Below are 57,671 nucleotides of genomic sequence, written 5' to 3'. Positions count from 1 at the left end.
CGCAGGATTATAGCATAGGTCGAGGAAACTTCCCGCCACCTTCCGCGTTTCTCGATACTCCGGGAGATACCGACCCGCCTGCCTCATGAGCCAGATCGGAGGAGGGGTGAGTGTCTCCCCGCTCAATACCTTCAAAACGTTCCGTTCAGCCATCAGCCCATCTTTTCTAAAATATAATAAAAGAGATTCTTAGAGATTTTCTATTTCTTAGAGTCTGTGAGTAGCAAGGATTAAATCCTGTCCGGCGGATATGCCGCATCCAGACAAAACCGGTCACGGCGGTGGAATGATCAAACATAAGCTTGTCAACGATCGGGGGTAAAGACAAATTCACCAAATTTTTCAGTTTGTTAGATATTGATGGTGTCATCAACTTCCTGTGGATAAACGGTGCATGATTTTTAAGAGCTTTCCGTTCTCCTCACAATTCACAAGTCGCCTTCCGCTTGCTACACAAAAACCCGATTGTGGATAAACCGGCAGTTTTACACCGGCCGGTCCGCGGGCAAGGCTAACGCCACAGCTTGTCCAGTGTTATCAACAGGGAGCGGAAAACAGCGTGGAGAACACAAAAAGCTTCTTCCATCTTCATCTGATTTCTGACTCCACGGGCGAGACTCTCATGTCGGCGGGCAGGGCGGTGTCGGCCCAGTTTCACGCTGCCATGCCGCTGGAACACGTTTATCCGATGATCAGAAACCAGAAACAGCTTCAGCAGGTGATAGACAGCATCGATAAAGAACCGGGTATCGTGCTCTACACAATCGTCGATGAGCATTTGGCGCAGTTCCTGGATCTCCAATGCCACGCGATCGGCGTTCCCTGCGTCAACGTGCTAGAACCGGTCATAGGCATTTTTCAGACCTATCTCGGCACCACATCCAGGCGAAGGGTCGGAGCACAACATGCCCTGAATGCAGATTATTTTGCCCGTATAGAGGCCCTGAACTTCGCGATGGATCACGATGACGGGCAGATGCCGGAAAGTTATGAGGAGGCGGATGTCGTCCTTATCGGTATCAGCCGCACGTCGAAAACGCCCACCAGTATCTATCTCGCCAATCGTGGCGTCAAAACCGCCAATATTCCCGTCGTGCCTGGCGTGCCTTTGCCGGAAAGTCTTTACAAGGCCACAAGGCCGCTGATCGTCGGACTGGTCGCGACGTCCGATCGAATATCTCAGGTTCGCGAAAACCGCGAATTGGGGACAACAGGTGGTTTTGACCGCAGACAATATACAGACCGGGCGACCATCATGGAGGAGCTGAAATATGCCCGTGCGCTTTGCGCTCGCAATGATTGGCCACTGATTGACGTCACGCGCCGGTCTATCGAAGAGACAGCTGCCGCCATTCTTGCCCTTCGGCAAAGGACACGTTAATCCCTTCGCTTCCTTCTTCGGAGACTGGGTTGATGAAACCGGACCTTATCCTTGCATCCACGAGTGCGTCCCGGCAGATGCTGATGCGCAATGCCGGTCTGACCTTCACGGCCCAGCCGGCCGATATCGACGAACGCGCCATAGACACGCGGTTGGTCAAAGACGGCGCTACGCCTGACCGTATCGCGGTGGAGCTGGCCAGGGCCAAGGCCCTTGCGGTCAGCGCAGCGCGACCGGACGCTTTCGTGCTTGGCTGTGACCAGACCATGTCGCTTGGATCACGCATTTATCACAAGCCGAAGGATATGACCGAGGCTCATGCCAATCTCATGTCCTTGTCTGGAAAAACGCATCGCCTGAACTGCGGTGCAGCGTTAGCGCATAAGGGAGCAGTCATCTGGGAAACCGTGACCTTTGCAGACTTGACCGTTCGCGCTTTGAGCAACGATTTCGTTGCGCGTCATCTCGAGCGCGTCGGATCGAACGTGCTATCGAGCGTTGGCGCCTATCAGCTGGAAGGGGAAGGCGTTCAGTTGTTCAGTGCGATAGAGGGCGACTATTTCACCATTCTCGGACTACCGCTTTTGCCTCTCTTAACAAAACTCCGCGACTTGGGCCTGATCGATGGTTGATTCACGTGAAACATTAACCATCAAGGCCTTCGTTACAGGCTACCCGATTAAACATTCCCGATCTCCGCTCATTCATCGCTATTGGCTCGAAGCTTTCGGTATCGGCGGTTCCTATGATGCGATAGCCGTTGCGCCTGAGATGTTTGAACATTTCATGACCGATTTGAAGTCTGGCAAGAGCACATTTGTCGGTGGCAATGTCACAATACCCCACAAGGAATCCGCCTACCGATTGGCCGATAAGCCTGATGACGTCGCGCAAGAGCTGGGTGCCGCAAACACCCTGTGGTTGGAAGACGGTCAGCTTCACGCGACCAATACCGATGGCTATGGCTTCCTGTCCAATTTAGACGCCCGCTGCCCAGGCTGGGATAAGACGGACAGGGCAGTGGTTCTGGGCGCAGGCGGTGCCAGTCGTTCGGTTATTCAGGCGCTCTGCAATCGCGATATCGGTGAAATCAATGTCGTCAACCGCACGATTGGTCGCGCAAAAGAATTGCGTAGCCGGTTTGGCGTGCGTGTCTTTGCCCATCCACTGGAAGCACTGCCGGAGGTTCTGGCCGGCGCAGGCCTGTTCGTCAACACGACCTCATTGGGAATGGATGGCGCAGAAGCACCGCAGATCGATTTTTCTGCCCTCCTGTCAAGTGCGATCGTGACGGATGTGGTCTACGTTCCCTTGAACACACCGATCCTCAAAGCGGCGCAGAGCCACGGTTTCACAACCGTCGACGGCCTCGGTATGCTGCTCTATCAGGCAAAACCTGGCTTTGAAAAATGGTTCGGCGAAGCACCTGACGTGAACGAAGAATTGCGAGCGATCATCATCGCCGACATGGACAAACACGCATGATCACCATTGGCCTGACGGGCTCCATCGGAATGGGGAAATCGACAACGGCAGCACTGTTCGCCAAAGAGGGCGTAGCTGTTTGCGATTCCGATGCGCTGGTGCATGATCTCTACGGCAATGAGGCGGTTCCGTTGATCGAAAATGCGTTCCCTGGCACCACGCAGAACGGGCGCGTGGATCGCGAAAGGCTGGCTGGGAAATTGCGTGACAATCCGGCTCACTTTAAGGTGCTGGAACAGTTGGTTCACCCGCTTGTCCAAAAAAAGCAAAAGCAGTTTTTGGATGCGCAGCGCTTGAGAGGTGTCGAATTCGGCCTTCTGGATATTCCTTTGCTGTACGAAACCGGCGCGCAGGCGCGCGTTGACACCGTGGTGGTGGTGTCTTGTCCGCCCGATATCCAACGGCAGCGTGTTCTTTCACGACCGGGGATGAGCGAGGAAAAATTTCAGATGATCCTTGCGCGGCAGATGCCGGATGAGGAAAAGAGAAAGCGTGCCGATTTCGTGATCGATACGGGCAAAAGCCTGGATGATGCGAGGGAGCAGGTGCTGGCAGTGTTGGCCGCCTTGCGGTCAGATCAACACGGGAACATGTGATCATGCGCGAAATCATCTTCGATACGGAAACGACGGGTCTGGAATCCAAGGCCGACCGCATCATCGAAATCGGCGGCATCGAGCTGTTCAACCATTTTCCAACCGGTCGTACGCTTCATCTCTACATCAATCCGGGGGATCGCAAGGTCCATCCCGACGCTTTAGCCGTGCACGGTATTACCGACGAGTTCTTGAAGGACAAACCGAAATTCGAGGATGTCGTTCAGGAGATCAGGGATTTTTTTGAGGGCGCGCGCTGGGTCGCCCATAATGCGACATTCGATATGGGTTTCATCAACGCCGAGTTTGCCCGCATTGGTATCGAGCCAGTCCCACCTGAAGTCGTCACCGACACCTTGTCGATGGCGCGGCGCAAACACCCGATGGGCCCGAACTCGCTGGATGCGCTTTGCCGTCGATATGGCATCGACAATTCACACCGCACCAAGCATGGCGCCTTGCTCGACTCCGAACTTCTGGCGGAAGTCTATATCGAGATGATCGGCGGACGGCAGACCGCGCTCGGTTTTGGAAGTGCTGTGAAGACGCAGTCGACCGGGATCGTGGAGGACGTACCGGTTGATGTGATCGTGCGGGAGAAAACATTGCCACAAAGATTGGATGCAGAAGCAGCGGCGGCGCATGGCAAGCTCGTTCTGTCGATGGGCACCAAGGCGATCTGGAACAAATATCAGCAGAACTGAGCGTGGCGAAATGCCGTCAGGAATTTGCGCATTAAAAAACCCGGGCTTTTGACCCGGGTTGTTTTTTTGATCGATGGTTGGACGATCAGTTCGGAACGGCCTGAACCTTGGCGCGGGCCTGTTCTTCTGCAACGCGCTGCGCAAACATCTGGGAAAAATCGATTGGATCGATCATCAATGGTGGGAAGCCACCATTGCGCGTGACGTCTGCGATGATTTGGCGCGCGAATGGGAAGAGAAGACGCGGGCACTCGATAAAGAGAACCGGCAGCATATGTTCCTGCGGAAAACCGGTGATGCGGAAGACGCCGCCATAGACCAGCTCGGCCACGAACAGAACCTTGTCACCATCCTTGGCTTCGGCGTTCAGCGTCAGCACCACGTCGAAGTCAGAACCGGAAATAGGGTTCGCATTGACGTTGACATTGATGTTGATTGCAGGGGCCCCCTCGCGGGCCTGAAGCGAACGAGGAGCGCCCGGATTTTCGAAAGACAGGTCTTTCGTGTACTGGGTCAGAATGTTGAGGGAGGGGTTTGCACCGTCCTGCGCACCGTTTTCAGTGGTCATATTATGTCCTCGCGGATTGAATTCTTGGAAGCCCGTCTATCATCTCGACTATGGCCTTACAACCCTTTGATATGAGGGTTGGTCTCAGGGTTTGGGCAAGTCTCGGTCATCCCGCTTCTGTGACCAAGGAGATTGCCCGGGACCGTCGCGGTGGAAGTCGTCTTCATCCAGGTCGACCACCTTCGCCGATGGTTCGCCCTTCGCACCGGGACGAAATCCCCTGCCTTTGAACGAACTTGCCACGACAATGCGCGGACCGAACGATGTCCAGATCAGCGACCGGAAGCCGGGGATGAGAAGAAGAAGGCCGATCGTATCGGTGATGAAACCGGGCAGGAAAAGCAGAATACCCGCGATCACACGCATGCCGCCATTGACGATGGCTTGCGCTGGCTCACCGCCGGTGCGGCTAGCATTTTGAAGATTGCGAATCATCCCAAGGCCGCCCGACCTCAAGATAACGAGACCGAGGAACGAGGTGAACAGAATGAGCGCCAGGGTGAGCCAGACACCGAGCGCCTTGCCCACGACAATGAAGCCGGCAATTTCCAGGATCGGCATCAACAGGACGACGATGGGTACCAAAGAGAAACGCATAATCCGAGCCTTGCGTGTTGTTGGAACCCGTGCGCCTCATCCGAACGCAGACGAACATGTCCCAACGAAATGAACCTACGCACCGGACGTAACTGAGAAGCGTTTCACGTTCCTCCGATGCCTGAACCTCACCCTATCGACAAATTGCCCGCCTTGGGAGACCAACGCTTGAATCTGTATATTTGAATGATGAACAGATGCAGACTATATGATGTGTAGAAATTTGAATTTAAATGGTGGTGTCGGTAAAAGATGAACGCAAGCGACCTTATAACATTGTTTTTTCTTGTGGTTGCGGTGCTGGTTTTCTTCCAGCTTCGCAGTGTCCTTGGTCGTCGTACCGGCAATGAAAAGCCGCCTGTTGATCCCTATTCTCCACGCGATGCAGTCAAATCGTCCTCTGCCGACGATAACAAGGTCGTGACCTTGCCGAAACGAGGCGACGAGGAAGAGGAAAACCGCTTCGCCGAGATCGACGCCGTCGCACCTGTCGGGTCTGCGCTGAATGACGCTCTGCGGGATCTCAACAAGACCGATCCGACCTTCCGCCCGAAGGAATTCCTGAACGGCGCGCGCATGGCCTACGAGATGATCGTCATGGCATTTGCCGAAGGCGACAGAAAAATCCTCAAGGATCTCTTGTCGAAAGAGGTCTATGAGGGTTTCAACGCAGCGATTTCCGAGCGGGAAAGCAGTGGTGAGGTGGTGAAATCCACATTCGTCGGCATCCAACGGATCGAGATCACCCAAGCCAGCATCCGCGATTCCGAAGAGCAGATCACCCTGCGCATCGTCAGTCAGCTGATTTCCGCCACGTATGACAAGGATGGCAAGCTGATCGATGGCGATCCCGAAAGTGTATCGGATGTCGACGACATCTGGACCTTCTCGCGCGATATCCGCTCACGCGATCCGAACTGGAAGCTGATTGCGACCGAATCCGAACAATGAGCAGCACTGGCCGGGCTTTCCGTTTAGAAGAGGTATCGTTCGAACAACTGCCCGGTTGGCAGACGGACGATCCTTCTTCGCTGCTTCCGGCCATGCAATCCGTCCTCTCGCACCTGCGTCGTGCCAAACCCTACCGGACAGGCGCGCTGGGACTGAGCGCGCAGGAGCTTTCTGCGCTGCTGGAAAAAGCTGACGAAACCAGCTTCAAGGGCGCAGGCTCGGCTCGGCTGTTTTTCGAAAACCATTGCGTAGCCTTCAAGATAGCGCCGTCCCACGGCAAAAGCGGCTTCGTAACCGCGTTTTACGAGCCGGAACTCGCCGTAGCGGCAAAGCCCGATGCGACCTTCAGATATCCGATTTATCGCCGCCCCTCTGATCTTGTCGATCTGGATGATGCCAACAGGCCGTCCGATATGGATTCTTCCTACGTCTTCGGGTTGCAGCACAACGCAAAAATTTCCCCCTACCCCGACAGGGGCGAGATCGACAGGGGTTATCTGGATGGACGCGGTCTGGAAATCGCCTGGGCGAAATCGAAGGTCGATCTGTTCTTCGTGCATGTTCAAGGCGCAGCCCGTCTTGTCTACGGGGACGGCACGATCCGGCGTATCACCTATGCGGCAAAGGCGGGACATCCGTTTTCCGCCGTTGGTCGTCTTTTGCTGGATAGGGGTGAACTCGACCCCGCCACCATCTCCATGCAGACCATCCGTCAATGGCTGAATGATCATCCCGACAAGGTGGATGAGGTACTTTGGCACAATCGCTCTTACATATTCTTCCGTGACGCGGATGTGGAGGGCTTGGAGCTTGGTCCGATTGCGGCAGCCAAGGTTCCGTTGATTGCGGGCAGGGCTCTTGCGGTGGACCGCCTGATCCACACCTTCGGCTTTCCGTTTTACATCCATTCGCAAAGCCTGACACACCTGGATGATGGGCGCCCTTTTGCGCGGCTGATGCTGGCTCTCGATACGGGCTCTGCCATTGTCGGTCCTGCGCGTGGCGATATTTTCACCGGCTCCGGCGATGAGGCGGGCGAACGTGCCGGGACGGTGCGCAACAACGCGGATTTCTATATCCTTATTCCGCGTGAGGCGGCGGAAAGGTATCGCTGAATGAAGGGCGGGCGCAAACTCGGGCGGGACGAACGGATTTTATGGGGCAAGGTCGCCAAGACGACGCGGCTGATTTCCGGCCGCGTTGAGGATCTGATCGCCTTCGAGGCACTCGAAGCCGAGGTCGAACCCGCTCCCCCGACAACACCCGCAAAGACGTCCAGTCCTCCGTTTCCAAAGATGATCATCGAGCCGGTGCCGCAACCGGCCGCGATGGCCTCGGACAAAAAACGCATCCACAGCCCGCTGGAAAAACCTGTAAAGCGTAAACTCACCCGTGGGCGATTGCCGCTCGAAGCGCGGATCGATCTTCACGGCATGTTCCAGAGCGAAGCCCATGCGGTTCTTCTCGATTTTCTCGTTCGTGCCCATGAGCGCGGCCTGCGCCACGTTCTCGTCATCACTGGCAAGGGCCGCTCGATGGGCAGCGATGGGGCTCTTAAACGGGCAGTGCCGATGTGGTTTTCCAAACCGGAGTACCGGCATCTCATCTCGTCCTATCAAGACGCCTCGATGAACCATGGCGGCGATGGCGCGCTCTATGTTCGTCTTGCCCGCCGACGCGGAGACACGTCATGACGCCCTTTGCGCAAGCGGTCCGCGGTCTTCGCGAAAAGAAGGGTGTGACGCAAAGGCAGATGGCATTGTCGATCGGCGTATCGCCTGCCTATCTCTCGGCGCTGGAACACGGCAGGCGCGGCAAGCCGAGCTTCGATCTGCTGCAACGCATTGCCGGATATTTCAACATCATCTGGGATGAGGCAGACGAGCTCTTCTCGCTGGCTGGTACGTCCGACCCGCGTGTCGTCATCGACACCGCCGGTTTGCCGCAGGAATATACCGCTTTTGCCAACGGATTGGCGCGGAATATTCGCAAGCTGCCGCCAACTGTGATAGAGGAATTGACAGAGGTGCTGCAAAAAAGCCGTTCTTGCGATTGAAACCCACGCTATCCCCTGCTTTCTAGCGGGTTTGATGCTTGTGGACTTTGGATATCGGGGCGGAATTTCTATAGTCACACGTCAGATTTAAAGTGATTCGCTGCCGCGCTATTTCTGTTTGAGGCAGCGCTGCGACAGATACATTTGGAAAGAGTGCTTATGACTGAAACCATGTCGAGCGAAAACGCCGCCAGTGCAGCCTATGGAGCCGACTCGATCAAGGTCCTGAAAGGACTTGATGCGGTGCGCAAACGTCCCGGCATGTATATCGGCGATACCGACGACGGTTCCGGTCTACACCATATGGTCTATGAAGTCGTTGATAACGCCATTGATGAGGCTTTGGCCGGGCATGCCGATCTCGTGACGGTCACGCTGAACGCCGATGGTTCGGTTTCCGTGACAGATAACGGCCGTGGCATTCCAACCGATATCCATACAGGCGAGGGCGTCTCGGCGGCTGAAGTCATCATGACGCAGCTGCACGCGGGCGGAAAGTTCGACCAGAACTCGTACAAGGTGTCAGGTGGTCTGCACGGCGTCGGCGTTTCCGTGGTGAACGCGCTCTCGGTCTGGCTGAAGCTGCGCATTCGCCGCAACGGAAAAATCCATGAGATTTCCTTCACGCACGGCGTAGCCGATGGCCCTCTGAAGATCGTCGGCGAATATGAGGGGCGCTCCGGTACGGAAGTCACCTTCCTCGCCAGCACCGAAACCTTTACGATGACCGAATACACCTACGCGACGCTGGAACACCGGCTGCGCGAATTGGCCTTCCTGAATTCGGGTGTGCGCATTCTTTTGACTGACAAGCGCCATTCCGACATCAAGCAGGAAGAGATGCTCTATGATGGCGGTCTTGCAGCCTTCGTGCGGTATCTGGACAGAGCCAAGAAGCCGCTGGTCGACAAGCCGGTCTATATCATCGGCGAAAAAGACGGCATCACCGTTGAAGTTGCAATGTGGTGGAACGACACCTACCACGAAAACATGCTGTGCTTTACAAACAACATTCCCCAGCGCGATGGCGGCACGCATATGGCCGGTTTCCGTGGCGCTTTGACGCGCCAGGTCACGTCCTATGCCGATAGCTCCGGCATCACGAAGCGTGAAAAAGTTTCCCTTCAGGGTGAAGATTGCCGCGAAGGTCTGACGGCCGTTCTCTCGGTGAAGGTTCCCGATCCGAAGTTCTCGTCACAGACAAAGGACAAGCTGGTGTCCTCGGAAGTGCGTCCCGTTGTCGAAAACCTCGTCAACGAAGCCTTGAGCACCTGGTTCGAAGAACACCCAACCGAAGCCAAAATCCTCGTCGGCAAAGTCGTGGAAGCCGCGATTGCGCGCGAAGCCGCCCGCAAGGCCCGTGAACTGACCCGCCGCAAGGGCGCGCTCGATATCGCATCCTTACCCGGCAAGCTGGCCGACTGCTCTGAGCGTGACCCGGCCAAGTCCGAAGTCTTCCTCGTGGAGGGCGATTCCGCCGGTGGTTCCGCAAAGCAGGGCCGGTCGCGCGAAACGCAGGCTATCTTGCCTCTACGCGGCAAAATTCTGAACGTGGAGCGCGCCCGTTTCGACAAGATGCTGTCGAGCCAGGAAATCGGCACGTTGATTACCGCGCTCGGCACATCCATCGGCAAGGACGAGTTCAACGCCGACAAGCTGCGCTATCACAAGATCATCATCATGACCGACGCCGACGTGGATGGTGCCCATATTCGGACCCTGTTGCTGACGTTCTTCTTCCGCCAGATGCCGGAGCTGATCGAGCGTGGCCATCTCTACATCGCCCAGCCACCACTCTATAAGGTCACGCGCGGCAAGTCCGTTCAGTATCTGAAGGACGAGAAGGCGCTGGAAGAATATCTGATTACGATGGGCATCGAGGAAGCGTCTCTGACAGTCGGCTCGGGTGAAGTCCGCGTCGGTCAGGATTTGCGCGAGGTCATTCTGGACGCGGTGCGCATGCGCTCGCTGATCGACAATCTCCATTCACGCTATAGCCGCTCAATTGTCGAGCAGGCTGCCATCGCCGGCGCGCTGAACCCCGAATTGTCGGCAGATGCCAGCAAGGCGGAGGCAACGGTTGCCGAGGTGGCGCGTCGTCTCGACATGATTGCCGAAGAGACGGAGCGCGGCTGGACCGGTGAAGTGCTTGATGATGGTGGCCTGCGCTTCTGGCGCATGGTACGCGGTGTCAAGGAAGTCTCGACGCTGGATATCGGCCTGATGGGTTCCGCCGATGCGCGACACATCGATCAATTGGCCACCCGCATGGGTGACATCTACAAGACGCCGCCCGTTCTGCAACGCAAGGACGGCACAATGACGATCTCCGGCCCGCGTGCGCTTCTCGATGCGATCTTTGCAGCAGGCCGAAAGGGTCTGTCGATGCAGCGTTACAAGGGCCTTGGCGAAATGAATGCCGAGCAGCTTTGGGAAACGACGTTGGATGCGAACGTCCGTTCGCTCCTTCAGGTGAAAATCCCCGACGCGACAGATGCTGACAGCCTGTTTGCCCGCCTGATGGGAGACGAGGTCGAGCCCCGCCGCGATTTCATTCAGGAAAATGCGCTGAACGTCGCCAACCTCGATATCTAATTCATGGTGGATCGTCGTTTCGGACGATTCACGTGAAACCCAATCTTAACAAAAGGCCCGATGGAAATTCTCCGTCGGGCCTTTTTGCTGGAGATCTTAAGAATAAGGCGCAAGGCCTATTCGGCGCTGCCGGTAAACCTGCCCTCGAAGGCTACTTCGGAAAGCGGCATTCTGGCGCTGGGGATTTCCCGTTCAGCAAGCTCCGGCGGAAGCGTCTCCTTATCGGCCATCGTGCCGATGGCGACTGCGGCCTCCACGACGAAGCCTTCAGGAATGCTAAGAGTCTCGACAATCTTGTCTTTGAAGATCCCGGCCATGGCGTGGGCGTGGTAGCCGAGCATGTGCGACTGCATGGCAAGCGACAGCCAGGCCGCGCCGGCATCGAAGGAATGGGTCGTTGCGGGCTTCTTTTCTCCATCGCGAGAAATTGTATGGTCGCGGGATAGAACGAACAGCAGAACCGCTGCATTTTTCGCCCAGCGCTGATTGCCTTCCATTAGCAGGCTGACGAAGGTCTCGAAGTTTTCCGTGCCGTTATGAGCAAAGACGAAACGCCAGGGCTGCTGGTTGGACGAGGATGGCGCCCAATGCGCGGCATCGAGGATCGTCAGCAGATGTTCTCTCGGCATTCCCTTTCCGTCGAACGCGCGTGGCGACCAGCGATCTAGAAATATGGGATCGACCGGATACTCGGACTGGCGTGAATTGCTGTAAGTCATATCATCTCCTCGACAATGTTTGACGTTATGGTGGACGAGCGCTGACGTCAGGCGCTTGAGAACCGTCATACACCCCTGACGCGGAAAATGCGTCCCACAATCCGAAAAGCGATGCTTTTAGACGCGGACGAAGGGGGGTGACACGAATAAATACTTCGTTCATATATGCAAGAACTTGTCAGACAACAGGAGAGATACCATGAAATTGTTGCGCGTCGGCCAACCCGGTCAGGAAAAGCCAGCCATCCTCGATGCTGACGGAAAGGTGCGGGATCTATCTGCGCATGTGACGGACATTGCCGGTGACGCTATCTCTCCTGAGGGGCTCAAACAGATCGCAGCCATCGATCTGTCTACGCTTCCGCTCCTCGGCGATGAGCGGATCGGCGCCTGCGTTTCCGGCACCGGCAAATTCATCTGCATCGGTCTCAACTTCTCAGACCACGCCGCCGAAACAGGCGCGAAAGTGCCATCAGAGCCGGTGATCTTCATGAAGGCCACATCTGCCATCGTCGGTCCAAACGATAATGTCGTTATCCCGCGCGGCTCGGAAAAAACCGACTGGGAAGTGGAACTCGGAGTCGTCATTGGCAAGACCGCTAAATATGTCTCCGAGGCAGACGCGCTGGACTACGTTGCCGGCTATTGCGTCTCGCATGATGTGTCGGAACGCGCCTTCCAGTCGGAGCGCCAGGGGCAGTGGACCAAGGGCAAGTCCTGCGACACCTTCGGTCCGGTGGGGCCCTGGCTCGTAACCAAGGATGAAGTGGCTGACCCGCAAAACCTCGGAATGTGGCTGAAGGTCAATGGCGAGACGATGCAGAACGGCTCTAGTAAAACCATGGTCTATGGCGTGGCTCATGTCGTCTCCTATCTCAGCCAGTTCATGTCGCTGCATCCGGGCGACATCATCTCCACCGGCACACCGCCCGGCGTAGGCCTAGGCATGAAGCCGCAGCGTTTTCTCAAAGCAGGCGATGTCGTCGAGCTCGGCATCGAAGGTCTCGGTACGCAGAAGCAGATATTCGTGGCCGATATCTGAGCGGTCTTTATCCTAGAATACGACCTCTGTAAGCGCTGGTGGGAAACTGCTGGCGCTTTAGGCGTTTTGTGCATGTGCGAAAAGATGCTATGATGACAGAAAGACGACGGTAAACGACGGGAGGCGTTCATCCATGTTCTACCAGTTTTATGAAATGAACCACGCGGCCATGATGCCGCTGCGGGCCAGCGCCGATATGATGCGACAGGCCTGCAACAATCCCATGAACCCTTTTTCCAATACAGCTTTTGGACGAAGCCTTGACGCAGGCTTTGAAGTGTTCGAGCGGTTGACGCGTCGTTATGGCAAGCCGCAGTTCGAGCTGCAGAACACTGTGATAGGGGGGCAGTCCATCGGCGTCAGCGAAGAGATCGTCTGGGCGCAGCCATTCTGCAATTTGCTGCATTTCAAACGCGAGCTGCCTGTTGGTCACGCTCCAGATCCCAAAGTGCTGCTGGTCGCACCCATGTCCGGTCACTATGCAACGCTGCTGCGCGGAACGGTCGAGGCACTGCTGCCATCTGCAGATCTCTATATTACAGACTGGATCGACGCGCGCACCGTAGCCCCTGATGATGGCCACTTCGATCTTGATGATTACATAGACTATCTGATCGACATGCTTCACCATCTTGGGCCGGGCGTGCATATTGTTGCTGTCTGTCAGCCCTCCGTCCCGGTGCTGGCCGCGGTATCGCTAATGGAAGCAAACGACGATAACCACTCCCCAGCTTCCATGACGCTGATGGGGGGGCCGATTGACACGCGGATCAACCCGACGGCGGTCAACGAGATGGCCAAGGGCAAGCCGATCGAGTGGTTCAGGAATAATGTCGTGATGCAGGTGCCCTGGCCACAACCCGGTTTTGGCCGCGCGGTCTATCCGGGCTTCCTGCAACTGACCGGTTTCATGTCGATGAACCTCGACAAACACATGACGGCACACAGGGATTTCTACATGAACCTTGTGAAGAACGACGGCGATTCCACGGAAAAGCATCGTGAGTTTTACGATGAATATCTGGCGGTGATGGATCTGACCGCCGAATTTTATCTTCAGACGGTCGAAACCGTGTTCATCGAACACGCTTTGCCCAAGGGCACCATGTTGCATCGGGGCAGGCGGGTCGAGCCATCCTCTGTCCGACGCACGGCACTGTTCACCGTTGAGGGCGAAAACGACGATATTTCCGGTGTCGGCCAGACAAAGGCAGCCCATGATCTCTGCGTCAACATTCCCGATGACAGGCGGGCGCATTACATGCAGCCGGATGTGGGTCATTACGGCGTCTTCAACGGTTCACGCTTCCGTCGCGATATCGCGCCGCGCATGCTCGATTTCATCCGTAGACACGACCCGGCGGCTTAACGCGGAGCGGATGGCTTTTTCATGCGCGAATCGCTATGAAAGGCGATGTTTTCGCTTCTCCGTAAGTCTCCGAAATCCACCGTGTCAGCCAAGGCTGCGCCATCTCCACGCATGGTGGAGGTTGGTGGTCGCAGCGTGCCCATCACGATCAAGGAAAATCAGCGCGCCACCCGCATCACCCTTCGTATAGAGCCGGGCGGCAAGGCGCTAAAGATGACGATCCCTTACGGCCTTCACCACCGCGACGTGGATGACTTTCTGAACCGTCACAATGGCTGGCTGAAAACCCGGCTTTCGAAGTTCTCCGACGATGGACGCGTACAGAACGGTGGTATTATTTCCATTCGCGGTGTGCCACATCGCATCGAACATACCGGCACATTGCGTGGCGTCACGCATATCGTCAAACCTGCCGAGGGCGAGCCGGTGCTGAAGGTCAGCGGCCTGCCGGAACATCTCGGCCGTCGCGTCGCAACATTTTTGAAGAAAGAGGCTCGGGCAGATCTGGAGAGGCTGGTCGCGCTCCACGCCAGAGCCGTCGGCAGACCGGCTCGCTCGATTTCCATGAAGGACACTCGCAGCCGCTGGGGCTCGTGCTCGCATGAAGGCAATCTGAGCTTCTCCTGGCGGATCGTCATGGCGCCGGACAGCGTCATCGACTATCTCGCTGCTCACGAGGTTGCCCATTTGCGGGAAATGAACCACGGCCCGAAATTCTGGGCTTTGTGCGAAAAACTCTGCCCCACAACCGAAGTCTCGAAAGCTTGGCTGAAGCGCAACGGTTCGCAGCTGCACGCCATCGATTTCGAGTAGCGCGTTTCGAAATCGGTTTGGATTCACGTGAAACATTTACCTCTATCAGACTTCTCTTCGATTTGCCTCGACTCCACCGTTATTTCATGGCACCTCCCAAGCCATGAAACCGGATATCAAGATTTGCGGATTGAAGTCGGCCGATGCTATCGAGCGCGCCGTGCGATGCGGTGCGAGCCATATCGGCTTCATCTTCTTTGAAAAAAGCCCGCGCAATATCGAGCCCGATATTGCCGGTCAGCTGGCGGACGCTGTTCGCGGTAGCGTCAAGATTGTCGCTGTCACGGTGGACGCCGACAATGACGAGCTGGACGAGATCATCGATCTCTTGAAGCCAGATATGCTGCAGCTGCATGGCCATGAAAGCCCGGAGCGGGTGCTGAACGTCAAGGCTGTCTACGGCTTGCCCATCATCAAGGCTTTTTCCATCCGCGATGCCGATGATCTTGCCCGGATTGATCCCTATATAGGCATAGCCGACAAGTTTCTGTTCGATGCCAAACCGCCTGCGGGTTCCGATCTTCCTGGCGGCAACGGCGTGTCCTTTGACTGGACCTTGCTGCGCACTCTTGACGCGGGCGTGGATTACATGCTTTCCGGGGGATTGAACAAAGACAATGTTGCCGAGGCCTTGGATCAAACCGGGGCTTCGGGAATAGATACATCGTCCGGTGTGGAGAGCGCACCGGGTGTCAAGGATTTGGCCATGATCGACGCGTTTTTCGATGCGGTACGATCGGCAAGGTCGCAGGGAGTTTGAGAGTGAACGAAACGGTGAAACCCAACTCTTTCCGCGCTGGTCCCGATGAGGACGGTCGCTTCGGTATTTACGGAGGCCGCTTCGTTGCCGAAACGCTGATGCCGCTGATCCTCGATCTTCAGGCAGAGTGGAACAAGGCGAAGACAGACCCGGAGTTCCAGGCGGAGCTTTCCCATCTCAACACCCATTACACCGGCCGTCCAAGCCCGCTCTATTTCGCGGAGCGTTTGACGCAGGATTTGGGTGGCGCAAAAATCTATTTCAAGCGTGATGAGCTGAACCACACCGGCTCGCACAAGATCAACAATTGCCTCGGACAGATCCTGCTTGCCAAGCGCATGGGCAAGACCCGTATCATCGCCGAAACCGGCGCAGGCCAGCATGGCGTTGCGTCGGCAACCGTTGCCGCCCGTTTCGGGATTCCCTGCGTCGTGTACATGGGCGCGACCGATGTGGAGCGTCAGGCGCCGAACGTTTTTCGCATGAAGCTGCTGGGCGCGGAGATCATTCCGGTGACCGCTGGTCATGGAACGTTGAAAGATGCCATGAACGAAGCGTTGCGCGATTGGGTCACCAATGTCGACGACACCTATTACATGATCGGCACCGCAGCCGGCCCGCATCCATACCCGGAAATGGTTCGTGACTTCCAGTCGGTCATCGGCCATGAGGTGCGTGAACAGATGATGGCAGCGGAAGGCCGCCTTCCGGACATGCTGATCGCGGCTGTGGGCGGCGGCTCGAATGCCATCGGCCTGTTCCATCCGTTCCTGGATGATGCCAGCGTCAAGATCGTCGGCGTCGAAGCGGGCGGCAAAGGTCTCGAAGGGGAAGAGCATTGCGCATCTCTGACGGCAGGTTCGCCGGGCGTGCTGCATGGCAATCGTACCTATCTCTTGCAGGACGGCGACGGTCAGATCAAGGAAGGTCATTCGATCTCCGCTGGTCTCGATTATCCCGGCATCGGCCCAGAGCATTCCTGGCTGAGAGATACAGGCCGCGTCGAATATGTTCCGATCAAGGACACGGAGGCGCTGGATGCATTCCAGCTGCTGACACGCACCGAAGGCATCATTCCAGCGCTTGAGCCTGCACATGCGCTGGCTGAAGTCGTCAAGCGCGCACCCAAGATGGACAAGGATCAGATCATCGTCATGAACCTGTGTGGTCGTGGCGACAAGGACATCTTTACCGTAGCGAAACTTCTGGAAATGGGTGCGTAATCATGACTGCACGTATGGACAAACGCTTTGCTGATCTGCGCGCTGAAAACCGCCCGGCCTTGATCACCTATTTCATGGGTGGCGACCCGGATTTCGACACCTCGCTCGGCATCATGAAATCGCTGCCGGAAGCCGGCGCCGACGTGATCGAGCTCGGCATGCCGTTTTCCGATCCCATGGCTGATGGGCCGGCGATCCAGATGGCCGCCCAGCGTGCCTTAAAGGGCGGACAGACGTTGAAGACGACGCTGTCTCTTTCCCGCGAATTCCGCAGGGGCGACGACGACACCCCGATCGTCCTGATGGGCTACTACAACCCTATTTATATCTATGGGGTCGAAAAGTTTCTCGACGATGCGATCGAAGCCGGGATCGACGGTTTGATCGTTGTCGATCTACCGCCGGAGATGGATGACGAACTCTGCGTTCCCGCGCTTGCCCGGGGCATCAATTTCATTCGTCTCGCGACGCCCACGACCGACGATAAACGTCTGCCTGCGGTTCTCAAAAACACCTCCGGCTTCGTCTATTACGTCTCGATGAATGGTATTACCGGTTCGGCCCTGCCAGATCCCTCGACGATTTCGGGTGCGGTCGGTCGCATCAAGTCGCACACCGGTCTCCCGGTCTGCGTCGGTTTCGGCGTGAAGACGGCTGACCACGCCCGCGCAATCGGTGCCGTGGCCGATGGCGTCGTGGTGGGTTCCGCCATCGTCAATCAGATTGCCGGAAGCCTGACCAAGGACGGCCGGGCGACAAATGATACTGTTCCTTCTGTCACAACGCTGGTAAAGGGACTTTCAACGGGCGTGCGTGCATCGCGCCTTGCCGCTGCCGAATAACCCTACGGTCCAGCGCAGATAGTCAGGAGTATTAGACGTGAATTGGATCACCAACTACGTACGGCCTCGGATCAACTCCATGCTTGGCCGCCGCGAGACGCCGGAAAACCTTTGGATCAAATGCCCCGAAACGGGCGAGATGGTCTTTCACAAGGATCTGGAAGAAAACAAATGGGTTATTCCCGCTTCCGGTTTTCACATGAAGATGCCGGCCAAAGCCCGGCTTGAAGACCTGTTCGACGGCGGTGTTTTCGAAGCGTTGCCGCAGCCCAAGGTCGCGCAGGATCCGTTGAAGTTTCGCGATTCCAAGAAATATGCAGACCGCCTGCGCGACAGCCGTGTGAAGACCGAACAGGAAGACACGATTCTGGCTGGCGTCGGCAAGCTCAAGGGCCTGAAGATCGTTGCCATCGTGCACGAGTTCCAGTTCATGGGTGGTTCGCTTGGCATTGCTGCCGGTGAAGCCATCGTCAAGGCGTTTGAGCGGGCGATTTCCGAGCGGTGCCCTGTGGTCATGTTCCCGGCCTCTGGTGGCGCGCGCATGCAGGAAGGCATTCTGTCGTTGATGCAGCTGCCGCGCACCACGGTCGTGGTCAACATGCTCAAGGAAGCGGGCATGCCTTACATCGTCGTGCTCACCAACCCGACAACGGGTGGCGTGACTGCATCTTACGCAATGCTGGGCGACGTCCACATTGCCGAGCCCGGCGCTGAAATCTGCTTTGCCGGCAAGCGCGTGATCGAACAGACTATCCGTGAAAAACTGCCTGAAGGCTTCCAGACGTCGGAATATCTGCTGGATCACGGCATGGTCGATATGGTCGTGGATCGGCGCGAAATTGTCGATACGCTCGCCAGCCTGTTGAAGATCATGACGAAGGCGCCAGCCGATACGTCGAGCGAAGTCCTGCCTCTGGCAGCTTCGGCCTGACGCCAGTCGCTGGGCTCCGGAGGAGCCGATGACGGATATGACGACGCCCGCCCGGAGCGAGGCAGAGCGCATCATCGAGAGGCTTTTGGGGTTACATCCAAAGGGCTTCGATCTGTCGCTCGACAGGATCACCATTCTCCTGGAAAAGCTCGGCAATCCTCACAAGAGATTGCCGCCGGTGATCCATGTTGCCGGCACCAATGGCAAGGGCTCCGTGACTGCCTTCAGCCGCTCGCTTCTCGAAGCTGCAGGCCTTGCGGTTCACGTCCACACCTCTCCGCATCTGGTCAATTGGTACGAGCGTTATCGTCTCGGTCGTCGTGGTGAGAAAGGGCGTTACGTTGAGGACGCGGTTCTAGCAGACGCGCTGGAGCGTGTTGCCAGGGCCAATGACGGCCAGATGATCACCGTCTTTGAAATCCTGACGGCTGTGACTTTTGTCCTTTTTGCCGAACATCCTGCCGATGCCGCCATCATCGAAGTCGGACTGGGCGGCCGTTTCGATGCGACCAATGTGATCGCCAGCCCTGCCGTTACGGTGGTCATGCCGATCTCGCTGGATCATCAGGCCTATCTCGGTGACAGCGTCGAACTGATCGCAGCTGAAAAAGCCGGGATCATGAAAACGGGATCTCCCGTCGTCATCGGCCATCAGGAATATGATGCAGCGCTCGATGTGCTCGTCCAGACGGCGGAACGGCTGAAATGTCCAACCGCGGTCTATGGGCAGGATTATTCCGCCCATGAGGAGTTTGGGCGCATGGTCTATCAGGATGAATTCAGCCTGGTGGATGCGTCACTGCCGCGTCTTCCCGGCCGTCACCAGCTTTCAAATGCCGCAGCCGCCATCCGCGCCGTCAAGGCGGCGGGTTTCGAGGTATCGGACAAGATGATCGAAACGGCGATGGCTTCGGTTGAGTGGCCGGGGCGCCTGCAACGCATCAAGGCCGGGCACATCGTCGATCTTGCCCCTGCTGGCTCTGAAATATGGATCGACGGTGGTCATAACCCAGGTGCCGGTGAAGTCATTGCCGAGGCCATGGCCGGTTTTGAGGAGAAGCAGGCCCGCCCGCTGTTTCTCATCGCTGGCATGATCAACACCAAGGATCAGGTCGGCTATTTCAAGGCCTTCGCCGATATCGCCCAATACGTGTTTACGGTGCCGATCCATGGCACGGATGCCGCGATTGACCCGGTGGTGCTGGCCCATGCTGTCTTCGACGCCGGGCTGGTGGCAGCACCAACGTCATCGATCGAAGAAGCGTTGGAAGAATTGTCGAAGCGGCTTTTGCCCGGAAAACCTGCGCCACGCATATTGATCGGGGGTTCGCTGTATCTGGCGGGCAATGCACTGGCTTTGAACGGCACGGTGCCAAAGTAAATAGACGTAACGTATCAAAAGAGAAAGCCCCGGATCGCTCCGGGGCTTTTTGATATCCGTATCAGATCAGGCGGCGCTGGAAATCCAGGCGGACAGCGCGGTCTTCGGTGCTGCACCAACCTTGATGTCGGCGACTTCGCCACCCTTGAACATGGCCAGTGTCGGGATCGAGCGGACGCCGAACTGTGCTGCCAGTTCCGGGTTCTCATCGATGTTGAGCTTGACGACCTTGACCTTGCCTGCAAGCTCGGTGGCGATTTCCTCGAGGCTCGGCGCAATCATCTTGCACGGACCGCACCATTCAGCCCAGAAATCAACGACAACGGGTTCGGCAGAATCAAGAACTTCAGCCTGGAAATTGGACGTATCGACTTTCACGGTAGCCATGGAAGGCTCTCCTTTCGGTGTCTCTTGGTGATTAGAATGTGATGCTGATGGCAGGCATTTTCAATGTCCGGTATCTCACTTTGTCTCGATTGCAGCAAGGGCAGCTGATAGCGCATTGTCGCTCAGGGTCATAAACGAGGCGTTTTCGGTGTAGACCAGCGCGCAGGTGAAGGTCTTATCTGGGTAAAGCGGCTCTAGAATGCTTTTGTAGATCGCAAGCTGCGCCCTATGCGCGAGAGGTATGTCGACGTCCTTGACGGGCGGCACCCGGTTGGTCTTGTAATCAACCAGAATAACCCTGTCGTCTTCTACGGCCAGCCTGTCGATACGGCCAGACACGGCAAAGTCCTTATCCCTAAGGCGTAGGGTTCCCATGATCGAGATCTCCGCACGACTATTGGCAGAGAAGGCGGACTGGAGTGCGGGTTCCGACAGGACCGCCAGAGTCGAGCGAATGAGCTTCTCACGCTCGTTGTCGGGCCAGAAGCGAGCGGCGCGTTCCGCATAACGGCGTGCTGCTTCTTCGCGCTGGTCGCTCGGATATTCCGGCAAGGTTTGAAGCATGCGGTGCACGAGGCGTCCCCGTTGCAGGGCGAGACCGGATGACACGTCCTGTTTGGCAAACAGGGGAGATGTGACGAGCAAATCTTCCGAACCGTCATCGATGATGGTTCCGGCACCCGACGGGCTCAGCGGGCGCGGCAGGACGGGTGGCGGCGGCAGGGGTTGCATCAGCGATGGTGGTAGCACCTCCCGCACTGGAGCGGGCGGAGGCTCGGTCTTGGTAACGGCTTTGGCATCTCGCGGGGTCGAGTGCCACAAAAGGCCGTCCCATTCTTCGCCGCTTGCGGAAAATGCCTGCCGTTTGCAGCGGTTTTCGTCTGCTGCCAGCGAGCGCGCAATCATCGCATGCCAGCAGTCGGGGTTTTCGCGAGGGCCACGATAACCGCAGACGATCAGATGATCGGCGGCGCGTGTCATCGCCACATAAAGAAGGCGACGATATTCCTGCTCGGCTGAAAGCTTGAGGCGGTCCTCGTCTTTGGACACCAGCGCATTGTCGAAGCCCTTGCCGGGCAGCCAGATGGGTAACGGTTCCTTGTCGGTCTCGATAAAGCGCAATTTTGGCAGGTGGCTGTGAATGAACGCCTTTGAACCGCCATCCACCAGAAAGACGACGGGTGCTTCCAGACCCTTGGACGCGTGCACGGTCATGATGCGGACTTCGCCGCGCTCCTTGTCCTGCTCACGCTTGATTTCAGGCGCGTCGGTTTCCATCACGGAAATAAAGGATTGCAGGCCGGGAAGGCCGGTCTTTTCATGGTCGAGTGCAAACGACAGAAATTCGTCGAGGACGTCGCTGGCTTCGTTGCCGAGACGCCCGAGAAACTTGGCGCGGCCTTCATGCAAGGTCAGAACGGCGGCGAAGAAGTCATGGATCGTCTGCGTTTTCGACAGGATGAGAAAACGCGACAGCAGCGCCACGGAGGCTGCGAAATGACGGCCCTCTTCCAGAACCGAGATCGCCTTCAGATTTTGCCAGACACTTGTATCCGGCGGGCGCCTGGCGGCGACCTCAAAGATGTCGTCTTCGGAATGGTTGAAGAGCGGGCTCTTCAGCAGTGCCGACAGGGAAAGGTCGTCTTCCGGCAACAGCACGAAACGGCCCAGTGCCAAAAGATCCTGAATGGCAATATGGTCGGTCAGGCGCAGACGGTCAGCTCCTGCGACGGGAATATTCTTTCGCTGCTTCAACTCGCGTGTCAGTGCATTGACGAAGGCATGGCGTTTTCTGACGAGAACGAGGATATCACCGGCCTCGATAGTGCGCTCCACGCCTTTTTCGACCACGGTCTCCTTGCCGATCATCTCGGCAATGCGGGCAGCGATGCGGCGCGCAACGATGGCAGGCGGCGCACTTTCGCGCAGCGCATCGAAGGGGGCGGTCCAGTCTTCCTCGTTTTCCACCGGCTCGGCTGCAATCATGTCCCAGAGCTCGACCGTGCCGGCCTGTCCCTGCCGGTTGGAACGGTGCTCGACGGGTTCTTTCTCGGCGCTCAGACCTTCGGCATGTTCAGGCAGGGAAAAGACCTGATCGACGGCGGCGAGAACATCGTCCGTAGAACGAAATGAAAGGGGCAGGCGCACGGAATGGAATATTTGTTCTACCGCCGTGACGCGCCGCTGCGTTTCGCGGCTTTCCTGTGAAAAGCGCTCGGGCCGCGCGCCCTGAAACGAATAGATAGACTGTTTCTCGTCACCAACAGCAAACACCGTACGCTGGCCCATGCGCGCCGTCTCACCATGGAAGAAATCGGCAGCCAGCGACTGGATGATCGACCATTGCACCGGGCTGGTATCCTGCGCCTCATCGACCAGAATGTGATCGATACCCTGATCCAGCTTGTAATGAACCCAGGCACCCGCCGTGTCGCGGTTGAGCAGGGTGGCGGCACGTTCGATGAGATCCTCGAAATCCAGCTGGCTGCGCTGCTTCTTCAAATCCTCGAAATCACCGATCAGCCGTTCCGCCAGCGTCAGCGCATGTCTCGTCGCCTCCAGCATGCGGATGGTGCGGTAGCGATCCCGGCAGGCCACCACATGGGCACGCGCCGCTATCAGATCGTCCAGCAGATCAGGCGCTGATTTCTGCATAGCCTTGTTGATGACGTAAGCGTCGGATTTCGGTGCGCCTTGCGAGGTCAGAAGCGCTGCCTCGACGAACTCTACGCGTTTGAACACATCGGTTGCGCGGGCAGCTTCACGCAGCGCGTAGGCCACGTCGATCACCCGCGACCCGCCTATTTCGTCCGCCAAAGTAAGATAGGTGTCCATCGACAGGCCGGAAAGAGCTGGAAGAGGCCAGTAGGCGGCGGCTGCCGTTTCTTCCGTTTCCTCAGCGCCGATGCCTGCGAGTCCCCGAAGTGTGGCATCGATACCGCCGTTTTTGCGTGCCTGCTCGAGAAAACCGCTGATCGCATTGCGGTTGGAAACGATGGCGCCGAGCAGCGCTTCCAGCCCGGTTTCGTCGGCGATATCGAGCACATAGGCCAGCGCCTGCGCGAGCGGCTGATCCTCTTCCATGGACACGGCGGTCAGAAGGGTGCGCCGTGCTTCTGCCAGAAGCGTGCTGGCTGCACGGTCATCCAGCACTGAGAAATGCCCGGCGACATTGGCTTCCAGTGGAAACTGGTGCAGCAGCGCTTCGCAGAAGGCATGAATGGTCTGGATTTTCAGGCCACCCGGTGTTTCCAGCGCCTTTGCAAACAACCGCCGCGCCTCTTTCAGCTTGATGAGATCAGGCACGCGACCTTCGATGGCGGTGATGCGGTTGCTCAACTCCGCATTGGACAGCGTGGCCCAATCGGCGAGACGGTCGAAGACGCGGCTGGACATTTCCGATGCCGCTGCCTTGGTATAGGTCAAACACAAAATGGCGGACGGGCGGCAACCGGCCAGAAGTAGGCGAATGACCCGCTGCGTCAGAACATGGGTCTTACCGGAACCGGCATTGGCCGACACCCATGCGGAGCTGGTCGGGTCAGAGGCGCGCGTCTGTTGCACGCTGGTCCAGTCGATCCAGCTTTTCGGATCGTCCTTGCCGGGACCATGATCGATTGTTTCATTCAGCATCGCCATCTCCCGGTTCCGCCGTCGACCATTCTGAGACGCGGGCAAGGTGATCATACTCGCCGCCATAGGCCTGCTGTTCTTCAGGGATCAGCCGCGAAACGAAGCCGTTCTTGCCTTCGCGTAGCGAGATCACGAATTTCGCCAGCTGGTCAATCGAATCGCTTGCCAGTTCCACGGCTGACTTCGGAGTGATTTTGGCCGTTGCCTTGGCGTGTTCGTTGTTGATCGTATCGGTACCAAAGCGCTCGCTTGGCCGAAGGCGCACATAGATCAGATCCTCCGGAGTCGGCGAACCGACATCCCGGAAGGCACCGCGCATCAGGGCAGCGGCCTCCAGCGCCAATTGAGGGTCGAGCAGGGAACGTGCCTGTTTGACGGATGGCGACAGGCCGGTCTTGTAATCGATAATATCTGCCTTGCCGGAGGTCTTGATATCAATGCGGTCGGCAACGCCGGTCAGGCGGATGCCTGCTTCTGCGATTTCCTGCCCGGCGCGTGCCTCGATGTAGCTGCGTTTGATGAGCCCGCGACGGTCCTTTTCCCAAGCCAGAAACGCGCGCGCCACAGCCTCGAAGCGCGGACGCCAGACCACATCGATATGCGGCGGCAGGTTTTCGGCATCGAAACAGGCATGCAGCACACGAAACATTGCCTCTTCGGCAGCAGGCGTGCCGGCGACATGTTCCTCGCGGGAGTAGATTTCCATGATGCGGTGATAGAGGGTTCCACGGTCGGCGGCACCTGGGTCACGGTTGAACTCATCCAGCGGATCCAGTTTAAGAATGCGCCGCGCATAGATCGCATAGGGATCGCGCCGAAGCCTGCCGACTTCGCTGAAGGAATAGGATGTCGGCTGCAGGTCCGCCGGCGGTGTCGGGGAGGGGCGCTTGGCGGATGGCTGGCTCTCGCCCTCATCCAGCATGGTCGCCCAATGGCGGTAGACGGTGCCGCGGGCCTTCAACGTCTCGGCAAACTCTTCGCCGCCCAGCGCCAGAAGCCGTTGCAGCCAGCGGGAAGCCACGGCAGGCGTGGAGCCTTGCCGCAAAGCACGGCTGTAGAAAATCTGCCGTGTGCCATTCGCCATCTCGAAATCATGTGCCAGCTGACCGATGCGGCGCTCCGGCGGCTCTAGACCGATAGCGGTTTTCATGTTGCGCGAGAGGAAGGGATTGTTGGCCGTCTGGCCCGGCCATATGCCTTCGTTCAGGCCGCCAATGATGACGGTATCAACGCTTTGAAGACGGGCTTCCAGTGCACCGAAGATAAAGACGCGTGGATGGCGCATGGCGCGTGGCTTGATCGATTCACCGGCAATCAACGCCGTCATGATGTCGATCCATTGCGGCCCGTCGGCTTCCAGCACGCTGCCGCAGTCCATCAGCTCGGCCAGAAGACCGGACAGTTTCTCCCCCGCCTCATGGGACCAGAGAGTTGCCAGATCGCCCTTCTCATCGATGCAGATCGCTTCGATCACCCGGCCCGTTCGCTCGGCCCAGTCGGCCAGCGTCAGACGGGCCGTTAGCCGGCCACTGACAGGGTCTTTGCGCACGAAAGCAGCATCCAGCGGATCAATGGCTGTCCTGATGCGGCCTGCGAGATCGGCGGCGGCAAGGTCGGCACCCTCGGCCAGCGACTTGCGCCATTGCGGCGGGTGCCGGTCATCGATGTGGAGGGAGAGTTGCTGTTGCAGCAGGGTTTCGAGCGTGTCGAGCGTGGTTTCCATTCGCCCGCCGCGAAGCGCCAGAAGCTCGAGACCGACGACGGCCTCACCCACCGCCACCTCGCCAAGACCGAAGCGGGTCAAAGGATGTTTCAGCAGGGACATGACCGCAACCGGATCACCAGGACGTAAAATGGTCTCGAGTGCCAGCATCGCAAGGCCCGCCTGCGGCGTGGCAGAGAGCGGCGTACCGGCGGAATCGTCGGCCTCGATACCGAAGCGGGCAAGCTCGGTCGCGACGCGGCGCGCGAGACCACGGTCCGGCGTAATCAGTGCCGCTTGCGATTGACCACCGCCTATGCCGGGTTTTTCCAGCGCCAGGCGAAGGGCAATGGCGATCGAGGTTGCCTCCTCGCGCTCATTGGCTGCCTCGATGATGGAAGCCGATGCGAAGGCATCATCGAAAAAGGCATCGTTTTTTTCCGAGCGCCACTCGTTCCATTCGCTGGTGGCCTTGGCGGGTGCAAGGGCTGTGGAAAAGATCGCGGCGCGATTTTGCAGGTCGGTATCCAGCGCTCCGATCTCCACGACATCATTGCGCAACACGCCAAGCTTTTTGAGAAGAACGAACAGGCCATATTGCGAATGCGTGCGGCTGGACGGATCGTCGGGGCTTTCGTTGATGGTCTGCCACTGGTCCTCCGGCATCTCGACATCCAGACCGGGCAGAACGACAGTACCCTGCGGCAGGGATGCGACCGCTGCAATCAGGTCTGCGGCGGCCGGAATAGAGCCGGTGGAGCCGGCAACGATGATAGGGTCGTCCGAACCGATCTTTGTGAGTCGCTCCGCTTCTGCCCGTAAAATCGCATTCCGGTGCCGACCGGCCGAAGACTTGTTGAGTTCCTCCAGCCGTGCGGGCCAGAAGACGCTGGCAATCTTCAGGAAATCGGCGGTCAGCTGCCACCATTGGGCATGATCGGTGGTGTCGAGGTTGGAGAGCGCATCCCAGTCCCGATCTTCCGTGTCCATGGCGTCGATGACGTCGCTGAGCGAGCGCGCAAGCCAGATGGCATCCGCCGGGCTTGCAGGCGCAACCAGCGGCGAATCCGAATGGACAGCGCGGATGGCGTCCGGGAGGCTGTTGCGCCAGGCAAGGATGAGGCGGGCCAGCTCGACCAGCCGTGCGGTGCTGGAAATTGGCGGTGCGAGATCGATGGTGGCAGGCGTTTCGACGTCGAAGAAGCCGCTGTCGTCATCGGTTTCGCCAAGCGGTCGGATAATCGGCAGAATGGCGGATTTCCCACCCAGCAGATCCACGAATTCAGAGCGCAGCACGCGCGCGGAACGGCGGGTAGGGACGTAGATGGTGACCTTGGCCAGCGACAGCGGATCGGCGGGATCATAACGAAAGCTTGATGTCAGACTGCCATCGCACAGGCCCGCCGCCAGCGTTTTGAGAAACGGCGTTCCGGGAGCGATGGTTAGAATACGCTTGGCATGCGCCAATGGGTCATCTCACTTGTCGGTTGCTAAGGCTGCGATGGTTCGTTCCGCATCCTCTATAGCATCCGGCGTGCCGACGGTAATCCATTGTCCGGTCAGTGACAGACCAAAAAGCCGTTTCCGGGCGATGGCGTGGTCGAAATAGATGTTGAGATTGAAAGCATCGGCAGGTGCGTCGTTCAGCAGCCGCGAATCCATCGCGATGGCACCGGCATACACCACCGGGTAAGGCTCGCCGTCGTTGTATCGCGTCAGATGGCCATCATCGGCAAGGTTGAAGTCCTTCTTGCCGTTGTGACCGGTGGTCCGGTCCATATCGACGCAAAGCAGCGCCATGTCCATGATCTCTGGGTCGAAGGCATTCGCCAGCTTTTGCAGGTTGGTGGGTTCCCCGGGTGGCTCGCCGATCCAGAACAGGTCGGCATTCATGACGATGACGGGGCCGGGTTCCAGCAATTTCAAACCCTTGGCCAGTCCACCACCCGAATTCATCAGCTCGGCGCGCTCGTCCGAAATCAGAATATTGACGTCATCCCGCGATTGAAGATGGGCGACCATCTGATCCGGATGATGGTGGACATTGATGGCAATGGTTTCCACGCCTGCCGCAACAAGAAGATCAATGACGTAATCGATCATCGGGCGTCCGGCGATACCGACGAGAGGCTTGGGGATCGTATCGGTAATCGGGCGCATTCTCGTGCCGAGACCTGCCGCCAGCACCATGGCTTGTTTGATCGTCATGAAAAATTTCGCTGTTCGTGAATGTCGATTCGCGCATTCCTGAACCAGTCATTCAAGGGTGCGAGATCAGGATGTTCGAGTGCTGAGCGCAGGTAGGAAAAGGTGCGCGGCATGTGTTTCATGTAATGCGGCTTGCCATCGCGTTTCATCAACCGGACCCAGATGCCCACGAGCTTGCAATTGCGTTGTGCGGCCATGATGGCGAATGCCTTCAGGAAGGCTGCCTCATCGAAATCAGGGTTTTTACGCCTGATGTCGAGATAGTGTCCCATCAGCCGCGCTTGCAGGTCTGATGGTATCGTCACCCGCGCATCCTGAACGATGGAAGCCAGGTCATAGGCTGTCGGGCCGATCATCGCGTCCTGAAAATCGATGATCCCGACCTGGTTGATGCCGGCTTTTTGCGATTGCCAGATGATGTTGGGCGAGTGGAAATCCCGCAGGAGAAGACCGGTTTCCGCATCGCCAAGCTTCTCGATCAGCTGGTCCCAAACCGCAAAGAAACTTTGTTTTTCACAGCCACTGATGTCCTCGCCACGGATATGCGGAACATACCAGTCCAGCAGCAGCGAGGTTTCGATCTTCATCGCATCAGCGTCGAAAGACGGCACTTGATAGATCGTGCCATCGGGAAGAGCAATATCGGCGGGCAGAGCGGCCTCGTGCAGGGCCGCCAGACAGGCAACGCTTTCCAGATAACGCTCGGCAATCGGGTTGCCGTCGGCGTACAGAACGCCATCACGTCCAATATCTTCCAGAAGCAGAATGCCTTCGTCCAAATTCTGGGCGAGAATGGCGGGGACGGAAAACCCGTTCTGCGACAGGAAACTGTCAATGGCGACGAAGGGGCTCACGTCGCGCGCGAGGTGGACGATCTCGGCATAGGTCTTGCCGTCCTGGATCACCGGACCTCTGGGTGGTGGTTGCCAGTCCATCAGCAGGTATTGGCTATCATCGTCACTGATCAGCTCGTAGGTGCGATAGGCGGCGTCACCGCTGAAATAGTGCCTGACGGCGTTCTCTCTCCCGTTGCGCTTCAGAAAATTGCCAATGGCAAGCACGCGATCCAGCCTGGTTCTCAGCCGTTGAGGGGCGTCGATGGTTGCCATGCGTCCGTCACCGTGATGGGTCAGGCGCAGGGTGATGGTGCTGTCATCAGGCAGTTCGCTTGCGGCCAGTTCCGGCCATTCGATCAGGCACACACCATCGGACAGCATCTCATCGATGCCGAGTTCATCCATCTCAGACACATCGGAAAGGCGGTAGAGATCCAGATGGTGGACGGGAAAGCGCAAGCCATAGGTTTGCACGATGGTGAAGGTGGGGCTGGGAACCTCGTGATAAGGGTCGCCCGCAACCGCGCGGATCAAGGCGCGCGCCAGTGTGGATTTACCGGCACCGAGATCACCAATCAGGGCAATGCAATCGCCGGGTTTGACGGTGAGTGCCAGGGCTTGACCAAGCCGGATCATCTCGGCTTCATCGGCAAGGCCTATGGAAAGAGGCAAAACCGTCTCGTTCATTCGGCGGCGATGGAATGCGGATGCGAGCCGGATGGAATGCGGCAGCTAACGACCGTGCCTTCACCGGGGCGGCTGTCGATGGTGACATTGCCGTTGTGCAGGCTCACGAAGCTTTCGACGATCGACAGGCCAAGACCGGCACCGGTGCGGCGACCGCCATTGCCACGCGTCGAGAAGCGATCGAACACGGTTTTTAGCATGTCCTTGGGGATGCCCGGTCCACGGTCGGCAACGGAAAAGACGAAATCGCCTTCGCTGCGCTGGCAGGTCAGCGTGATGGCCGACCCCTCCGGCGCGAAATTGGCGGCATTGGTCAAAAGCTTGATGAGGATCTGCTTGAGACGCTGGTGGTCGGCAACGATGGCGCCGAGATGGGCGGGAGCCACGATTTCGAGCGAGACGCTGCTTTCCTGCAAACGGTCGGCAATCTTGGTGGAGACGTCGTCCAGCAGGTCGGTGAGATCGTTTTCGGTGTAGTTCAAATGCATGATGCCAGCATCGACCGTTGCCAGATCCAGGATGTCGTTGACAATCGTCAACAGAAGCGATGAGGACGTCGAGATATGGTCGAGATATTCGGCCTGTCGCGCGCTGAGCTCACCGATCCCCGGTGTTTTCAAGAGATCGGTAAAGCCGATGATGTTTGTCAGGGGCGAGCGCAGTTCATAGGACACGTGCTGAACGAAGTCGTTCTTCAACTCGTCGGCCTTGCGCAGGGCTTCGTTCTTTTCCTTGAGGGCACGTTCGGCACGCACGCTGTCGGTCATGTTGACAAAGGTCAGCATGGTCTGCGAATCCGGCAAAGGAATAATCGCATAGTCCAGCACGAGACCCGATAGCAGCTCCAGCGTGCCCTGCTTCGACAGGCGTTCGTCATCGAAGCTGGTGATGAACTGGCTAAACGCGCGCCAGCCATCCGGCTTGTCGTAGGATTGCGCGCAGACCTCTTCGATCGAGCGAATGTGTTTGCCCGCTTCCGCTTCGTCGGCCGTGATGCCCCACAATGCGCGGAAGGCAGGGTTCGACAGGCGCATGCGTCCATCGGCACCGAAAACGGCGACGCCTTCTGCCAGATGATCGATGGTTTCGCCCTGAACCTTGACCAGAGTGTTGTAGCGCATCTGCAGATCGACCTGTTCGGTCAGGTTTTCGAAGACCCATGTCGCGCCGCCCTGCGGATGCGCGGTCGCGATCACGCGCAGTGTCTGTCCGTTCGGCAGGTGCCACAGGTCTGTCTTGGTATCGAGCGAGCGGTAGACGGAAAGTGCCGTTTCCTTCCAGCTTTTCCAGCTCAGCTGTTCGGGTAGCTTGCCAGCGGAGCGCAGACGATCGAACAGTTCGGAATTGTCGGGCTTGGATTCCAGAAGAACCAGATCGAGGCCCCAAAGGGTGACGAAGGCCTGATTGTAAAATTGCAGGCGCTGCTGACCGTCAAAGATCGCCACCGGCGTTGCCAGATGATCCAGCGTCTCGGCGTGGCTCTTCAACGTGCGCTTCAGCTCTTCACGCACCGTCTCGGCTTCGGTGGCATCGATGGCCATGCCAGCGGAACCGCCCGGCGTCTTGAGATCGACCACATCGAAAAAGGTTCTGTTGCCGGAAACCACGGTGGAAATCCGGTCGTGGTAGGGCGATTCTGGGGTCGCGCTGGCACGGATTTTCTGGCGCGTGACCGTGTTCAGCAATTCGCATTGCTCGGTGACTGCCTGTTCAGGCGTGCGAGCATCCACACTCTGCGCATAGGCGTGGTTGACCCACGTCAGGGCACCATCGGAGTTGCGACGCCAGACCGGTTGCTCGATGCTGTCGAGCAGCTCCTGGAATGTCGAAATGGACGATACCAGGCCTTCGCGCTCGATCTTCAATTCGGCAAGCTCGGCACGCAGATTGTTGAGAGCCACGAAACGCGCAAACGCCTTGCCACCGGAGACCCGTCCCTGAACTTCGATGACTTCGCCGCGCTGCGTCTCGATGGTGAGATCGAAACTCTGCGCGTGGCTGCGCAGTTTCTCGATGGCCTTTTCGAGCGGGCCGGCAGAGGTCGGGCGAAGCCAGCGACCGAAGGCAAGAAAATCCTGATCGGCAAAGGGAACGCCGGTTTCAGGCGGCAGTTGCCCGATGAATTCAGGGCGTTCGCCAGCGCTTTCCCAGATGACGATACGACGGGATTTGTCAGCGATCAAAGCTTCATATTTGGAAATCTTGGAATTGGCTTCCGCAAGCGCCGTGCGGTACTCGCTGGTTTCAGCCTCGATGTTGCCCCGCTGGCGGACGAGCCAGACGATGGAAAACAGAGTTGCCGAGACGATGCCGATAAACAGCGAATAGGTGATGGTTTCCGATGAGGAGAACAAGCGTTCGCCGCCTTGCAGAACGGCGTTTTGCTGGGCGTGTGCCGCGACCGCAAAACCGCTCAATGCTGTTCCAGACATCAACGCCGTAAAAGCAACCGCCTTGGCACGGATACGCGCTGTTGCCCCTGTGACAGAGGTCAGCCAGCGTCTTCGCGCAGGTGCGTCGCCATTGTCTGGCGCGACATCATCATTGGCTCGCTTTTGCGAGACTGAATTTTCTACCGTCATCCCCGGTCTGTCTCCGTCCTATGTGCCGCATTCTCGACAAGACATCCCATTTCCGCGCGCCATGCCCGCGCACGAATCAAGTCTTGTCACAATACCGCCTTCGGAAACCCCCGGAAAGGGAGGGGCCAAAAAGAAATGGCGAGCTTTGTCAAGCCCGCCATAACCATATCTAGTGCATTAAATGTGGATATTAACCATAAAATCAATATCTGTAGTGCTCAGCCTTAAACGGACCCACCTTGGACACGCCAATATAATCTGCCTGAAGCTCAGAAAGTTCTGTCAACTTCACGCCCAGCTTCTCAAGATGCAGGCGTGCGACCTTCTCATCGAGGTGTTTCGGCAGAACGTAGACATCGTTCTTGTACTCGCCCTGCTTGGTAAACAGCTCGATCTGACCCAGCACCTGGTTGGTGAAGGAGGCGGACATTACGAAGGAAGGATGTCCCGTCGCGTTGCCGAGGTTGAGCAGACGACCTTCCGACAGAAGGATCATGCGGTTGCCCTTGGCAAACTCGATCATGTCGACCTGTGGCTTGATGTTCGTCCACTTCAGGTTCTTGAGAGCGGAAACCTGAATTTCGTTGTCGAAGTGGCCGATGTTGCCGACGATGGCCATATCCTTCATCTCGCGCATGTGCTCGATGCGGATGACGTCCTTGTTGCCGGTGGTGGTGATGAAGATGTCAGCGGACGCGACGACGTCTTCTAGAAGAACGACTTCAAAACCGTCCATGGCCGCCTGAAGGGCGCAGATCGGGTCGATTTCCGTGACCTTGACGCGGGCGCCGGCGCCCTGAAGTGAAGCAGCCGAACCCTTGCCGACATCGCCGTAACCGCACACGACGGCGACCTTGCCAGCCATCATCACGTCGGTGGCACGTCTGATACCGTCGACCAGCGATTCCTTGCAGCCATACTTGTTGTCGAACTTCGACTTGGTGACGCTGTCATTGACGTTGATGGCGGGGAAGGGAAGCAGGCCCTTCTTGCTGAGATCGTAGAGGCGATGAACGCCTGTTGTGGTTTCTTCGGTGACGCCCTTGATGGCATCGCGCTGCTTGGTGAACCAGCCTGGGGAAGCGGCAAGGCGCTTCTTGATCTGTGCGAGCAGGATTTCTTCTTCTTCGGAGTCAGGCTTGGACAGGATGTCTTCACCAGCTTCGGCACGTGCGCCGAGCAGGATGTACATGGTGGCATCGCCGCCATCATCGAGGATCATGTTGGAAAAGCCACCATCGGCCCACTGGAAAATCTTGTCGGTGTATTCCCAATATTCCGTCAGGCTTTCACCCTTGACGGCAAAAACGGGAATGCCGCTGGCGGCGATGGCTGCCGCTGCGTGGTCCTGTGTGGAGAAAATGTTGCAGGACGCCCAGCGAATTTCGGCGCCCAGTTCCTTCAGCGTCTCGATGAGAACGGCCGTCTGAATGGTCATGTGCAGCGAACCGGAGATCCGCGCGCCCTTCAATGGCTTAGTCTGACCAAACTCTTCACGGCAGGACATCAAGCCGGGCATTTCTGTTTCTGCGATGTCCAGTTCCTTGCGACCATAATCGGCAAGGTTGATGTCAGCTACGATATAATCTTTGTCGGCACTCATATGTGTCTCCTGCTCCAAGATGGCAGGGGCCAGCCGCTGCCTGAAAATTCAGGTTGCGGTGTAGCAGGCCAGGGGCAATCTGGCAATAACGATATAAAGAAGTCTTTATGTCTTTATATGACGTGGTTATCAGATTTCTTCACCGAAGCGGTCGGCGACCAGTGTTTCGAGCGCTGCGAGCGCCTCTTCCGCCTGATTTCCGCTGGCCTCGACCAGAACGGTGCAGCCAGGGCTTGCCGCCAGCATCATCAAGCCCATGATCGAAGTACCGCCAACGGTCATCCCATCCTTGGACACGGCAATGGACGCGTCGAAACCATCGACCATCTGTACGAATTTCGCGGAGGCGCGTGCGTGGAGGCCACGCTTGTTGACGATCAGCAATTCCCGCGAAAGAGACGACATCCAGCGATCTTCTTCTTATTTGCCGCTGAGAACGCGGCTGGCGACGTTGATATATTTTCTGCCAGCATCCGAGGCCTCCTGCAAGGCCTTCTCCATGTTATCTTCGACGCGGATACCCGCCAGTTTGATGAGCATGGGCAGGTTGACGCCTGCAATGACTTCGACATTGCCGCTGTTCATGACGGAGATCGCCAGATTGGACGGCGTTCCGCCAAACATATCGGTCAGGATGATGACACCATTGCCGTCATTGGCGCGTGTCACGGCGTCGATAATATCCTGCCTGCGCTGGTCCATGTCATCTTCGGGACCGATACACACCGTCTCGATCAATTTCTGAGGTCCGACCACATGCTCTACGGCGTGGCGGAACTCCTCAGCCAGCTTGCCATGAGTGACAAGCACCAGTCCGATCATGAAACGCTCCCTTGCACACGCATTATGATTGCCGACTATCGCAATGCCGCAATCATGTCTATCGGTGGGGCCACATCTTGATGAGGAAAAATCGAAGCGCAAGCCCCAAATCGCCCGATTTCCGTTCACATTCCCTTGGTTATGAAAAGATTCTGAGCAAGTGCAGCAAATTTTCCATAGGGGGTGATGCTGTCACGCGGAATACGCACAAGCGGCAACGATGCGCTCGCACCCAATTCAAGCCTCTCGTTTTCAGGTGGCAGGCGAGGGCTCTCCGGCGACGGCATCGACGTGATCGCACAATGCATTTCGGCAGACGCCACGCTTTTGAGCGATATAATCCCGCTGCCGCGCAGTTCCAACAGCCCGGCAATAGCGGCCGGACGGTTGGCTATCACCGTCCCGCCGCTGCAGGTCATCAACACCTGATCATCGGCCACCAAAGCCGCTTCCAGGCCGCAGCGCTGGGCTTCCGTGATGAAACTGAATGCCATTTCGCTTTTGCCGCTGCCGGAGGGTCCAACGAACAACAATCCGGTCTTGCCGATGACGATGGCCGTTGCGTGAAGATTGGGAGGATCAACGCTCATGATGGGCAGCAGGAAGCGACAGGCTGAAACGTGCGCCGGAAATCACGCCGTATGTGTCGAGAATATTATCCGCCTTCAGTGTACCGCCGTGGGCTTCGGCGATCTGGCGGCTGATGGAAAGGCCAAGACCCGAATTCTGGCCAAACCCTTCGCTGGCGGGGCGGTCGGTGTAGAAACGCTCGAAAATGCGGTCGATGTCCTCAGCCTGAATGCCGGGCCCGTTGTCCTCGACACGCACGATGCAACGATCCTTCTGGCGCAGAAGATGCACGACGATCCGCCCGCCATCCTGCGACACGAAGGAACGCGCATTCTCGATGAGGTTGGTGATGATCTGACCGATCCGCAGATCATGGCCATTGACGATGTAACTGGTCTTGGTACCAGGCTTGTGATCGACCACATAATCGATCGTGACGCTCTTTTTCTTGGCGCTGATCTGCCGGGATATTTCGACCAGATTGCCGAGCACGACTTCCAGATCGACAGGTGACGCATCGACGCGCGCCAGTTCCGCATCCAGACGTGATGCGTCGGAGATGTCGCTGATCAACCGGTCCAGACGGCGCACATCATGGAAGATGATTTCAGTCAGCCGCTGTTTGGATTCCTCTGTCTTGGCGCGTGGCAATGTCTCGACAGCGCTGCGCAGCGACGTCAGCGGGTTTTTCAGCTCGTGGCTGACATCGGCGGCGAAACTTTCGATGGCGTCGATGCGGTCATAGAGCGCATTGGTCATTTCGCGCAGGGCAATGGAGAGATTGCCGATCTCATCCTGACGCGCCGAGAAATCGGGGATTTCCTCGCGTGCCTTGGCTCCGCGCCGCACACGGATGGCGGCAGCGGACAGGCGGCGCAAGGGTGTTGCGATGGTGGACGACAGCAGCAGCGAAAGCACGATATTGACGAGGGTCGCGATACCGAAGACGCGCATGATCGCCAGGCGCTCGGCATGAACGATCTTGTCAATATCACCGGCCTGCGTGGACAGGAGCAACACACCCAGCACGGCGCGGAAGCGTTGGACGGGCACCGCGACGGAAACGATCAGTTCACCCTTTTCGGTCACACGGACGACGGCACCACGCACGCCGGTCAGCGCATTCATTACTTCAGGGTAAATCGAGCCATCGCCACCCGGCGTTTCCTTGTAGAGCGGCAGGCTGCTGGGTTGCAGCATGCGGTTGAAGATACTGGCGACCCAATCGCCCCATGTCTGCGTTTCAGGCGTGACCGGCGGTAGATCGTAACGCAGCACCTGACCGCGGGAATACAGATGGCGCGAATCCAGCAGGATGTTGGCATCCGCGTCGAACAGGCGTGCACGTGTTCTCGTGGGAGAGATCAATCTGCGCAGTACCGGCGCTACGCGCTCGGGATTGATAGGGAAAGACAGGTCTTCGTCATTGGGTACCGGCGTGATGCTCTGACCGGCCTGCAACTCCAGCAGCTTTTCAGGATTGATGGTAATGGAGTTCGTATCGACCGAAGCGGATGCCGAGATAGCGCCTGCGATGATTTCGCCCTGGGTCAGCAGACTTTCGACGCGGGCATCGATCAGACCCTCGCGAAATTGATTGAGGTAGAGGATACCACCGACAAGCACCACGGTCGCCGCGACATTGAAAAACAGAATGCGTCGCGTCAGGCTGGAAAAGACGGCATTGCCGAAAATACGCCGGACGATCGTCAGCGGATGAATACGATGCCGCCGACCGCTCTCACGGTCGTCGGCATCGGTATGATCCGATACGCTGTCCTGCATTTTGTTCAGCAACGTCGTCCCTCAGCGCCGCGATATCGCGGCGTCACATCATGGCTGCCGTATCTCAGGCCGCTTCGCGGAAGCGATATCCTACGCCGTACAGCGTTTCAATCATGTCGAAGTCGTTATCGACGAGTTTGAACTTCTTGCGAAGACGCTTGATATGGCTGTCGATGGTTCTGTCATCGACATAGACCTGCTCGTCATAGGCGGCGTCCATCAGCGCATCGCGGCTTTTGACCACACCGGGGCGCTGCGCCAGCGAGTGCAGGATGAGGAATTCGGTGACCGTCAATGTCACAGGCTCGCCCTTCCAGGTGCAGGTGTGGCGTTCCTGATCCATGGCGAGCTGGCCACGCTCCAGCGTACGGGCCTGCTGGTCTGCGGTGGGCTTGAGCGGGCTCGCTCCGGGAACGGCGGCGTCGCGGCTGCTGGCACGGCGAAGGATCGCCTTGACGCGCTCCACCAGAAGACGCTGGGAGAAGGGCTTGGTGATGAAATCGTCAGCGCCCATCTTGAGACCGAACAGCTCATCGATTTCCTCGTCCTTGGAGGTGAGGAAAATCACAGGCAGATCCGACTTCTGACGCAGACGCCGCAACAGCTCCATGCCATCCATGCGCGGCATCTTGATGTCAAAGATCGCGAGTTGCGGTGGGCGTGCGATCAATCCATCCAGAGCGGAAGCGCCGTCGGTGTACGTCTCGACCTTGTATCCTTCCGCTTCGAGCGCAATCGAAACGGACGTCAAAATATTTCGGTCATCGTCCACAAGCGCAATAGTCTGCATAAAATTGGTCTCCATCGTCATAATATTTTACTCCCGACATCCCATCCCAGCCAAGGTTGTGCGCCGTGAGCATTTCTCATGAGTATAAAGGTGGAACAAATTGTGGCAAAGAAAAACAGACGTATCGCCGCCGATTTATGAGCAGTAATTTTCGTGGATCGGAACTTTGCCGGTGAGAGACACGAACTAAACCGATTTAAAACGAAATAAAATCTTTTAAATCGATTAATATATTGAATTTATTGAATTATTTAAATTGATGCCTTGTTTTTTCAAATTGACGAGATTAATTTCAGGACACATTTTAATGCTTTCGTCTTTTGAAAAAGGAACGCGCCCGTGAAGGAACTTGGAGTACGTAATCCTGAAAACGGTGTGTCGGCGTTGGGCCTGTCCGCTGTTGCCGCCGTGCATTATAACCTTATCGAGGGTGAATTGTACGAGCACGCCATCCGCAATGGCGAAGCAGACATCACCGCCGACGGCGCGCTTCGGGCCGTAACCGGCCAGCACACCGGCCGTTCCCCCAAGGACAAATTCGTCGTTCGCGACGCCTCCACGGAAGACAGCATTTGGTGGGACAACAACAAGCCGTTGTCGCCTGAGCATTTCGATATCCTCCACAAGGATATGCTGGCCCATGCGGCCGGCAAGACGCTTTATGTGCAGGACCTGATCGGTGGTGCCGACGAAGACAACGCGCTTCCCACCCGCGTCGTGACCGAGCTTGCATGGCACGGTCTGTTCATCCGCAATCTTCTGATCCGCCCGTCGCGTGAAAAGCTTGGCGCGTTCAAACAGAAGCTGACGATCATCAATCTGCCGAGCTTCAAGGCCGATCCGGCCCGTCACGGCGTCCGCACAGAGACCGTCATCGCCTGTGACCTGACCAAGGGCCTGGTCCTGATCGGTGGCACCTCCTATGCCGGTGAGAACAAGAAGTCTGTCTTCACTGTTCTGAACTACCTGTTGCCGGCCAAGGGCGTGATGCCGATGCATTGCTCCGCCAATGTCGGCCCCGATGGCGATGCCGCCGTGTTCTTCGGTCTCTCCGGCACCGGCAAGACCACGCTGTCTGCCGATCCATCGCGCACGCTCATCGGCGATGACGAGCACGGATGGGGCGAAGATGGCATCTTCAACTTCGAAGGCGGCTGCTATGCCAAGGCCATCAAGCTTTCGGCCGAAGCCGAGCCTGAGATTTATGCCGCAACGCGCCGCTTCGGCACGGTTCTGGAGAACGTCGTTCTTGACGAAAACCGCGTTCCCAATTTCGACGACACGTCGCTGACGGAAAATACCCGCAGTGCCTATCCTCTACACTTCATTCCGAATGCATCCGACACGGGTCTGGCTGGTCATCCGAAAACCATTATCATGTTGACAGCGGACGCTTTCGGCGTGCTGCCACCGATCGCGCGTTTGACGCCGGAACAGGCCATGTACCACTTCCTGTCCGGTTATACGGCAAAGGTTGCCGGCACGGAAAAGGGCGTTACCGAGCCGGAAGCAACCTTCTCCACCTGCTTCGGTGCCCCTTTCATGCCGCGCCACCCGGCGGAATACGGCAATCTGCTGCGCGATCTGATCGGCAAACACGGCGTCGATTGCTGGCTGGTCAACACCGGCTGGACCGGTGGCGCCTACGGCATCGGCAAGCGTATGCCCATCAAGGCAACCCGCGCGCTTCTGAGTGCAGCCCTGACGGGCGAACTGAAAAACGGCCAGTTCCGCACCGATGTCAATTTCGGCTTTGCGGTTCCGACAGCGCTCGAAGGCATCGACAATGGCATTCTCGACCCGCGTTCGACGTGGGCCGATGGCGCAGCCTACGATGCGCAGGCCAAGAAGCTCGTTTCCATGTTCGTTACGAACTTCACCAAGTTTGAAGATCATGTGGACGGCAAGGTTCGCGACGCAGCCCCTGGTATGTTGGCCGCTGCCGAGTAAACATTTGAAAATGAATTCACGTGAAACCCGGCCTCGCGCCGGGTTTTTTCATGGATAGCCTGTAGTGGAGTTGTGCCGTCATCCTCGGGACAAGCCCGAGTATGACGTCGAGAGAGGGCTGAGCCTTGCGTGTTGTGGGCTTAACCGTTTCATAGAACGCGGAAGGTTTTCATTCTCACCGATCTGTGGCATCACCGCTTCCGGAGAACGAACATGGCCAGCGCCGCGCTATTTATCAGCAACAGGATCACGATTGCCGGATGGGAACTGACGGAGCAATTCGTGCTGGCTGGCGGGCCGGGCGGGCAGAACGTCAACAAGGTTTCGACAGCCGTTCAGCTGTTCTATGACGTCGCCAATTCGCCGTCTCTCTCGGATCGCGTCAAGACCAATCTTCTTCACCTCGGGGGCAGGCGTGTCTCGAAGGATGGCGTCCTGATGATTGAAGCCAACCGGTTTCGGACGCAGGAACGAAACCGCGAGGATGCACGCGAGCGCTTGAAGGAACTGGTCCTGAAGGCCGCAGAACCGCCGCCGCCTGCGCGCCGGGCCACCAAGCCCACCAAGGGTTCGGTGGAAAGACGTTTGAAAGCCAAATCTGGCCGTTCCGACGTCAAGAAGATGCGCAGCAGGCCCGAAAAGGAATAGGGTCAGAGCAATCCCCGCAAAAGTTGGAACCGCTTTTGCGTCTGGAACTGCGCTCAACAACGGCTCTAGAGCTTTCGAAGCGCCACCGTGTCGATCAGGTGGTTCTGGCCCTTGCGCAGGATCAGATCGGCTCTCGGGCGCGTCGGCACGATATTGCGCCGCAGATTTTTCAGGTTGATGTTTTCCCAGAGACCTTCGGCAATCGCCATGGCCGCTTCTTCCGAAATCGAAGCATAGCGATTGAAATAGGATGACGGATCGCGAAACGCGGTCTGGCGAAGGTTCATGAAGCGGTTGACGTACCAATGGTGAATCAAGGCCTCATCGGCGTCGATATAGATCGAAAAATCGAAGAAATCGGACACGATTGGCACGATGCGCCCGCCTTCCGGCAAATCGCGAGATTGCAGGACGTTGATGCCCTCGAAAATGAGAATGTCGGGCCGGTCGATAGTGGTGAATTCGTTGGGCACCACATCATAGGTCAGGTGGGAGTAGCTCGGCGCCTTCACATCCGGCTGCCCGGCCTTGATGGCCGATAGGAACCGCAAGAGAGAGCCGATGTCATAGCTTTCTGGAAAGCCCTTTCGCTCCATCAGGTTTTCCCGCCGCAACACCTCGTTGGGATAGAGGAAACCATCTGTCGTGATGAGATCGACCTTCGGGCTGGACGGCCAGCGGGCTAGAAGCTCTTTCAGGATACGCGCCGTGGTCGATTTGCCAACGGCAACGGAACCGGCAATGCCGATAACGAAGGGTGTCTTGTCCACGCCGGCCATATTGAGAAACCGGTTGCGCTGATCAAACAGCACCTGCGATGCCTCGACATGGGTCGATAGGAGGCGCGACAGTGACAGGTAAATGCGCTTGACCTCGTCCATGTCGATAGGGTCGTTCAGCGAACGCAGCCGTTTCAATTCGTCAGCCGACAGCGTCATCGGCGTGTCGGCGCGGAATTTCGACCATTCTTCCGAGCTGAAGAAGTGGTAGGGGGAATATTCGTCGGGGCGGAAATGATCGAGCGTGTTCGGCATGCCTTGTCCTCCCATGCGTGCCACGGTCGTCATGGACTAGGCCTCGATTCCTTTTCCTGAAGTCCGGATTGTCCGGTGCGGCGTTCCAGCTCCGCCAGAACATCGCTAAGCGGAATATCTGCGATCTTGAGCACGACCAGCAGGTGGTAGAGCAGATCGGCGGCCTCATCCCTCAGGTTCTTGCGATCATGGGATATGGCGGCGATCACGGCTTCCACCGCCTCTTCGCCCAGCTTCTTGGCAGCGCGGGGTTGGCCCGCAGCCACAAGCTTGGCCGTCCAGGATTGCTCAGGCGAGGCGCTGGCGCGTTCAGCGACGATGCGCTCCAGATCGGAAAGGGAAAAGCTGGTCATCTCTCGCTACCTTGGCTTAATCGAGGCGCATGGCGATGCCATGCTCGGCCATATAGGCCTTGGCTTCACCAATGGAATAGGTGCCGAAATGGAAGATCGAGGCCGCAAGAACCGCCGTCGCGTGGCCATCCCGCACACCAGCAACAAGATCATCCAGTGTGCCGACGCCGCCCGAAGCGATCACAGGCACGCGGACCTGATCGGCGATGGTGCGCGTCAGCGCAATGTCGTAACCGCTTTTGGTGCCATCGCGGTCCATGGAGGTGATGAGCAATTCGCCAGCACCGCGATCCACCATCTTGATGGCGAATTCAACGGCGTCGATACCCGTCGGCTGGCGGCCGCCATGGGTAAAGATTTCCCAGCGATCCGTTTCGCCAGCAACTGACACTTTCTTGGCATCGATGGAAACAACAATGCACTGATTGCCGAACTTATCCGCCGCCTGCGCCACGAAATCCGGGTCTTTCACGGCAGCGGAATTGATCGAGACCTTGTCGGCACCGCACAGCAGCAGCTTGCGAATATCTGACACGGCCCGAACGCCACCGCCGACCGTGACCGGCATGAAGCAATGGTCCGCCGTGCGCGACACCACATCGAAAATCGTATCGCGGTTATCGGATGAGGCAGTGATATCGAGGAAGCAAAGCTCATCGGCACCGGCGGCATCATAGGCTTTCGCCGCCTCCACCGGATCACCGGCATCGATCAGATCGACGAAGTTCACGCCTTTGACGACACGGCCATCTTTCACGTCGAGGCAGGGAATAATGCGGGCCTTGAGGGTCATGCGCGGGCCTCCTTGATCAACGCCAACGCGTTTGCCGGGTCGATGCGGCCATCATAGAGCGCGCGACCGGAGATCGCGCCTTCCAGCTTGGCTGCATCCGGCTCCAGCATACGCTTGATGTCCTCGATGGAGGCCAGACCACCCGAGGCGATGACGGGGATGGAAACGGCGTCTGCCAGTTCCAGCGTGGATGACCAGTTGATACCGGCCAGAATGCCGTCTCGGTCTATATCGGTGTAGATGATGGCTGCAACGCCCGCACCCTCGAAACGCTTGGCCAGTTCGATCACCCCGAGCTCAGACGCTTCCGCCCAGCCCTCCACGGCCACCTTGCCGCCCTTGGCATCGATGCCGACGGCGACCTGTCCGGGAAAACGCGTGCAGGCTTCGATCACCAGAACCGGATCTCGAACGGCGACCGTGCCGAGAATGACACGGGCAAGACCACGGTTCAGCCACGCCTCGATATGCTCCAGCGTTCGGATACCGCCACCCAGTTGCACCGGGTTTTTCGTTGATTTCAAGATAGCGTCCACAGCGTCGCCATTGACCGTCTGCCCTGCGAACGCGCCGTTCAGATCCACCACATGCAGCCATTCGAAGCCTTGGTCCTCGAAGGCTTTGGCTTGTGCGCCGGGGTCCTCGTTGTAAACGGTGGCCTGCTCCATATCGCCAAGCTTGAGGCGAACGCACTGGCCGTCTTTAAGGTCGATTGCAGGAAATAGGATCATGTTAGGGCTTCCAGCGCAGGAAATTCGAGATGAGGGCGAGGCCGAGCGTCTGGCTTTTTTCCGGGTGGAATTGCGCGCCGACCGTGTTGTCACGGCCAACGAATGCCGTCATCGCGCCACCGTAATTGGTGGTGGCAATGACATCGTCTGCATGTTTGGCAGCAAGGTGGTAGGAATGCACGAAGTAGGCGTGCAGTCCGTCGGCTCCGGTCCGGATGCCGTCGAATAGCGGGTGAGGGCTGTGCAGATCCAGCGTGTTCCAGCCGATCTGCGGGATTTTTAGCGTAGGATCAGAGGGCGTCATTTCCACGACATCACCGTTGATCCAGCCGAGACCTTCACTGGTCGTCTTTTCCAGCCCACGCGACGACATGAGCTGCATGCCGACGCAGATACCGATAAAGGGGCGCCCCTTGATCTCGACAGCCTCGATCAGTGCTTCGCGCATGCCGGTCACGGCATCAAGGCCAGCGCGGCAATCGGCATAGGCACCCACGCCGGGCAGAACAATAGCGTCTGCCGATGCGACATTCTCCGGCTTGTCGGTCAGGTCTATGGTCGCATCGATCCCGGCTTCACGGGCGGCGCGCTCGAAGGCTTTGGTCGCAGAGCGCAGATTGCCGGAGCCATAATCGATAATTGCTACACGCATATCAGCGCCTTCCATTCAGATCGAACTGAAACGATCCGGCAGGATCGTTGCTCATGAACCCGTTGCCGGTTTTGCGATCCCGCTTCCAGTCCGGATGCGGGATGTTGGACGTCTGCGAGAAATCTTCAGCGGGCAGGTTCGAGAAATAAATCTCTTCCGCCGTGGCAAGATCGCGGGCGTGAATCACTGTCTTCAGGATCCAACCCCGGGAAACCAGATGGCGAACCACCATGTTTCTGCCTTCGAATCCGGCTATCAAGCCGACCATCAGTGCGAATAGTGCGTTTGCGATGCCAAGGTCTTCGATGCGCGACATCTGGCTTGCTGCCACCTGCAAGATGATGATGCCGATCGACAGCCACCAGAGGCGCTGGATGGCAAACCAGACCCAGGGAAACAACAGCGCAAGCCATGAAAACCGGTCGGCTATGAACCGTGTGGAGCGATGATCGCGATCAGGACCGCCGGGTGCTTCCAGAACCAGATAAGATGTCATCGGTCTTCCTGACAATGCTCTCAGCCACGGATAAAGGCGCCATTGCCTTGGAACCGTTTTGACGATTTCATCCCGCTCAGGCCAGCATGCCCTTTGTGGAGGGAACGCGATCTGCCTGACGCGGATCGATTTCGGTCGCTGCTCGCAGCACACGGGCAACGGCCTTGAAACATGTTTCAGCGATATGATGGTTGTTGGCACCGTAATGGTTGAGGATATGCAGGGTGATCCCGGCATTTTGCGCCAGCGCCTGAAAGAACTCCCGCACCAGTTCGGTGTCGAAGGTACCGATCTTCGGCGCTGAGAACGCGACATTCCAGACGAGAAACGGACGACCCGAAATATCGACGGCAGCCTTGGTCATGGTTTCGTCCATGGCAAGATCGAGCGAAGCATAACGGGTGATGCCGCGACGGTCGCCCAGTGCCTTGGCGATAGCCTGACCGATGGCGATGCCCGTGTCTTCGACCGTGTGGTGATCATCAATGTGGAGGTCGCCCTTCACCTCGATCTCCATGTCGATCAACGAGTGGCGGGCAAGCTGATCGAGCATATGATCAAAGAAACCCACCCCTGTGGATATCTTCGACGTGCCTTTTCCATCGATGTCGACGCGCACGGAAACACTCGTTTCGTTCGTCTTGCGGGAAATCTCGGCTCTACGCTCTGCCATCTGGCTGCTCCGTATCAATATGGGCGTTCCTTATCAGCAAGGCTTGCAAATATCCAGTCATTACATCGTCTTGCCGCACCGCACTTTGGCCGCCGCATGCCTGTCGATTTGCAATCGCAAAAACCGGACTTACATAAACTTCGAAATGGACCGCAAGGGTGGTCCGACAACGCCCACTCAGGGCAAACAGGTGTTTGATGACGACGATTATTACAGTGAGAAAGGCGGGCCAGGTGGTGATGGCCGGAGACGGTCAGGTCAGCCTCGGCCAGACCGTGATGAAGGGCAATGCCCGCAAGGTGCGCCGCATCGGCAAGGGCGGCGACGTGATCGCAGGCTTTGCGGGTGCCACGGCTGATGCCTTCACATTGCTCGACCGTCTTGAAAAGAAGCTGGAGCAATATCCCGGGCAACTGATGCGGGCCGCCGTAGAGCTTGCCAAGGACTGGCGCACGGACAAGTATCTTCGCAATCTTGAGGCGATGATGCTGGTGGCAGACAAGTCGATCACGCTGGCAATTACCGGTAATGGCGATGTCCTGGAGCCGGAACATGGCGCAATCGCCATCGGGTCCGGAGGAAACTATGCCTTTGCCGCCGCCCGTGCGTTGATGGATACGGAAAAGTCGGCCGAAGAGGTTGCACGTCGGGCGCTCGATATCGCAGCCGATATCTGCGTCTACACCAACCATAATCTCGTGATTGAAACGCTCGACGCAGAGTAACTGCGCCTTCCAAAACCATGGGTTCTGCGGGCTGGGCCGTTATGGCTGGCCGCAACAGAACGCCGAAAGGAATCAGATGACAACTTTTTCTCCACGCGAGATTGTCTCCGAACTCGACCGTCACATTATCGGCCAGAATGATGCCAAACGCGCCGTGGCCATTGCGCTGCGCAACCGCTGGCGCCGCCAGCAGCTGGACGACGATCTGCGCGACGAGGTAATGCCGAAGAATATTCTGATGATCGGACCGACCGGTGTCGGCAAGACCGAAATATCCCGTCGTCTGGCAAAGCTGGCGGGAGCCCCCTTCATCAAGGTTGAAGCGACGAAATTTACCGAAGTCGGCTATGTCGGTCGCGACGTCGAGCAAATCATCCGCGACCTCGTCGAAATCGGCATTGGGCTGATCCGTGAAAAGAAGCGGATCGAAGTGCAGGCGAAAGCCCATGCAAGCGCAGAAGAGCGCGTGCTGGATGCGCTGGTCGGCTCCACCTCCTCCCCGGCCACACGAGACAGTTTCCGCAAGAAACTGCGCGATGGTGAGCTGGACAAGAAGGAAATCGATATCGAAGTGGCCGATACGAGCTCTGGCATGCCCGGTTTCGATATTCCCGGCATGCCACCAGGTGCCAATATCGGTGTTCTCAATCTGTCGGATATGTTCGGCAAGGCCATGGGCGGACGGACCAAGAAGGTGCGGACATCAGTCGAGAAATCCTATGCCGATCTGATCCGTGACGAATCCGACAAATTGCTGGATAACGAACTCATCCAGCGCGAAGCGGTGAAGTCGGTCGAAAACGACGGCATCGTGTTTTTGGACGAGATCGACAAGATCGCGGCCCGCGATGGCGGCATGGGTGCGGGTGTGTCGCGTGAAGGCGTGCAACGCGACTTGCTACCCCTGGTGGAAGGCACGACCGTCTCGACGAAATATGGGCCTGTGAAAACCGACCATATTCTCTTCATCGCTTCAGGCGCGTTCCATGTATCGAAACCATCCGATCTTCTGCCGGAACTTCAAGGCCGACTGCCGATTCGCGTCGAGTTAAAGCCGCTGACCAAGGAAGACTTCCGTCGTATTCTGACGGAAACCGAGGCAAGCCTTATCCGCCAGTATATCGCCCTGATGGCAACGGAAGAGCTGAACCTCGAATTCACCGATGATGCCATCGACGCGCTGGCCGACGTTGCGGTGCATCTGAATGCATCGGTGGAAAACATCGGCGCACGTCGCCTGCAAACCGTCATGGAGCGCGTCCTGGACGATATCTCGTTCAATGCGCCGGATCGCGGCGGCTCAGCGGTGAAGATCGATCAAGCCTATGTGAAAGAGCATGTCGGTGACATCGCCGCCGATACCGACCTCTCTCGCTACATTCTCTAACGAATATCGAGTGCGGCAACTCTTGCCGCACTCTTATTTTACAAGCCTTCTCTCGACATCCGGTCCCGCTTTTCGCTAATGAAAGCGTTAACGGCTCTTAAGAGAAATGGTCCGGTTATCACGCCGGCCGAGAAAAAGGCATTTGCTCGTGCGTAAAACTCTTCTGGCATTGGCTGCTGTCGTGGCTTTTGGTGCGGTCTCGCAATCCTTTGCGGAGGGCGCAACCATCGTGCCCCCCGGTAACCGAAACGCCGAACAGCCGGATGTTCCGGGCTCTTCGGCCCGCCGCACGAAAGGCTCCAACTCCACCTTCGAGCGTAAATACCAGAAGGTGCTGGACCTCCTGTCCACCGACAAGCAGCTGATTTCGAAGATAAAATCGACAGCCAACCGCTATGGTATCGATCCCATTCACATGATCGGCGCCATCGTTGGCGAACACACTTATAATGTCGATGCCTATGACCGGCTACAATCCTACTACGTCAAGGCCGCATCCTACGCCGGCAACAGCTTTAGATTCGGCTACAAGGATGAGAGCATTGCGCAATTTTTGACGCATGCGCAATTTTCGAAATGCCAGTCGAAGCGTGAGTCCGTCAGCCTCTGGACCTGCCGCGAAGATGTCTGGGACGACAGTTTCCGAGGCAAGAAGGTGGATGGCGTCAGCTACCCCGACAATCGTTTCAGTGCGGTTTTCTTCCAGCCTTTCTATGCGGGCCAGACTTTCGGTCTCGGACAGATCAACCCGCTGACGGCGCTGATGCTGTCGGATACCGTGGCGCGTGTGTCGGGTTTTGAAAAGCTGGATGAGAACGACGCGTCGGCGGTCTACACTGCGATCATGGAGCCGGATCACTCTTTGGCCTATATGGCTGCTGCCATCCGCAAATCCATCGATGACTACAAATCGATTGCCGACATGGATATTTCCAAAAATCCTGGCCTGACCTCCACCCTCTATAATCTCGGCGGCAGCCAGCAACGCGCGGCAGCGCTAGCGCAGAAAAATCGCCAGCGCGCTGGCAGCGGTCAAGCGCCGCTGATGCCGGAGGAAAATTATTATGGCTGGCTGGTGAACGAAAAACTGCCGGAACTACAGCGTCTTTTGTGAAATCCAAACGAACTCGGGCGGAGATTCTGGCACAAGCAAACCGTTTGGCGCTGGCTTGCGATTGACGAGACAGGCTTTCAGTGTCCACTCTCCGCCCCAGTATTGACAAGGGAGATATACGGTGAGCCGCATTGAACAGCACGGTCTTTCATTTGACGAAACGCTTTATCGCTTTTTGAAGGATGAGGTCCTTCCAGAGACGGGCCTGGACGTCGATGCCGTTTTCTCGGGCTTTTCAGACATCGTCCATTCGCTTTCCCCTCAAAATCGCGATTTGCTGGCCAAGCGGGATGCGTTTCAGGAAAAGCTGGATAGCTGGTATCGGGAAAACGGGGCGCCGGTCGATCTTGCCGCTTATGAAAACTTTCTGCGTGACATCGGTTATCTACTACCAGAAGGCAACGCCTTCACGGTCGATACGCAAAATGTCGATCTCGAAATTGCCGGCCTGGCCGGTCCGCAGCTTGTCGTGCCCGTCATGAATGCACGCTACGCGCTCAATGCCGCCAATGCGCGCTGGGGCTCGCTCTATGACGCGCTGTACGGCACGGATGCGATCTCGGAAGATGACGGTGCTGAAAAGGGCAGGGGGTACAACCCCAAGCGCGGTGCAAAAGTCATCGCCTGGGCACGGGATTTTCTTGATCGCTCCGCGCCACTGGAGAGCGGCACATGGTCTGACATATCCGGTTTCAAAATTACCAATGGCGTTTTGGAAATCGCTGCTGACGGCAATTGGATTGGCTTGAAAGATCCGGCCCAGTTCGCTGGTTTCGGCGGCGATGCGCCCAAACCGTCGTCGATCCTTCTCAGGAAGAACGGCCTTCATGTCGACATCGTCATCGACCCATCGACCGATATCGGTACCAGCGATGCGGCAGGTATTTCCGATGTCATCGTGGAATCGGCGCTGACGACGATTATGGACTGCGAAGATTCCGTGGCTGCGGTCGACGCGGAAGACAAGGTCGTCGCCTACCGAAACTGGCTTGGCCTCATGCGCGGCGATCTGACGGAAGAGGTCGCCAAGGGCGGCAAAACCTTCACGCGCCGCCTCAACCCCGACCGCAATTATACGGCGCCAGACGGTTCTGCGCTAACGGTGCCGGGCCGCTCTCTGATGCTGATTCGCAATGTCGGCCATCTCATGACCAATCCCGCGATTCTCGACCGTGATGGCCGAGAGGTCCCCGAAGGAATCATGGACGCCGTGGTGACCGGGTTGATTGCCCTCTACGATGTCGGTCCGAACGGGAACCGCCAGAACTCGCGCGCCGGTTCCATGTATGTGGTCAAGCCGAAGATGCATGGCCCGGAAGAAGTGGCCTTCGCGTCTGAGATTTTCGGTCGTGTCGAAACGCTGATCGGCATGGCACACAACACCATCAAAATGGGCATCATGGATGAGGAGCGCCGCACCACCGTCAACCTCAAGGAGTGCATTCGCGCTGCCAAGGATCGTGTGGTCTTCATCAACACAGGCTTCCTCGATCGCACGGGCGATGAGATCCACACATCGATGGAAGCGGGGCCGATGATTCGCAAGGGTGATATGAAGCAGGCCTCGTGGATCGCAGCCTATGAAAACTGGAATGTCGATGTCGGTCTCGAATGCGGCCTGTCCGGCCATGCCCAGATCGGCAAGGGCATGTGGGCGATGCCCGACCTGATGGCGGCGATGCTGGAACAGAAGATTGCGCACCCCAAAGCCGGTGCCAACACCGCCTGGGTTCCCTCTCCCACGGCTGCGACGCTGCATGCCACGCATTATCACAGCGTCGATGTGGCGACGGTTCAAAATGGCCTGAAAAGTCGCGAGCGCGCAAAGCTGTCCGACATTCTTTCCGTACCAGTTGCAGTGCGTCCCAACTGGAGCGCAGACGAAATCCAGCGGGAACTCGACAACAATGCTCAGGGCATTCTGGGTTACGTCGTGCGCTGGGTCGATCAGGGCGTCGGTTGCTCCAAAGTGCCAGACATCAACAATGTCGGCCTGATGGAAGACCGCGCTACGTTGCGCATTTCGGCCCAGCACATGGCAAACTGGCTGCGCCATGGGGTGGTGACGGAAGAGCAGATTATCGAGACCATGAAGCGCATGGCGGCGGTGGTGGATGGCCAGAATGCAGGCGACACAGCCTACCAGCCGATGGCCAAGAACTTCGAGAAGTCCATCGCCTTCCAGGCCGCCCTTGAACTGGTGCTGAAGGGCCGGGACCAGCCAAACGGCTACACGGAGCCGGTTCTCCACCGCCGCCGTCTGGAACTGAAATCGAATCAGTCCAACGGCTGAGGCATCCTATGTTGTGAAGCGCGGGCCATCAGCGCTTCACGGCCCCTACAGGCTGCCCGATCGTTAAGACCCGGGGCGTCTCGCCCAACAAAAAAGCCGCCGGGGACATCCTCGGCGGCTTTTTCCCATCACTGTTTCAGGTGATCTTACTGGATCACGATGACCTTGGAGCTGCGGCCGGGACGGACGCGGCTGTAGAGGTCGATCACGTCCTGATTGATCATGCGGATGCAGCCGGATGAGGCAGCCGTGCCGATGGATGCCCATTCTGGCGAACCATGGATGCGGAACAGCGTGTCCTGACCTTTGTCGTTGAAGAGATACATAGCGCGTGCGCCAAGTGGGTTGGTCAGGCCCGGGCCCATGCCGCCTTCGACGTAACGGGCAACTTCAGGCTTGCGATCTGCCATTTCCTTGGGCGGATGCCACATCGGCCATTCCTGCTTCCACGCAACATAGGCTTCACCGGCCCATGCAAAGCCCTGCTTGCCAACGCCGATACCGTAACGAACAGCCTTGCCGCCTGGCAGGATGTAGTAAAGGAAGCGCTCACGGGTGTTGACGATGACCGTGCCTGCCTTTTCCGGTGTTTCGTAGCTTACGATCTGGCGGTGAAAACGCTTGTCCACACGGTTGATCGGAATGGCCGGAAGGGCGTAACCGGCATCGGTCGTCGCGCTATAAACTTCGTCGCCGAAGATCTGTGTCGTTTCAACATAGGCAGGTGCCGAGGCGGTCGCAGGCGTGGTCTGTGTCGATGTCGAGGCGCAACCGCCCAGAGCAAAGACCGACGACAGGCCGAGGGCAGTCAAAATAGTGCGAAGTCGCATGATGTTCTCGCGGGAAATATCGCCATTTCAGACGATGCATGAAGCTCTATTGAATAGATGGGTTATTTTCGATTAATCTTGTGTTGGCAAGCCGTTGCATCGCAGCAAGAGAATATGGCACGCGAAATTATGGCCGGATGGCCTTTTTGCAACATGAGAAGGCCTCGATGGCCTGGGTTTATCCATGACTATTCTTTCCATCGTCAACAACAATCCGTTAATCGACGGTCGCCAATCGCAAAATGCGATGCTCGTGCGTCGTGGCGTTCAGATTTTATTGAACGAGATGCGGCACGCAGTCCTGCCTGAACTGGCGCTGTCCAGCGGTCGCAGGGCTGATCTCATCAGCGTGTCGGTCAAGGGCGAGATATGGATCATCGAAATCAAATCCTCGATCGAGGACTTCAAGGTAGACCGTAAATGGCCTGATTATCGTCAGCATTGCGACAGGCTCTTCTTTGCGACCCATAGCGGGGTGCCGCTCGATATCTTTCCTGAAGAGTGTGGGCTGTTTGTTTCGGATGGCTATGGCGCACACATGGTGCGCGAAGCCCCGGAGCATAAATTGCCGCCCGCTACGCGCAAGTCACTGATGCTGGATTTCGCACGCGCAGCCGCCCGTCGCCTGATGATGGCCGAGTGGTCCACCGGCAAGGATTATTCCGACTGAATATTACTTCGGTGCGCGCTTGGCCAAGATGCGCTGCAAAGTGCGCCGGTGCATGTTGAGGCGCCGTGCCGTCTCCGAAACGTTACGCTCGCACATTTCATAGACACGCTGAATATGCTCCCACCGCACCCGGTCTGCTGACATCGGGTTTTCCGGAAGGTCCATCTTGTCGCCTTCGCGCTGGGTCAGCGCATTGAAGACATCGTCGGCGTCGGCAGGCTTGGCCAGGTAATCCAGCGCGCCGAGCTTCACCGCCGTTACGGCAGTGGCGATGTTGCCATAGCCCGTCAGGACCACGATTTGCGTATCGTCACGATGCTGGCGAATGGCTTCGATCACGTCCAGACCATTGCCGTCACCCAGCCGTAAATCCACGACGGCATATTTGGGCGGTGCCAGCTTGGATTTGGCGATGCCTTCGCTGACCGATTCCGCTGTCTCTACGGTAAAGCCACGGGTTTCCATGGCGCGTGCCAGCCGGCGCAAAAACGGACCGTCATCATCGACGATCAAAAGCGAGGCGTCCGGTCCGATCGGGTTGGTCTGTTCCGCTGTCGTGGGGTCTGCCTCATGATTTTGGTGTTCGTTACTCATGCCTGATCTCCCGTCCACTGCATCATATATATAGGTATCGGGCTTGTGTGCTGCCAGCCGAGCCCAATGCTGTCACTTGTCTTTATTATCGTCCATAATGTCGCGAGGCCAGACAACTGTGACCCTTGCCCCTGCGGCATCTGGTCCGCGGTTCTCGAAGTTCAGCGTCGCCCCGGAGCGCTCGAGCAGCGTCTTTGCAATGAACAGTCCCAAGCCCAGACCGCCAGCACGGGTCACATCCTGACGCTTGGTGACATAGGGCTCACCGATCCGCGCCAGAATATCCGGTGCGTAGCCCTGGCCGTCATCCTCGATCGTCACCTTCACCTGCTGCGCATCATGCTCGACCGTCACCGTTACCGATTCGCGCGCATAATCGACCGCGTTCTCCAGCAAATTGCCGAGGCCATAGAGAATGCCGGCATTGCGTGCGCCGACCGGCTCACCGCTTCGACCGCTCTTTTCGACAAGTCGAAGCTTGATGCCGAATTCCCGGTGCGGTGCCATGACCTCCTCGATGAGCGAGGAGAGCGGAAGCTTGCGCAGATGCTCTTCACCCTCGGCAGATAGTGACGTCAACCGCCGGAGAATATCGCGGCATCGTTGGCTCTGGCTGCGCAACAGCGCCACGTCTTCGCGAAAGCGCTCATCATTGCCAAGCTCCCGCTCCATTTCCTTGGCCACGACACTGATCGTCGCCAGCGGCGTGCCAAGCTCGTGCGCCGCCGCCGCCGCCAGCCCATCCAGCTGAGACAGGTGCTTTTCCCGCTCCAGAACCAGCTCCGTGGCCGCCAGCGCATCCGCCAGCTGGTTTGCCTCATGCGAGACTCGATAGGCGTAAAAGGCGGCAAACAGCATCATGGCGACAATGGAGCACCATATGCCGATATGGATGATGAGTTGGATCGGCAATGTTTCGCCCGGGTACCAGGGAACCGGGAAGGGGGAGAATGCGATGGCCGTGACGCAAACCAGGGCAAAGATCAGCAGCATCAATGAGTGCTTCATCGGCTGCGATGCAAACGCAATGATGACCTGTACGCAGATCAGCGGCGCAAACGGGTTGGAAAGCCCGCCGGTAATGTAGATCAACGCCGTCAGTTGCAGTAGGTCGAAGGCTAGAAGAAGGGTCGCTTCCCAGGGCTCGAGCCGATAGGTTGCCGGAAAGCGTGCCGACAGGAAGAGGTTTGCGACGGCAAGCGCCCCGATCAACACGGCGCAGGTCAAAAGAGGCAGCGGGAAATTCAGCCCGAAGGCAACGATCAGGATCGTTGCGCTCTGCCCTACCACGGCCAGCCAGCGCAACCAGACAATGGTTTGCAGACGGATGTGACGGCTGGCACGGCCAAGCCGGGTGTTTTCTTCTGGCTGGGCTACCATCCGCCCGTCTCCTCTAAAGCATGTGTTTCTCTTAAGCGGTTTTGCGATAAACACATGCGAAAAATGAACAGCTACGTTCCGCGCGGCTTCACGCGATTGGTGGGTTGCGCCGAGGCAGGGTCTTCCGGCCATGGGTGGCGTGGGTAGCGTCCACGCATGTCGGCCCGCACGTCCTTCCAGGAGCCGGACCAGAAACCGGGCAGATCCCGCGTGGTCTGTATCGGCCTGTGGGCGGGCGAGGTCAATTCCAGCAGCAGTGGCAATTTGCCGCCTGCAACAGCGGGGTGTTGCTTCAGCCCGAACAGTTCCTGCACGCGGATGGTGATCGTCGGATCTTCTCCATCATAGCTGATGGGGTGCCTCTGGCCGGTCGGCGCCTCGAAATGGGTCGGCAGCAGTTTCGGCAGTTCCCGCTGTGCTGCATGCGGGACAAGCGACAGAAGCCCGTCCATGATGCCACTGGGCCTGATTTCCTGAAGGCTTCTGGCGTCATGCTGATAAGGGATGAACCATTCGTCCAGACGCGCGACAAGAGACACATCGGATGTATCCGGCCACGGCTCACCAATCGTTCTGTGCAAAAAGCCCAGCCGCTGGCGCAACTGTTGTGCCTCTTTGGAGAAAGACAGGATGGCCAGCCCATGGTCCCGAATACCGTTGGCCAGCGCGACAGCGGCTTTTTCACCGCCTGGTTTGCCAAGCGGTGTCTCCTCCAGAACGATGGCCCCGATACGGGTGACACGACGGGCACGGACCTGGCCGCTGGCTTTGTCGAAAAACAGCTGGTCCTCTGTGTAGATCGCATCGGGCACGTGCTCTTCCACATCTTCGCGACGTATCGAGGCCGCTGCTAGAATGCGAGGCTGCGCGGCACGCCCTGTCACATCGGCCACGACGAGCATTTTCTCCGTGGCAAGACGTTCCGTTTCGGCAAGTTCGGCCCCCCGGCCGTTTGCCATCACGTAACGTCCGCGCGCGCCGCGTTGAAACGCGATGCGATCGGGATAGGCATGCAGCAGAAGTTCGCCCGCTGTGACGGGCACGGGGGTGTCTTCACGTGCATTCCCGACAGAGGAGGCAATCCGTCTGGCGAGACCCTTGGCCGCTGCGGCTCGATCGCCTTTCTCGTGCCTGAAACGCCGAAGCCTTTCCTCCAGGTCGATATCGCTGCCGCCGAGCCCCTGTTCGGTCAGGAGCACAGCCAGCATGGCTGCCTCATTGCCATGTCCAGCGTCGTGGGCCGCAATCACCATGGCAGACAGCCGAGGGGGAATAGTCAATTCGCGCATTTTCCTGCCGCGCGGTGTTATGGCCATCGTCGCATCCAGCGCGCCAAGATTGGTCAGGAGCGCGCGGGCTTCCATGAGCGCGGTCTGCGGTGGTTGATCCAGAAATGCCAGCGAAGCTGGATCGGTTACACCCCAATGGGCAAGATCGAGCGCAAGGCCCGAGAGGTCGCTCGCCAGGATCTGGGGCGGGGTGAAAGCGGGAAGCGCAGCCGTCTGACCCGCATGCCACAGCCGAATGGCGATACCGGGTTCGGTTCGCCCGGCACGACCCGCCCGCTGATCGGCAGAGGCGCGCGACACCTTCACCGTCTCAAGTCGTGTCATGCCGGTCGATGGCTCAAACACTGGCAGGCGTTGCAAACCGCTATCGATCACAACCCGCACACCATCGATGGTAATAGAGGTCTCGGCAATCGACGTTGCCAAGACGATTTTACGTTGACCCGGCTCGGTCGGCCTGATGGCCGCATCCTGCTCCCTCTGGGGAAGGTTGCCGTAAAGCGGAATGACATGTGTGTCTTTGCCGAACCGGCCCTCCAGGCGTTCCAGCGTGCGCGTGATTTCAGCCTGTCCAGGCAGAAAGGCAAGGATCGATCCGCTCTCTGTATCATGCGCTTCCGCAATTGCCCGGGCAACCTTGTCTTCTATCCGGTCCTGCCCCGTTCGGTCATCGTAGCGGATATCGATCGGAAAACTGCGGCCCAGACTTTTGATAACAGGCGCATCTGTCAGCAAACCGCTGACCCGTTCCACATCCAGCGTCGCCGACATGACGAGGATGCGGAGATCTTCGCGAAGCCCGGCCTGCACGTCCAGCGCCAGCGCCAGACCGAAGTCGCCATCGAGGGAGCGTTCGTGGAATTCATCGAAAATGACGGTGGAGATACCGGATAGTTCAGGATCGTCCAGAACCATGCGGGCAAAAACACCTTCGGTCACCACTTCTATCCGGGTTTTCGCCGAGACGCGGTTGTCCAGCCGCATACGGTAGCCCACGGTTTCGCCGACGGCCTCGCTGAGCAAAGACGCCATGCGGCTGGCGGCAGCACGAGCCGCGAGCCTTCGAGGCTCCAGCAGAATGATCTTGCCGTCACCGCGCCATGGCTGATCCAGCAAGAAGAGCGGCACCAGCGTCGTCTTGCCCGCACCCGGTGGTGCAGACAGCACAGCCTGTCGTCTTTTTGCCAGCGCCTCGCCAATGTTGGTCAGCACCTCTGTGACCGGCAGGCTGGGCAACGTTTGCTCTGTCATATGTGTCATGCCACTCAGGAATTCGGGTTTGCCGTCACGCTTTCATAGGCAAGGATCGCCCCCGCGAGATCCTCCAGCGCAGCGCCCACGGATTTGAACAGGGTGATCTCATTCTCGCTCTGGCGGCCCTTGTGGCGACCAGTCACCAGATCGGAAAGCTCGGCGCGAATGTCGTCACGCTGGATAATACCCGCTTGGAGAGGCTGGACGATATCGCCACCCTCCTTCAATGCGCCCTCGACTGTATCGACATAAACAGTGGCGCGTCTGACCGCCACATCGTCGCTCTCGCGCATCGTGGGCTTGAATGCGCCGACCAGATCGAGATGTGCACCCGGCTTTAGCCAGTCCCCCTTGATCAGGGGCTCATGGGACAAGGTCGCGCAAGAAATGATGTCTGCTTTCCGAGCGACCTCTTCAAGATCGTCGCATGCGCTGGCATTGAACCCATGCTGCCGCGCCTCTTCAGCGGTCTTTTCAGCTGAAGCAGCATTGCGCCCCCATATCTGGAAAGATGTGAGATTGCGGGTCGTGGCATGGGCCTGAATGAGATTGAGGGACAGACGCCCCGTTCCAACCATCAACATCGACGACGCGTCCTCACGCGAAAGATATTTGGCAGCGAGCGCCGATGTCGCTGCCGTGCGCCGCGCCGTGAGCTCTCCACCTTCGATGACAGCCAGCATCTCACCGGTCTTGGCCGACGACAAAAGATAGGTTCCGAAGATGGCCGGCAATGAGCGTAGGCTGTTGTCAGGAAAGACAGAGAGTATCTTCACCCCCATATAAGAGCCGGGTACCCAGGCGGGCATCATCAGCAGGGTAGCGTCGCTTTCCCCAGGGACCTCAACCTCGTGATGATGGCGCACCGGCATAATGCATCTGCCCTGAAACATCGTCTCGATCGCATCGATAAGAGCTGGCCAATGCAGGGCATGGCGGGTTTCTTCGACATTGAGAACAAGCATGTGGCGGCTCCGATCTGATGAACAGGGGAGACCTTAGCAATCTGGCACGACTGGGTGAAGGGAAGGGCGCGCAATGCCATGGAAATCGGGGGGATTTGTGAGCCGAAAACAGGCAGCACAGAAGAATCCCCAAAATACCTCAATTAAATCAACATCTTATACATTTTCTTTATTTTTATGAATTGGGTGTGTTGACTTGTTTGATTGGTGTCCTCTATAAGT

At 57.8% G+C, this 57,671-nt stretch carries 53 protein-coding genes (1 of these 53 running past the window's edge); 25 read left to right on the top strand and 28 right to left on the bottom strand.

All coding sequences use genetic code 11. The features are described 5' to 3' along the window. A protein-coding gene (gene hemE / locus EKM04_RS01950) for a uroporphyrinogen decarboxylase (protein WP_183896504.1) crosses the window boundary here: on the bottom strand, positions 1-153 show its start. The gene continues 882 nt to the left of window position 1, outside the view; only the first 153 of its 1,035 coding nucleotides appear in the window; its start codon is at positions 151-153; its stop codon lies off the left edge, out of view. Positions 154-559: 406 nt separating this feature from the next. Here hemE and EKM04_RS01945 point away from each other — a divergent pair, with 406 nt between their 5' ends. The 5 genes from EKM04_RS01945 to dnaQ are packed head-to-tail and all read left to right on the top strand — an operon-like array spanning position 560 to position 4,166. Beyond that, entirely contained in the window at positions 560-1,381 is an 822-nt protein-coding gene (locus EKM04_RS01945; RefSeq protein WP_174154394.1) for a pyruvate, water dikinase regulatory protein, read from the top strand. Positions 1,382-1,413: 32 nt separating this feature from the next. Next, complete coding sequence (locus EKM04_RS01940; protein ID WP_174154395.1) at positions 1,414-2,013, top strand: Maf-like protein; 600 nt, start codon at positions 1,414-1,416, stop codon at positions 2,011-2,013. Further along, a complete protein-coding gene (locus EKM04_RS01935) occupies positions 2,006-2,866 on the top strand; it encodes a shikimate dehydrogenase (protein ID WP_174154396.1) in 861 nt (286 codons plus the stop codon). The genes EKM04_RS01940 and EKM04_RS01935 overlap by 8 nt, the downstream gene beginning before the upstream one ends. Next, the gene (gene coaE / locus EKM04_RS01930) at positions 2,863-3,462 is read left to right on the top strand and encodes a dephospho-CoA kinase (RefSeq protein WP_174154397.1); all 600 of its coding nucleotides are present in this window, start codon (positions 2,863-2,865) and stop codon (positions 3,460-3,462) included. Before EKM04_RS01935 ends, coaE begins: the two co-directional genes overlap by 4 nt. Positions 3,463-3,464: 2 nt before the next feature. After that, complete coding sequence (gene dnaQ, locus EKM04_RS01925; protein ID WP_174154398.1) at positions 3,465-4,166, top strand: DNA polymerase III subunit epsilon; 702 nt, start codon at positions 3,465-3,467, stop codon at positions 4,164-4,166. A gap of 85 nt (positions 4,167-4,251) precedes the next feature. On the opposite strand, the gene secB is transcribed toward dnaQ, so the two are convergent. Together secB and EKM04_RS01915 are read right to left on the bottom strand one after the other, a co-directional pair. Continuing rightward, complete coding sequence (gene secB / locus EKM04_RS01920) at positions 4,252-4,734, bottom strand: protein-export chaperone SecB (protein WP_174154399.1); 483 nt, start codon at positions 4,732-4,734, stop codon at positions 4,252-4,254. An 84-nt stretch (positions 4,735-4,818) separates the two neighbouring features. After that, entirely contained in the window at positions 4,819-5,331 is a 513-nt protein-coding gene (locus tag EKM04_RS01915; RefSeq protein ID WP_174154400.1) for an FxsA family protein, read from the bottom strand. 252 nt (positions 5,332-5,583) lie between these two features. Here EKM04_RS01915 and EKM04_RS01910 point away from each other — a divergent pair, with 252 nt between their 5' ends. From EKM04_RS01910 to gyrB, 5 genes are all read left to right on the top strand, one after another. Further along, entirely contained in the window at positions 5,584-6,282 is a 699-nt protein-coding gene (locus tag EKM04_RS01910; RefSeq protein WP_174154401.1) for a Tim44/TimA family putative adaptor protein, read from the top strand. Then, positions 6,279-7,397, top strand: a complete 1,119-nt coding sequence (gene mltA / locus EKM04_RS01905) for a murein transglycosylase A (protein ID WP_183896506.1) — start codon at positions 6,279-6,281, stop codon at positions 7,395-7,397. The genes EKM04_RS01910 and mltA overlap by 4 nt, the downstream gene beginning before the upstream one ends. Beyond that, on the top strand, positions 7,398-7,976 hold the full coding sequence (locus EKM04_RS01900; protein ID WP_183896508.1) for a Smr/MutS family protein: 579 nt from the start codon (positions 7,398-7,400) through the stop codon (positions 7,974-7,976). Then, entirely contained in the window at positions 7,973-8,338 is a 366-nt protein-coding gene (locus EKM04_RS01895) for a helix-turn-helix domain-containing protein (protein ID WP_183896511.1), read from the top strand. The genes EKM04_RS01900 and EKM04_RS01895 overlap by 4 nt, the downstream gene beginning before the upstream one ends. 159 nt (positions 8,339-8,497) lie before the next feature. After that, a complete protein-coding gene (gene gyrB, locus EKM04_RS01890; RefSeq protein WP_183896513.1) occupies positions 8,498-10,933 on the top strand; it encodes a DNA topoisomerase (ATP-hydrolyzing) subunit B in 2,436 nt (811 codons plus the stop codon). A gap of 116 nt (positions 10,934-11,049) precedes the next feature. Here the strand turns inward: gyrB and EKM04_RS01885 are convergent, their stop codons facing one another. Then, a complete protein-coding gene (locus tag EKM04_RS01885; RefSeq protein ID WP_183896515.1) occupies positions 11,050-11,652 on the bottom strand; it encodes a nitroreductase family protein in 603 nt (200 codons plus the stop codon). Between the two features lie 199 nt (positions 11,653-11,851). Here EKM04_RS01885 and EKM04_RS01880 point away from each other — a divergent pair, with 199 nt between their 5' ends. From EKM04_RS01880 to EKM04_RS01845, 8 genes are all read left to right on the top strand, one after another. Further along, entirely contained in the window at positions 11,852-12,694 is an 843-nt protein-coding gene (locus EKM04_RS01880; RefSeq protein WP_183896517.1) for a fumarylacetoacetate hydrolase family protein, read from the top strand. A 133-nt stretch (positions 12,695-12,827) separates the two neighbouring features. Further along, positions 12,828-14,063, top strand: a complete 1,236-nt coding sequence (locus tag EKM04_RS01875; RefSeq protein ID WP_183896519.1) for a polyhydroxyalkanoate depolymerase — start codon at positions 12,828-12,830, stop codon at positions 14,061-14,063. Between the two features lie 45 nt (positions 14,064-14,108). Further along, positions 14,109-14,876, top strand: a complete 768-nt coding sequence (locus EKM04_RS01870; RefSeq protein WP_183896521.1) for a M48 family metallopeptidase — start codon at positions 14,109-14,111, stop codon at positions 14,874-14,876. A gap of 103 nt (positions 14,877-14,979) precedes the next feature. Further along, on the top strand, positions 14,980-15,636 hold the full coding sequence (locus EKM04_RS01865; protein WP_183896523.1) for a phosphoribosylanthranilate isomerase: 657 nt from the start codon (positions 14,980-14,982) through the stop codon (positions 15,634-15,636). Between the two features lie 2 nt (positions 15,637-15,638). Beyond that, positions 15,639-16,859: a tryptophan synthase subunit beta gene (gene trpB, locus EKM04_RS01860; RefSeq protein ID WP_183896525.1), complete on the top strand. Its 1,221-nt coding sequence runs from the start codon at positions 15,639-15,641 to the stop codon at positions 16,857-16,859. Positions 16,860-16,861: 2 nt separating this feature from the next. Then, positions 16,862-17,701 (top strand): tryptophan synthase subunit alpha, encoded by an 840-nt coding sequence (gene trpA, locus EKM04_RS01855; protein ID WP_174154412.1) that lies wholly within the window; start codon positions 16,862-16,864, stop codon positions 17,699-17,701. 37 nt (positions 17,702-17,738) lie between these two features. After that, entirely contained in the window at positions 17,739-18,632 is an 894-nt protein-coding gene (gene accD, locus EKM04_RS01850) for an acetyl-CoA carboxylase, carboxyltransferase subunit beta (RefSeq protein ID WP_183896527.1), read from the top strand. A 37-nt stretch (positions 18,633-18,669) separates the two neighbouring features. Next, positions 18,670-20,013, top strand: a complete 1,344-nt coding sequence (locus EKM04_RS01845) for a bifunctional folylpolyglutamate synthase/dihydrofolate synthase (RefSeq protein WP_183896588.1) — start codon at positions 18,670-18,672, stop codon at positions 20,011-20,013. Between the two features lie 66 nt (positions 20,014-20,079). Here EKM04_RS01845 and trxA read toward each other — a convergent pair whose 3' ends face one another. The 12 genes from trxA to chvI all read right to left on the bottom strand — a co-directional run bounded on the left by trxA (position 20,080) and on the right by chvI (position 37,618). Next, entirely contained in the window at positions 20,080-20,400 is a 321-nt protein-coding gene (gene trxA, locus EKM04_RS01840; RefSeq protein WP_174154414.1) for a thioredoxin, read from the bottom strand. A gap of 75 nt (positions 20,401-20,475) precedes the next feature. Further along, complete coding sequence (addA, locus tag EKM04_RS01835) at positions 20,476-24,033, bottom strand: double-strand break repair helicase AddA (RefSeq protein ID WP_183896529.1); 3,558 nt, start codon at positions 24,031-24,033, stop codon at positions 20,476-20,478. Then, positions 24,023-27,202: a double-strand break repair protein AddB gene (gene addB, locus EKM04_RS01830; RefSeq protein ID WP_183896531.1), complete on the bottom strand. Its 3,180-nt coding sequence runs from the start codon at positions 27,200-27,202 to the stop codon at positions 24,023-24,025. Before addB ends, addA begins: the two co-directional genes overlap by 11 nt. Positions 27,203-27,211: 9 nt before the next feature. Then, on the bottom strand, positions 27,212-27,943 hold the full coding sequence (locus EKM04_RS01825) for a nucleotidyltransferase family protein (RefSeq protein ID WP_183896533.1): 732 nt from the start codon (positions 27,941-27,943) through the stop codon (positions 27,212-27,214). Beyond that, on the bottom strand, positions 27,940-29,466 hold the full coding sequence (gene tsaE / locus EKM04_RS01820; protein ID WP_183896539.1) for a tRNA (adenosine(37)-N6)-threonylcarbamoyltransferase complex ATPase subunit type 1 TsaE: 1,527 nt from the start codon (positions 29,464-29,466) through the stop codon (positions 27,940-27,942). Before tsaE ends, EKM04_RS01825 begins: the two co-directional genes overlap by 4 nt. Further along, entirely contained in the window at positions 29,463-31,898 is a 2,436-nt protein-coding gene (locus EKM04_RS01815) for a sensor histidine kinase (RefSeq protein ID WP_234910956.1), read from the bottom strand. Before EKM04_RS01815 ends, tsaE begins: the two co-directional genes overlap by 4 nt. Before the next feature lie 352 nt (positions 31,899-32,250). Next, positions 32,251-33,651: an adenosylhomocysteinase gene (ahcY, locus tag EKM04_RS01810; protein ID WP_183896541.1), complete on the bottom strand. Its 1,401-nt coding sequence runs from the start codon at positions 33,649-33,651 to the stop codon at positions 32,251-32,253. 129 nt (positions 33,652-33,780) lie between these two features. Then, on the bottom strand, positions 33,781-34,056 hold the full coding sequence (locus EKM04_RS01805; RefSeq protein WP_183896542.1) for an HPr family phosphocarrier protein: 276 nt from the start codon (positions 34,054-34,056) through the stop codon (positions 33,781-33,783). Between the two features lie 15 nt (positions 34,057-34,071). Then, the gene (locus EKM04_RS01800) at positions 34,072-34,473 is read right to left on the bottom strand and encodes a PTS sugar transporter subunit IIA (RefSeq protein ID WP_045231065.1); all 402 of its coding nucleotides are present in this window, start codon (positions 34,471-34,473) and stop codon (positions 34,072-34,074) included. A 125-nt stretch (positions 34,474-34,598) separates the two neighbouring features. Next, on the bottom strand, positions 34,599-35,063 hold the full coding sequence (locus tag EKM04_RS01795; protein WP_183896544.1) for an HPr kinase/phosphorylase: 465 nt from the start codon (positions 35,061-35,063) through the stop codon (positions 34,599-34,601). Beyond that, positions 35,053-36,828 carry a stimulus-sensing domain-containing protein gene (locus EKM04_RS01790; RefSeq protein WP_412762976.1) on the bottom strand — a complete coding sequence of 592 codons (1,776 nt, stop codon included), beginning with the start codon at positions 36,826-36,828 and terminating at the stop codon, positions 35,053-35,055. Before EKM04_RS01790 ends, EKM04_RS01795 begins: the two co-directional genes overlap by 11 nt. A 64-nt stretch (positions 36,829-36,892) precedes the next feature. Continuing rightward, the gene (gene chvI / locus EKM04_RS01785) at positions 36,893-37,618 is read right to left on the bottom strand and encodes a two-component system response regulator ChvI (protein ID WP_108722659.1); all 726 of its coding nucleotides are present in this window, start codon (positions 37,616-37,618) and stop codon (positions 36,893-36,895) included. 339 nt (positions 37,619-37,957) lie between these two features. Here chvI and EKM04_RS01780 point away from each other — a divergent pair, with 339 nt between their 5' ends. Then, positions 37,958-39,568: a phosphoenolpyruvate carboxykinase gene (locus tag EKM04_RS01780; protein WP_183896546.1), complete on the top strand. Its 1,611-nt coding sequence runs from the start codon at positions 37,958-37,960 to the stop codon at positions 39,566-39,568. 213 nt (positions 39,569-39,781) lie between these two features. Then, complete coding sequence (gene arfB / locus EKM04_RS01775) at positions 39,782-40,216, top strand: alternative ribosome rescue aminoacyl-tRNA hydrolase ArfB (RefSeq protein ID WP_183896548.1); 435 nt, start codon at positions 39,782-39,784, stop codon at positions 40,214-40,216. 65 nt (positions 40,217-40,281) lie between these two features. Here the strand turns inward: arfB and coaA are convergent, their stop codons facing one another. The 7 genes from coaA to hisB all read right to left on the bottom strand — a co-directional run bounded on the left by coaA (position 40,282) and on the right by hisB (position 44,948). Then, positions 40,282-41,265, bottom strand: coding sequence for a type I pantothenate kinase (gene coaA / locus EKM04_RS01770; RefSeq protein ID WP_174154480.1), 984 nt, complete (start codon positions 41,263-41,265; stop codon positions 40,282-40,284). Between the two features lie 14 nt (positions 41,266-41,279). Next, positions 41,280-41,603 (bottom strand): phosphoribosyl-ATP diphosphatase, encoded by a 324-nt coding sequence (locus tag EKM04_RS01765; protein WP_183896550.1) that lies wholly within the window; start codon positions 41,601-41,603, stop codon positions 41,280-41,282. Positions 41,604-41,619: 16 nt separating this feature from the next. Then, positions 41,620-42,396, bottom strand: coding sequence for an imidazole glycerol phosphate synthase subunit HisF (hisF, locus tag EKM04_RS01760; protein ID WP_183896552.1), 777 nt, complete (start codon positions 42,394-42,396; stop codon positions 41,620-41,622). Beyond that, positions 42,393-43,127, bottom strand: a complete 735-nt coding sequence (gene hisA, locus EKM04_RS01755; protein WP_183896554.1) for a 1-(5-phosphoribosyl)-5-[(5-phosphoribosylamino)methylideneamino]imidazole-4-carboxamide isomerase — start codon at positions 43,125-43,127, stop codon at positions 42,393-42,395. The genes hisF and hisA overlap by 4 nt, the downstream gene beginning before the upstream one ends. A gap of 1 nt (position 43,128) precedes the next feature. Continuing rightward, on the bottom strand, positions 43,129-43,779 hold the full coding sequence (hisH, locus tag EKM04_RS01750) for an imidazole glycerol phosphate synthase subunit HisH (protein WP_174154430.1): 651 nt from the start codon (positions 43,777-43,779) through the stop codon (positions 43,129-43,131). A gap of 1 nt (position 43,780) precedes the next feature. Further along, positions 43,781-44,275, bottom strand: a complete 495-nt coding sequence (locus EKM04_RS01745) for a DUF2628 domain-containing protein (protein ID WP_183896556.1) — start codon at positions 44,273-44,275, stop codon at positions 43,781-43,783. Positions 44,276-44,351: 76 nt separating this feature from the next. Beyond that, positions 44,352-44,948: an imidazoleglycerol-phosphate dehydratase HisB gene (gene hisB, locus EKM04_RS01740; protein WP_183896558.1), complete on the bottom strand. Its 597-nt coding sequence runs from the start codon at positions 44,946-44,948 to the stop codon at positions 44,352-44,354. A gap of 197 nt (positions 44,949-45,145) precedes the next feature. On the opposite strand from hisB, the gene hslV reads away from it, so the two are divergent. The 4 genes from hslV to EKM04_RS01720 all read left to right on the top strand — a co-directional run bounded on the left by hslV (position 45,146) and on the right by EKM04_RS01720 (position 50,467). Beyond that, positions 45,146-45,673: an ATP-dependent protease subunit HslV gene (gene hslV, locus EKM04_RS01735; protein WP_174154433.1), complete on the top strand. Its 528-nt coding sequence runs from the start codon at positions 45,146-45,148 to the stop codon at positions 45,671-45,673. Between the two features lie 76 nt (positions 45,674-45,749). Continuing rightward, a complete protein-coding gene (gene hslU, locus EKM04_RS01730) occupies positions 45,750-47,060 on the top strand; it encodes an ATP-dependent protease ATPase subunit HslU (protein ID WP_183896560.1) in 1,311 nt (436 codons plus the stop codon). Between the two features lie 148 nt (positions 47,061-47,208). Continuing rightward, positions 47,209-48,174, top strand: coding sequence for a DUF1402 family protein (locus tag EKM04_RS01725; RefSeq protein ID WP_174154435.1), 966 nt, complete (start codon positions 47,209-47,211; stop codon positions 48,172-48,174). 121 nt (positions 48,175-48,295) lie between these two features. Then, entirely contained in the window at positions 48,296-50,467 is a 2,172-nt protein-coding gene (locus EKM04_RS01720; RefSeq protein ID WP_183896562.1) for a malate synthase G, read from the top strand. A gap of 146 nt (positions 50,468-50,613) precedes the next feature. On the opposite strand, the gene EKM04_RS01715 is transcribed toward EKM04_RS01720, so the two are convergent. Then, on the bottom strand, positions 50,614-51,297 hold the full coding sequence (locus tag EKM04_RS01715; RefSeq protein WP_183896563.1) for a L,D-transpeptidase: 684 nt from the start codon (positions 51,295-51,297) through the stop codon (positions 50,614-50,616). Positions 51,298-51,481: 184 nt separating this feature from the next. Here EKM04_RS01715 and EKM04_RS01710 point away from each other — a divergent pair, with 184 nt between their 5' ends. After that, on the top strand, positions 51,482-51,967 hold the full coding sequence (locus EKM04_RS01710; protein ID WP_183896565.1) for an MmcB family DNA repair protein: 486 nt from the start codon (positions 51,482-51,484) through the stop codon (positions 51,965-51,967). 3 nt (positions 51,968-51,970) lie between these two features. On the opposite strand, the gene EKM04_RS01705 is transcribed toward EKM04_RS01710, so the two are convergent. From EKM04_RS01705 to lhpI, 4 genes are all read right to left on the bottom strand, one after another. Then, a complete protein-coding gene (locus EKM04_RS01705) occupies positions 51,971-52,561 on the bottom strand; it encodes an ActR/PrrA/RegA family redox response regulator transcription factor (RefSeq protein WP_183896567.1) in 591 nt (196 codons plus the stop codon). Positions 52,562-52,633: 72 nt separating this feature from the next. After that, on the bottom strand, positions 52,634-53,941 hold the full coding sequence (locus EKM04_RS01700) for an ActS/PrrB/RegB family redox-sensitive histidine kinase (protein ID WP_174154440.1): 1,308 nt from the start codon (positions 53,939-53,941) through the stop codon (positions 52,634-52,636). A 71-nt stretch (positions 53,942-54,012) separates the two neighbouring features. Beyond that, positions 54,013-56,481: an ATP-dependent helicase HrpB gene (gene hrpB / locus EKM04_RS01695; RefSeq protein WP_183896569.1), complete on the bottom strand. Its 2,469-nt coding sequence runs from the start codon at positions 56,479-56,481 to the stop codon at positions 54,013-54,015. A gap of 14 nt (positions 56,482-56,495) precedes the next feature. Then, positions 56,496-57,449 (bottom strand): bifunctional Delta(1)-pyrroline-2-carboxylate/Delta(1)-piperideine-2-carboxylate reductase, encoded by a 954-nt coding sequence (lhpI, locus tag EKM04_RS01690; RefSeq protein ID WP_183896571.1) that lies wholly within the window; start codon positions 57,447-57,449, stop codon positions 56,496-56,498. Between the last annotated feature and the right edge of the window lie 222 nt (positions 57,450-57,671).

This window comes from Rhizobium skierniewicense Ch11 (genome assembly GCF_023757665.1).
Lineage (GTDB): Bacteria > Pseudomonadota > Alphaproteobacteria > Rhizobiales > Rhizobiaceae > Agrobacterium > Agrobacterium skierniewicense.
The sequence above is the reverse complement of the archived record's forward strand: the minus strand, read 5'-3'. Positions and strand labels throughout refer to the sequence as shown.

Excerpts from the sequence above, each read along its gene's own strand:
- EKM04_RS01940 (WP_174154395.1), top strand. The coding sequence starts at position 1,414 with ATGAAACCGGACCTTATCCTTGCATCCACGAGTGCGTCCCGGCAGATG.
- EKM04_RS01935 (WP_174154396.1), top strand. The coding sequence starts at position 2,006 with ATGGTTGATTCACGTGAAACATTAACCATCAAGGCCTTCGTTACAGGC.
- coaE (WP_174154397.1), top strand. The coding sequence starts at position 2,863 with ATGATCACCATTGGCCTGACGGGCTCCATCGGAATGGGGAAATCGACA.
- dnaQ (WP_174154398.1), top strand. The coding sequence starts at position 3,465 with ATGCGCGAAATCATCTTCGATACGGAAACGACGGGTCTGGAATCCAAG.
- secB (WP_174154399.1), bottom strand. The coding sequence starts at position 4,734 with ATGACCACTGAAAACGGTGCGCAGGACGGTGCAAACCCCTCCCTCAAC.
- EKM04_RS01915 (WP_174154400.1), bottom strand. The coding sequence starts at position 5,331 with ATGCGTTTCTCTTTGGTACCCATCGTCGTCCTGTTGATGCCGATCCTG.
- EKM04_RS01910 (WP_174154401.1), top strand. The coding sequence starts at position 5,584 with ATGAACGCAAGCGACCTTATAACATTGTTTTTTCTTGTGGTTGCGGTG.
- mltA (WP_183896506.1), top strand. The coding sequence starts at position 6,279 with ATGAGCAGCACTGGCCGGGCTTTCCGTTTAGAAGAGGTATCGTTCGAA.
- EKM04_RS01900 (WP_183896508.1), top strand. The coding sequence starts at position 7,398 with ATGAAGGGCGGGCGCAAACTCGGGCGGGACGAACGGATTTTATGGGGC.
- EKM04_RS01895 (WP_183896511.1), top strand. The coding sequence starts at position 7,973 with ATGACGCCCTTTGCGCAAGCGGTCCGCGGTCTTCGCGAAAAGAAGGGT.
- gyrB (WP_183896513.1), top strand. The coding sequence starts at position 8,498 with ATGACTGAAACCATGTCGAGCGAAAACGCCGCCAGTGCAGCCTATGGA.
- EKM04_RS01885 (WP_183896515.1), bottom strand. The coding sequence starts at position 11,652 with ATGACTTACAGCAATTCACGCCAGTCCGAGTATCCGGTCGATCCCATA.
- EKM04_RS01880 (WP_183896517.1), top strand. The coding sequence starts at position 11,852 with ATGAAATTGTTGCGCGTCGGCCAACCCGGTCAGGAAAAGCCAGCCATC.
- EKM04_RS01875 (WP_183896519.1), top strand. The coding sequence starts at position 12,828 with ATGTTCTACCAGTTTTATGAAATGAACCACGCGGCCATGATGCCGCTG.
- EKM04_RS01870 (WP_183896521.1), top strand. The coding sequence starts at position 14,109 with ATGTTTTCGCTTCTCCGTAAGTCTCCGAAATCCACCGTGTCAGCCAAG.
- EKM04_RS01865 (WP_183896523.1), top strand. The coding sequence starts at position 14,980 with ATGAAACCGGATATCAAGATTTGCGGATTGAAGTCGGCCGATGCTATC.
- trpA (WP_174154412.1), top strand. The coding sequence starts at position 16,862 with ATGACTGCACGTATGGACAAACGCTTTGCTGATCTGCGCGCTGAAAAC.
- EKM04_RS01845 (WP_183896588.1), top strand. The coding sequence starts at position 18,670 with ATGACGACGCCCGCCCGGAGCGAGGCAGAGCGCATCATCGAGAGGCTT.
- trxA (WP_174154414.1), bottom strand. The coding sequence starts at position 20,400 with ATGGCTACCGTGAAAGTCGATACGTCCAATTTCCAGGCTGAAGTTCTT.
- addA (WP_183896529.1), bottom strand. The coding sequence starts at position 24,033 with ATGCTGAATGAAACAATCGATCATGGTCCCGGCAAGGACGATCCGAAA.
- EKM04_RS01825 (WP_183896533.1), bottom strand. The coding sequence starts at position 27,943 with ATGACGATCAAACAAGCCATGGTGCTGGCGGCAGGTCTCGGCACGAGA.
- tsaE (WP_183896539.1), bottom strand. The coding sequence starts at position 29,466 with ATGAACGAGACGGTTTTGCCTCTTTCCATAGGCCTTGCCGATGAAGCC.
- EKM04_RS01815 (WP_234910956.1), bottom strand. The coding sequence starts at position 31,898 with ATGTCTGGAACAGCATTGAGCGGTTTTGCGGTCGCGGCACACGCCCAG.
- ahcY (WP_183896541.1), bottom strand. The coding sequence starts at position 33,651 with ATGAGTGCCGACAAAGATTATATCGTAGCTGACATCAACCTTGCCGAT.
- EKM04_RS01805 (WP_183896542.1), bottom strand. The coding sequence starts at position 34,056 with ATGTCGTCTCTTTCGCGGGAATTGCTGATCGTCAACAAGCGTGGCCTC.
- EKM04_RS01800 (WP_045231065.1), bottom strand. The coding sequence starts at position 34,473 with ATGATCGGACTGGTGCTTGTCACTCATGGCAAGCTGGCTGAGGAGTTC.
- EKM04_RS01795 (WP_183896544.1), bottom strand. The coding sequence starts at position 35,063 with ATGAGCGTTGATCCTCCCAATCTTCACGCAACGGCCATCGTCATCGGC.
- EKM04_RS01790 (WP_412762976.1), bottom strand. The coding sequence starts at position 36,828 with ATGCAGGACAGCGTATCGGATCATACCGATGCCGACGACCGTGAGAGC.
- chvI (WP_108722659.1), bottom strand. The coding sequence starts at position 37,618 with ATGCAGACTATTGCGCTTGTGGACGATGACCGAAATATTTTGACGTCC.
- arfB (WP_183896548.1), top strand. The coding sequence starts at position 39,782 with ATGGCCAGCGCCGCGCTATTTATCAGCAACAGGATCACGATTGCCGGA.
- coaA (WP_174154480.1), bottom strand. The coding sequence starts at position 41,265 with ATGGGAGGACAAGGCATGCCGAACACGCTCGATCATTTCCGCCCCGAC.
- EKM04_RS01765 (WP_183896550.1), bottom strand. The coding sequence starts at position 41,603 with ATGACCAGCTTTTCCCTTTCCGATCTGGAGCGCATCGTCGCTGAACGC.
- hisF (WP_183896552.1), bottom strand. The coding sequence starts at position 42,396 with ATGACCCTCAAGGCCCGCATTATTCCCTGCCTCGACGTGAAAGATGGC.
- hisA (WP_183896554.1), bottom strand. The coding sequence starts at position 43,127 with ATGATCCTATTTCCTGCAATCGACCTTAAAGACGGCCAGTGCGTTCGC.
- hisH (WP_174154430.1), bottom strand. The coding sequence starts at position 43,779 with ATGCGTGTAGCAATTATCGATTATGGCTCCGGCAATCTGCGCTCTGCG.
- EKM04_RS01745 (WP_183896556.1), bottom strand. The coding sequence starts at position 44,275 with ATGACATCTTATCTGGTTCTGGAAGCACCCGGCGGTCCTGATCGCGAT.
- hisB (WP_183896558.1), bottom strand. The coding sequence starts at position 44,948 with ATGGCAGAGCGTAGAGCCGAGATTTCCCGCAAGACGAACGAAACGAGT.
- hslV (WP_174154433.1), top strand. The coding sequence starts at position 45,146 with ATGACGACGATTATTACAGTGAGAAAGGCGGGCCAGGTGGTGATGGCC.
- hslU (WP_183896560.1), top strand. The coding sequence starts at position 45,750 with ATGACAACTTTTTCTCCACGCGAGATTGTCTCCGAACTCGACCGTCAC.
- EKM04_RS01715 (WP_183896563.1), bottom strand. The coding sequence starts at position 51,297 with ATGCGACTTCGCACTATTTTGACTGCCCTCGGCCTGTCGTCGGTCTTT.
- EKM04_RS01710 (WP_183896565.1), top strand. The coding sequence starts at position 51,482 with ATGACTATTCTTTCCATCGTCAACAACAATCCGTTAATCGACGGTCGC.
- EKM04_RS01705 (WP_183896567.1), bottom strand. The coding sequence starts at position 52,561 with ATGAGTAACGAACACCAAAATCATGAGGCAGACCCCACGACAGCGGAA.
- EKM04_RS01700 (WP_174154440.1), bottom strand. The coding sequence starts at position 53,941 with ATGGTAGCCCAGCCAGAAGAAAACACCCGGCTTGGCCGTGCCAGCCGT.
- hrpB (WP_183896569.1), bottom strand. The coding sequence starts at position 56,481 with ATGACAGAGCAAACGTTGCCCAGCCTGCCGGTCACAGAGGTGCTGACC.
- lhpI (WP_183896571.1), bottom strand. The coding sequence starts at position 57,449 with ATGCTTGTTCTCAATGTCGAAGAAACCCGCCATGCCCTGCATTGGCCA.